Source organism: Pseudogemmobacter sp. TB195 (genome assembly GCF_058313095.1).
In genome coordinates this window covers 1-41,639 of the sequence record NZ_JBZEGG010000036.1, presented here as the reverse complement: position 1 = coordinate 41,639, position 41,639 = coordinate 1, and the positions used below count along the sequence as shown (strand labels likewise).

Below are 41,639 nucleotides of genomic sequence, written 5' to 3'. Positions count from 1 at the left end.
GATCACCATCGCAAATGCAATCCTGAAAACAGGAGAGGTATGGCGTCAACAGCTCAATCAATAGACACAATTGCTAGGCTGGGTGCTTTCCCGCAAACAGCCTATAGCGGAACAGCGGTCAGGTTAGTCGCAAATTCAATCTTAGAAATGCGCTTCGCGCTTTTCAGAACGGCGTCGCGTAACCGAATGACTTTCCGTTTCAATATTGACGGCTTTTATTTCATGCACGCGCATGGTGTCCAAATCAACCCTGAGTGTTGCTTCCCTCGGATCTATGTTCATCCAGCCATCCCAATCGATTGGTAAGGGTTCGAATATGCTGCGACGTTTGCGCTCAACCTCATCACCACCTTCTTGATCCTTCGCCGGCGGCACTTCTTCGGTGACCGAAAAATCAGGCTCCGGGCCGTCTTCATACATCGAATATGTTCTTGCGTTGAGTTCCGTCCCATGCAGGAACTCTATTTCCTCGCAGCGCGATGCCTTGTGGAATAGAACGGCATTGAGGCCGTTGCCGCCAACTTGAACGGATGGGAAAAGAATACCATCCAGAGGAACTTTGCCCTCGGTGGAGAGATAGTCTGCAATGGCTTGCGTGGGTAGGTATTCCATTTCCTGGTCATCCGGCAGAACTGGACGTGACATTCGGCGGCTGAGTGTTCGCAAGAACATCATGCGCCCGAGCCTATAGGCGTACTCAGGGTCAAAGATGCTGCCGCTTTCGCTGACATTGCCCAAAGCGGCAAGATCGAGCAACCTCAGCGGGCGGATGATCTCGAAGCGTGCCAATGCGACCCAGCTTCCAACCGGTGGCCGCACCTCCGCCAAAGCAACCTCCGGCGAAGTTGCTCCGTAAAACACGGATATGCCCTTGGCATTCATGCGCCCAGATGCTGCCGCCCAGGCAGGCGGTGCAGAGAGTTCAAGATCAGGGCGCATCATCGCTTTTTGGAGCAAGGCTTCTGACTGGAAGACGCGACCACGATAGAGGTGGGTCAAGTTGGTGTCTGGCCCAGCCAGCTCGATCAGAGAGCGGCCATCGCCTGTTTGCATGCCATCGATACGGTCAAACAACTCGCCCAAGTGCGCGGCAGCAGTGCGGCTGAAAAACCGCGCCTCGGTCTTCATCTGCTTTTCGAAGCTGTTCCATTCTTCATGCCAACGCTCGTCCCTTGGCATGATATCTTCATAATGGGCGTCATCAGAAAACTCGGATTCAACGCCCATCTGTGCATCTTCGATGTCGAAATGCCGATAGCTTAAAATGGATTGTATATCTTGCGCGATCTCTTCCGTGCTATCTATAGCGCCCATGATGGCATAGACGGTTCGCTCTCCATCACGATCCCATTCGTAATCAGTTTCCCGATCGCGAAGCATCGCATATTGATATGAATTGGGTTCTTCCGATGTGCGAGAATAATGTGTTGCGAACGCTCCTTCTACCCTGTCCGCCAAGTCTTCAAGCGTAATGCACCGATAATCCTTTTCGCCACATAACGAGCATTCACCTTCTTCGCCTTCTTTTTCGACGCAGTCGGAAAGATAGACCTCTCCAATGCAGCCAGCGCAAGCTCTCGTTGCTTCTAACTCATCACATTCATCTCTCGTTGTCATCTCTTGCTCTCCTGACACGTGGCTAGAATATCGCTTTGCATTCCCTGCACGCAATGTTGATGAAGGATCGATGCTTACAAGGCGATCTCTTGAACGGTGGCAAAGCGCTATTCGCGTCTATCAGTTTGAGTTCAGAAATGCTGAAAAGTCGAGGCTTGCTTGGGCGTCTCCCGGCGTGGCCGGGACCGGGCTCGGGTCCTTGCGGACGGGAGCCTGTGTGACAGTCTCCCCCCATACGGGCGAAGATCCCTGACGCGGGTCCTGTCCCGCCGGGGCAGGCAGGAAGGACTGTGAGGCCCGCGCGGGTTTTGCCGACCGAGGTAATCACCGAAGAGTCCAAGGCGGGCCGGGAGGGATTGTTCCCGGGCAGTTGAGAGAGAGCGCTGTCCGGGGTCGTCCCGCGTTCTGCTCTCCCGAGGATCACCCCGATGAACGACCTGTCCCCCGCGACCGCGGCGCAAGCGCCGGTCCCACCCTCTCCTGTTTTGTCCGCCCCCTGCATTCTCGCTGCGGCCGAGGCGCTTCTTCCGCATCTCGAACACGGCCGACGCATCGACAGCATGACGCTGCGCGATGCCATGGAGACCGCATTTGGCGCCTCAGACGCCTCCGGTCTCTGGGACTGGAAAGACGCCTACGAGGCCTGCGAAGTCACCACGATTCTGTTCCTGCGCAAATTCGGCCGCGCGCTGTTCCGTAAATCGGCAACGCCCGAGGCGCGTCTTGCGGCGCTGACGAAGATCGCGGGCCTGCTGCCGAGCCACACAAGGCGCTCCGAGGAGAGCCAGGCTATGCAGCAGTTCAGCACGCCTCTTCCGCTCGGGCTGGCGGCTGTCACCGCCGCGTCGATCTCGGATGCGGATGTGGTGCTCGAACCTTCGGCCGGCACCGGCCTGATAGCAATTCTCGCCGACATCGCCGGCGGCACTCTCGCGCTGAACGAACTGGCCGATACCCGTGCCGACCTGCTCTCTGTCCTCTTCCCGGCCCTGTCTGTCACCCGGTTCGACGCCGCGCAGATTCACGACCACCTTGACGCCGGGGTCGTGCCCTCAGTGGTGTTGATGAACCCGCCGTTCTCGGCGCTGGCCAATGTGGCCACCCGCGTGGCCGATGCCGCTTTCCGCCATATCGCTTCCGCTCTGGCGCGGCTCGCCCCTGGCGGGCGGTTGGTTACGATCACCGGTGCGGGGTTCGGCCCCGAAGCACCGGCCTGGCGCGATGCTTTCATCCGGCTGCAAGAGCAGGGCCGCGTGGTCTTCACCGCCGCAGTTGATGGCGCGGTCTACGCAAAGCACGGCACCACCTTCGACACGCGGCTGACGGTGATCGACAAGATACCGGCCGAGGATCCTTCCTCCCTCCCGGCCTCTTCGGGCATCGCGCCCAATGTCGCGACCCTGCTCGGCTGGATCACAGCCCAGGTGCCACCACGCTGCGAGGTCGATCTGCCTCGGCCACCGGCACCGACAGCACCGGCCGCCGCCCGCACGGTGCGTTCCTACCTTGCCCGCGCCACTGCGACGCAGCCCGCGCGGGTTGTGCCAAACGCCGTCAGTGCGGTTGAACTCGCCTATGACACGCTGGATTGGACACCGCCTGAAGCCACGCGGCTCTCGGACGCGATCTATGAAGAATATGCGCTGCAGGTGATCCGGATTCCCGGTGCGGCCCCGCACCCGACCAAACTGGTGCAATCCGCCGCCATGGCCTCGATCGCGCCACCCCGTCCCTCCTATCGGCCCCTTCTGCCCGCCGACATCTGCGCCCGCCTCTCCGACGCGCAGCTCGAGACGGTGATCTATGCGGGCGAGGCGCATAGCGACCAGCTCTCTGGCTCCTGGATGCTCGACGAGACCATGGACACGGTCAGCGCTGCCGCGGCGGATGCTGCCGGCGCTGTCCGGTTTCGGCGCGGCTTCATGCTTGGGGATGGCACAGGTGCGGGCAAGGGCCGGCAATCGGCGGGGATCATCCTCGACAACTGGCTGCGTGGGCGGCGCAAGGCACTCTGGATCTCCAAATCCGACAAGCTGATCGAGGATGCGCAGCGCGATTGGTCGGCCCTCGGGCAGGAGAAGCTGTTGATCACGCCGCTTTCCCGCTTTGCGCAAGGCAAGGCGATCACCCTGTCGGAAGGCATCCTCTTCACCACCTATGCCACGCTGCGCTCGGATGACCGCGGCGAAAAGGTCTCGCGTGTCCGCCAGATCGTGGACTGGCTGGGGGCGGATTTCGACGGGGTGATCATCTTCGATGAGAGCCACGCCATGCAGAACGCCGCCGGCGGCAAGGGCGAGCGCGGCGACGTGGCCGCCTCGCAGCAGGGCAGGGCGGGTCTGCGCCTGCAGCACGCGCTGCCCGATGCCCGTGTGGTCTATGTCTCTGCCACCGGGGCGACCACCGTGCACAATCTCGCCTATGCGCAGCGCCTCGGGCTCTGGGGCGGAGAAGACTTTCCCTTCGCGACCCGGGCCGAGTTTGTCGAGGCGATCGAAGCCGGCGGGGTGGCGGCGATGGAGGTCCTGGCGCGCGATCTGCGCTCGCTCGGCCTCTATACCGCACGGTCTTTGTCCTATGACGGGGTCGAATACGAGCTGATCGAGCACCAGCTCACCACGGAACAGCGCCGGATCTACGATTCCTATGCCGGGGCCTTCGCCGTCATCCACAACAACCTCGATGCGGCGATGGAGGCGGCCAATATCACAGGCTCCGATGGCACGCTGAACCGGCAGGCCAAATCCGCAGCGCGCTCGGCCTTCGAGAGCACCAAGCAACGCTTCTTCGGCCATCTGTTGACCTCGATGAAGACGCCGACCCTGCTGCGCTCGATCACCGAGGATCTGGCAGCGGGCCATGCGGCCGTCATCCAGATCGTCTCGACGGGCGAGGCGCTGATGGAACGGCGGCTGGCGGAGATCCCCACCGAGGAATGGAATGATCTGAACACGGATCTGTCTCCACGCGAATATGTCATGAGCTACCTGCAGCATTCCTTCCCGGTGCAGCTCTACGAGCCGTTCAGCGATGGCGAGGGCAATGTCAGCTCGCGGCCGGTGTTCCGGGACGGCCAGCCCGTCGAGAGCCGCGAGGCGGTCTCACGGCGCGATGCCATGATCGAACATCTGGCGGGCCTGCCGCCGGTGCCTGGGGCGCTCGATCAGATCATCCAGCGTTTTGGCACCGACACAGTGGCCGAGGTCACGGGCCGCTCGCGACGCATCGTCCGTAAAGGCGAAGGCCCGGCGGCGCGACTGGCGGTCGAGAACCGCGCACCCTCTGCCAATCTGGCGGAGACTCAGGCCTTCATGGATGACGGCAAGCGCATCCTCGTCTTCTCGGATGCGGGCGGCACTGGGCGCAGCTATCACGCCGAACTCTCGGCGCGGAACCAGCGCCTGCGCGTCCACTATCTGCTGGAGCCAGGCTGGAAAGCGGACACCGCCATTCAGGGTCTGGGGCGCACCAATCGCACGAACCAGGCGCAGCCACCCCTGTTCCGGCCGATTGCAACAGACGTGAAGGCGGAAAAGCGGTTCCTCAGCACCATCGCGCGCCGCCTCGATACGCTCGGGGCCATCACCCGAGGGCAGCGCCAGACCGGTGGGCAGGGGCTGTTCCGTCCTGAGGACAATCTGGAAAGCCCCTATGCCCGGGCGGCTTTGCGCCAGCTCTACCTCCTGCTGGTGCGCGGCAAGGTTGAAGGCTGCTCGCTGGAACGGTTTGAATCCGCCACCGGACTGAAGCTGATGGATTCGAACGGCATCAAGGACGAGCTGCCGCCGATCACCACTTTTCTCAACCGCCTGCTGGCGCTGACCATCGAGCTGCAGGGCATCCTCTTCACCGCCTTCGAGCAACTGCTGGAGGCCAAAGTCGAGGGCGCGATGGCGGCCGGGATCTATGATCTCGGTCTCGAGACGCTGAAGGCCGAAAGCTTCACCGTCACGGATCGGCAGGTGATCTACGCCCATCCCGGCACCGGGGCGGAGACCCGGCTTCTGACCATCACCGAGCGGCGGCGCAACACGCCCTTGCTACTCGATGCCGCGCTCGACGAGTTGGACGATCCGCGCGCCGTGCTTCTGATCAACAGCCGATCCGGTCGGGCAGCCGTGCAGGTGCCGACCACCTCGATCATGCTTGACGATGGCGAGATCGAACGCCGAGTGCGCTTGATCCGGCCAATGGAAGCCTTCAGCATGTCCGCCAGGATGATGAGTGACACGCTTTGGGTTGAGAGTGACAGAAAGACCTTTGCGGCCGCATGGCGGGCCGAGGTTGCCGATGTGCCGGAGTTCTCGGATGCCACGCTGCATGTGGTCTCGGGACTGCTGCTGCCGGTCTGGAAGCGCCTGCCGCAGGATGAGACCCGCGTTTACCGCCTGCAGACCGATGACGGCGAGCGGATCATCGGCCGCCGGGTCTCGCCAGCATGGGCCGCGAACGCCACCACGAGCGGGGTGCGCAGCCTGAACCCGGAGCAGGCCTATGCGGCATTGCTCGACGGACGGACCGTCCTTGATCTTGCCGAGGGTCTGCAACTGCGCCGCTCGCGGGTGATGGGCGCCAACCGGATCGAACTGACCGGCTTCTCGGAAGCGATGCGGGAGAGGCTGCGGGTCTGGAGTCTCTTCAGCGAGATCATCTCCTGGAAGCTGCGCTTCTTCGTGCCGGTCGGTGCGAATGGCGCCGAGATCCTCGGCAAGCTGCTGGCGGTCTATCCGATCAGCCGCATCACCGAGCGTGAGGCGGCGTAATGGCACGCATCGATGCCGCCGATCTGTCGCAGCGTCTCGGCCAACAGGCCGAGGCGGTGTGCCGGCACTATCTGTCGAATGGCCGCAAACAAGGCAATTACTGGCAGGTCGGCGATGTGCGCAACGAACCGGGGCGGTCGATGTTCGTCCGCCTCACCGGCCCGGCCTCTGGCAAGGGAGCGGCCGGTAAATGGGCCGACGGACAGAGCGGTGAGCATGGTGATCTGCTCGATGTGATCCGCGAAAGCCTTGGCCTCAGCGACTTCTCTGATGTCGCCGAGGAGGCCCGGCGGTTCCTCAGCCTGCCACAACTGGAACCGGCACCGGAGCCGAAGAGGCTCAGATCAGCACCGGCACCCTCTGGATCATCTGACGCTGCAGACCGGCTCTGGCGCATATCCCGGTCTATCCGGAGCACGCTGGCCGGCACCTATCTGCGCAAGCGTGGACTGACGGATCTGCGCGACACCGACAGTCTTCGCTTCCACCCCGACTGCTATTACCGTCCGGAAGGCGAGGGTCCGACCGAGACTTGGCCCGCGCTGATCGCCAGGATCACCGACCTCGACGGCAAGCTCACCGGCGTCCACCGCACCTGGCTCACCCGCGATGGCAGCGCGAAAGCGCCTCTTGATCCTCCGCGAAAGGCGATGGGAGACCTGCTCGGCAACGCGGTCCGGTTTGGCCACGCGCAAGATGTCATGGCGGCAGGGGAGGGCATCGAGACCGTGCTCTCGCTGCGTCAGATCTTGCCAAAGATGCCGATGGTCGCGGCTCTCTCCGCGGGACATCTCGCAGCCAACCTCTTCCCGGCAACTCTGCGCAGGCTCTACATCATCCGCGACAATGATCCCGCTGGCGACGGTGCGGGGGACAGCCTGATCGCCCGGGCCCACGAGGCCGGTATCGAACCCATCACGCTCTCGCCCATGTTGGGGGATTTCAACGACGATCTCCTGGGGCCGGGTCTGGGGGCACTTCGGGCGCAGGTCCGGGGGCAACTCGCCCCCGAGGACGTCAGCCGCTTCATGGCCCTTCGCTGATCCGCCGGGATCGGGGAGGGTGATCGGGCGGGCGCGCTGCTGCCCGGGCAGACAGGGGAAGCAACCCCCTTCGGCAAGAGGACCGCGCCGAGGCCTTCTCAGAGGGCGAGCGGCCCACAAACGCTCCGGCCCGGCAATGGCGGCGCCCGACTGATTTCCGTCGGCGGGGCAAGCCCCGCCTTTACATCGCGAAGCAAATCAGCCGGGCTTTGCCATCAGGGCCCGCGGGTGCGCGGGCTGCCCGGCCGGATCGCCCGTGGGCTTGTCGTCGCCAGAAGGCCGCGACGGTCGCGGTCCAAGCCGAAGGATGCATCCCATGTATGCCCAGGATCAATTCGAGCCCGATCACACCATTTCCCCGACCGGCCATATCATCGAAGACATGCAGCTCTATGGCTATCGTCCCACTGAGGGCGAGGCAGATCCCCGGCCCACCCCCGAAGACCAGGCCATCCAGACCGCGGTCTCCGACATCTTCGACGCCCTCATCTCCACCATGGCCGATACCAGCCTCGATTTCGACCTCGACGAAATCCTTTGGTCGACCGTCAACACTTTCCACCGCGCCGCAGAGCGGATCGAGCGCAAACTGGATGACAACGAGCAGGCGCAGAAACGCCTTCAGCGGGAACAGGATGGCAGCGAGGTCAAATCCGTCCAGCTCGAGAGCCTGATCGGCATCGGCGGAAATCTGATCGAGCGCCGCGAGAGCCTGGAACTCTTCCGCGAAACCGCCGCTGACATCTTCCTGCGCGTGACCGGCACACACTGGGCCCCGCGTTCGGGATCACGCACCAACCATCGCCATCTGACAGCCGCGATGATCGACAGCCGCGACTTCCTCGCCGCCAAGAAGATCGCGGAGACCGAGATGCTGGTGCCGCCGGGGCCGAAGGTGGCCTTCTCGGGCGGCGATACCACCGATCACCGCACGATCTGGGATCGTCTCGACCAGATCCACGCCAAGCATCCGGACATGGTCTTGATGCATGGTGGCAGCCCGAAGGGCGCCGAGCGCATCGCCGCCACCTGGGCCAGCAACCGCAAGGTGCCACAGGTTGCATTCAAGCCGGATTGGACCAAACATGCCAAGGCCGCGCCCTTCAAGCGCAATGACCAGATGCTCGACTGCCTGCCGATCGGCGTCATCATCTTCCCCGGCACCGGCATCCAGGAGAACCTCGCCGACAAGGCCCGCAAGATGGGCATCCCGGTTTACCGCATGGCGAAAGGTGGCGCGTGAAGCGCCACCCCAACCTGTCCACAATCTCAACACGGTGCGCCAGATTTTTGAAAATTCCGCCGGAAACAGCGGCGACCGTGAACCGGGTCTGTGGAAACCATCAACCTTGTCCGAGGTCGCGCTATACCCGTTAGGCTGCGAGTATTTCGCATCCATTTCGCTATCGAAAGATCAACTGCTGCTCTACTCCCGCGAGCAGCCTCCATGCGCCGACAGTCAGATCCTCGGGCAAGTGTAATTGCCCCAATCTTTCGCGATGTAGCGCCTCAACATGGTTCCCGCAGGCTGCAAACATGCGGCGCACCTGATGGTATCGTCCCTCGGTAATCGTCAGATATGCTTCGGTCGGTGAGACGACCTTCAGCACTGCGGGGTCCAGCGGTTTCGTCTCACCCTTCAGCATCAGGGTACCAGAGGCGAACAGCTCCACCTCATCCCCATTCAGGGGGCGGGAAAGGGTCGCGCGATAGGTCTTGCTGACCTTCCGTTTCGGGCTTGTGACGCGGTGCAGGAACTCGCCGTCGTCGGTCAGCAGCAACAGGCCAGATGTTTCCTTGTCGAGCCTGCCGACCGTCGAAATCGCCGGATCCCGCCGCCGCCAGCGGGTCGGGAGCAGATCGTAAACCAGTGGCCCGGCATCGCTGTGCGAGCAAGTCACCCCGGTGGGCTTGTTCAGGAGGATCACCAGTCCCGCAACAGGATCAAGCGGCACGCCGTCCACGGTCATGCGAGCGGGCAGATCTGCCGAGACCATGATCCGCTGCGTCACATCATTGACGTTCTCGCCGTCCAGTACAATGCAGTCCGCACGCGCCAGCCCGCCGATCTCGCGGCGCGATCCATAGCCCATCGAGGAAAGCAACTTGTCGATACGGGCGTTTACCGCTTTCGACATGAGGTAGCCCTCCGATCTGGTTGGATGGTGGGTGGGATGCGGTTCGTCATGCCGTCCCCTCAACCAATGGCTTCAGGCTTATGCCCTTCTCACGCAGGGCGGCGTCGATCCGGCTGAATACCTCGTTGCGGCAGGCCATCTCGCGGTCATGCTGGGGAACCCAGTATTTCACGCGATAGGTGATGCCCTGAGGCGCGAACATCGCCACCTGTACTTCAGGCGATTTGCCGGTGGCGATGGTCTCCGCGCCGACAAGCGCTTCCGTTATCAGTGTCCGTGCCTCTGCGACTGGAAGCGTGGCCGGGAGTGTCAGTTCGGCATGGTCGCGATACTCCGGCCGAGGGGCGCTGTAGTTTGTGATCCTCTGGCGGGAAATCTGGCTGTTGGGCAGGATCACATGGGTGCTGTCGCGGGTAATCAGCCTTGTGCTGCGCCAGCCGATCTCCTGAACCCGCCCCTGCGCCAGCCCATCGATCGCAACCCAGTCGCCGATGCGGAACGGTGCCTCGAGCCCAAGCGCGAGGCCCGAGAATGTGTCGGCGACCACATTGCGAATGGCAAATCCCAGCACCGCCAGCAGAAGGCCGGAGCCGGTCAGGATCCCCGACAGATCCTGGCGGAAGAACAGCGACAGGCTGGCCAGCGTGGCGGCGGCAAAGAGGGCGAGGCGAAGCAGGTCCAGCGCGACTTTCGGCACGGGGCGTCGGCCCTTCCGTCGTCGTGTCAGGCGCGCGGACGAAATGGCATGCAGAAGATGCGCGCCAAGGAACAATACGCCCGAAAGCGCGGTGTTGCGCAACGGCTCCCACCATGCCGCGCCACCCTCGACCATGGCAGGCAGGGCTTCGCCGAAAAGCGCGAACAACAGCAGTGCCAGCAATGCTCCGATCTGATGTTTAGGGATGTCGGGCCAGATCATTCGCCGTCTCGGTGCATCGGCCGCCTGCGCATCTCTGGTTTGGGGCGCGTTCGCGTCTGATCCAGAGGCATGCGCGAAAACGGATTCAGGCAGATCGGGCAGCGGTGTGCTGCGGCGCGTGGGACTTCCTCGCCGCAGGCATGGCACTGGGCGGGCAAGAGATTGCGATACATGGGACTATCCTTTTGGCGGGACATTGAAACAGGGCATCCTCCCCGGTCCCTGTCGCCCGCCGAAAGGCAGGGGCTAACAGGGCCGGGGCGGAACATGCGCCTGTTCGGCGCGCAGGATCGTTGGCATGGGACGTGACCTGTTCATGGAGAAACCTTCATCAGGCGGCACCGCGTGGCAGAGCCTGAGTGTGATATGGATCTTTATAAAAATATTTCAATAGGTTGGCTTCTGTCGTGTCCGCGACGTTCGGCCTTCTGCCGGAGAGGCTTTTCGGGGCGGAAAGATCGAGAGCCAGCAACAACAGCGGCTTTCTCCGGCCGCGTTGCCTGTTTCACCGTGATCGGTTTGTCGTAAAAGACGGCAGGATGATTTTTCTCGACAGGGGGCTCAGCATGACGATTGCACTTTGGCATAGCGATGAAGACCTTGATCGCCTCGATGCGATGCTTTCGGCACTGCCCGAAGACAACGATCCGATGATCCTTGCCGAATTCGATGGCTTTTGTGCGGGTCTCATCACCTGTCCGGAAATGATTTCGCCCTCTGTCTGGCTTGCCAAGGTCTGGGGGACTGGCGGCCCGCCGGAGTTCGACAGCGCCGAAGAGCTTCAGGCGGCTCTCGATCTCATCATGGCGCATTACAACCGCGTCGCCGGAATGCTGATGATCCCGGGGGAGTATTTCCCTGTCCTCGACGAGGATCAGCGCAACGGGGACATCATCTGGGAGTTCTGGCTGATGGGTTTCGTTGCGGCGATGCGACTGCGGCCAGACGCCTGGGATCTGATCGAGGACAGCAAGGACCGGCGGGCGAAGAAGGCGCTGGATCTCGTCGACAAACTCTCGCGCATCTCGACCGGGTTCGCCGAAGGGAAAGGCTGGAAACCCACGAAACTGTCGCGCGAGGCCCATGCTCTGATCCCCGATATGGTCGAGGATCTGAACGCATTCGCCAAGGCGCATACGGCGAAATCCATGCCCGGTCTGCCGCTGGCCGCCAATATGGCTGCAGCGCCCTCAGCGGCACCGAAGCCCGGTCGCAATGATGCGTGCAGCTGCGGCTCCGGGCGCAAGTACAAGAAATGCTGCGGCGCTGTTCACTGATCTCAGCCTTGCGGGAACAGGATCGCATCAACGTCCATCGCGCCGTTCAGGACATGAAGCACTGTCACCTTATCCCCGCGGATCTGGTAGAAAATCAGGTAGCGCCCGTGCACGCGGCGCCGGATGCCTTGTGTCTTATATCGTGGGATGACCGGCCAGGCCTCGGGTAACTCGGCGAGTTCCATGCAGCTTCGGCCGAGCTCGCGCACGAAGCTGATAGCGCGTGCGGGATTGTCGCGTGCGATGTAGTCGCCGATGGCTTCCAGATCCGCTTCGGCCTCAGCGGTGATCTCGACGATCATTTCGCGGGTGTGCCCATCGCTTGATACTTGGCCTCAAGCCGCGCGAAGACGTCACCGGCCGGGTTGATCCGCCCGGCTTCGGCATCAGCGAGCCCTTTGGCCAAGGCCTGATCCAGCACGGCAAGGCGGGCTTCGCGTTCCTGGATCAGGCGGATGCCTTCGCGCAGAACCTCGCTCTTGGAATTGTAGCGGCCGGTTTCGACCAGCTTTGCCACGAAGCTCTCCAGCTGTGTTCCCAGATCGGCACTGATCATCATGGCCTCCGCTATTGCTGGTTTCACAATGCCACGCTTGATAACTGTTATCAATCCTTGCGGCGTTCATGGCGCGGCCTTCCTGCCTCTCGCCGGGATCGGTGTTGGATTTCCCCGTCGTCATGAGCTCACAGGGATCAGTCTTTCCCTCTTCCGGCCACTTTGTTCGCGGGGTTGGCAGATCGGTTGCATGCTGTGATCGCGCATCAGGCCCTGTCCCTCTTCCCGGTCGAGCATTTGGGCGGCAGGTGCCGATCAGGTGGCCCGCCCAGTATCCGGTCTGATGCGGTGCGGTGCCCGTGGCTGCAGGTCAGGGGGAAGGGCGCGCACTGACATGTTCGTGGTCTGGGTGATCATCTCCGGTGGTTGCCTGTCGGATCTTCCTGCCGGTTCCTTCAGGATAGCGGCTGTCTCCTGTCTCTCTGGGGGTGACGGGACCGCTCGCCTGCGTCCTCTGTGATGGGCTGATCTGGCCGAAAACCAGCGCGGAAGCCGCGCTTCGTCGTCTCGGCGCAACAGCGTCGTTGAACTTTCTTCCCCTGCCGGCGGTGCCGTCATTCCTCGCGGAAGACAAGAAAGCCCTGCCTGTGCTGTCGAGGTCCCGGAGGGACTGCGCCGGCCGTCGTCCCCGGCCTGTCGATCGCCATCGAGGCCGCAATGGAGCGGGCCCGAACACGAGAGAATGGAGACAGACAATGGCGACCATCGGCACCTTCAAGAAGACCGGCAACGAATACACCGGCGAAATCGTCACCCTGAGCGTGCAGGCCAAGGGCGTGCGCATCGTCCCCGACCTGCGGGCCACGGGCGAGAACGCCCCCTCGCACCGGATCCTGGTGGGCCGCGCGGAGATCGGCGCCGCCTGGTCGAAGCGCTCGACCGAGGGCCGGGACTATCTGGGCCTGAAGCTGGACGATCCGAGCTTTGCGCACCCGATCTACGCCAACCTCTTCGATGACGAGGACGGTGAGGGCTCGAGCCTGATCTGGTCACGCCCGAACAGCCGCCGGGGGGAGTAATCCCCCCAACCAGGGCCCCGGTCGAAAGGCCGGGGCTTTTGGTCTTGCCAGGGTGACAGGCAGATCAGAGCAGATCTTCTGTCAGGAACCTGCGCTCGGCTTTGCCGAACCAGGCCGTCTGCGTCTCGCCTGTGTTCCATTCGTAGACCAGGCCAATGACCCTGCCATCGTCCTTGTGGCGCAGCCGGGCGATTGGCCGGGCCTCGATACGGTTGGTGCGGCATGAGCCGCCACGATGGTCACAGGTCTGCACGTTCATGATACTCGTCTCGACTGTCCTAGAACTTCGCTGGCTGGCGATCTGAACCCTTTACGCAAGGTCGCTTCACGGTTGATTTGCGCGCGCTTTCATCACAACCTGACACAACGCTGGGGGAGCGGCCATGCCGTTACCCTTTTTGGTATCGCTGTTTGTGAACTGCACATTTTCTCGTGCGGGAGGGGTAATGGTTTGGACTGTTGTTCCGGAAATGGCCCATTTGGATGCCCGGCTGCGGGCAATCGCCCCGATGGGCTATTCGCTCGTCATCCACGTTCGAAGTCTGACGCCCGAATATTATGTCTCCACCTATCCGGAGCGTTGGGTCGAGGTTTATACCGAGCGGCAATATGCGATGTTTGATCCGGTCAATCTCTGGGCGAGGACGCATTCAGGTCGCATCAGATGGAGTGAAGTGCCGGTCGAAAAGCTCTCGCCTGCTGGAACTCTGATCATGGATCGGGCGCGCGAGTATGGCCTCAATTATGGTTGCGGCGTCTCCCGCAGCCGCATTGAGGAATATGGCACGCTCAGCTGTCTTTTCTGCGCCCGGGAGGACCGGGAACTGACAGACGGCGAGTTGGAGGAGGTTGAGGGCATCTTCAATCAGCTGCTTGCCGCCGTCGAGGCGGCCAGGCCGCTTTCTGACATAGAGCGCGCCCTGCTTTCTGATCTTGCGAATGGTTTACCCTACAAAGAAATCGCGCATCGGCAGGGCGTCAGCACCGAGACCATCAAGAAGCGCCTGGAGCGGATAAGGGATCTGCTCGGGGCGCGGAACTCGGTGCAAGCAGTGGCAATCGCTACCAAGCGCGGTCTGATCCTGAACCAGCCAGCGTCAGGGCCTGAATAGTCCGATCCAGTGCGGGTCAACTGACGTCGTCGGAGTCGTCGCTGAACGATGCGAGCAGGGCATCGATTTCCGCCCAGACCAGCGGCTCCAGCTGACCCCGCACCAATGACCAGCGGCTGTCGACCCCGAGCGGATCCTGATCGGCAAGCAGCCGATCAAATATGGCGGCGGGCACGGCGACGCTGGTCCTGACGGTCCAGCTTGCCTGACTTGCCCGCCTGTCGCTGGAGGGGAGGACATATGTCGCCGAGACGTCCCACCTCTTTACGGCTTTCCTGAGGGCAGCACGGATCACCTGTCGGGGGGCAATACCACATGCAACCAGCCTTTGCTCCTGGCGCTTCAACGCGTTCACGCGCACGTCGATCTGTATCGAGGCTTTGGCGTCATCGCGCACCTCATGACGTTCAGATGCGGCGTTGGCGCTCAGCGGCGCCGGAGCACGGGGCTCGGCGACTCTGGCTGGTTCGTTGCTGGCAACTGCAGGCACCGGGTTTGTCGTGCTCTGCTGGGGCAGACTGAACGCATAGGCCTGATCCGGCCGTGTCACGAGGGGGATGCGTTTGCGGACCATGTCACTCTCAGCCGCTCATGATGGCGTTCAAGATGTCGGTCGCTTCTTCCAGCGCCTCGACGAGCGGGCGGGCATGAGGCTTCATCAGCGGGTTGGGATCATTCTGCCGCGCAATCGCAATGGCGTGAAGAAGGCCAAGCCGATCCATCTCCTTGAAGGCGTTGCGGTGCATCATAACTGCCTCGATGACCGGGAAACAGTTGACTGCCCGTGCGATCAGTTCCGCATCGGCCTTGGTCGGTTTCGCGGGCACCATGTTCAGAACCACATGATGCCGGGGCAGGGCGCTCGGGTCGTCCACACGGGTGCGAAGATGCGCAAACCAGTCTGCGGTCTGGATGCCGACTTTGAAGTCGGTGGTCGAGAGCATCACCGGGGTTACGATGTGATCGGCCAGCACCGCGACGCTGTCCGACCAATCCGCTCCGACACCAGCGGTGTCGATGAAGATCAGATCGGCCAGATCCTCGGCATAGACCCGGTCGATCTCCTGCTCGATGGCGGCAATGCTGAGCGCCCTGGTGCGGGTCAGCAGGGGTGAACTGTACCCGGCACCCTCGGCTCGTTCATACCAGGCACCGAGCGCATCGGTCCCGTCCGTGTCCATGAGGGTGACGCGCCGGCCGGCGGCGATCGCGGCGCTGATCAGGGCGCGGCTCAACGTGGTTTTGCCCGACCCGCCTTTGCGGGCCATCGCGGCGATTACGCGCAAGGAGTCATTCGGCATGGCACACCCGCAATAGTGGTTACTCGTAAACATAAGAGCTTTCTTGTCGTAGGGCGCTGACCGGGATGCGTCAAGCGGGACGCAAGGCGCAGATCGCAGGAAGCGGCAAGCATTATGCGGCTTCCAGAGGACGTGGCGCAGGCAACGTGATGCAGATCCCATTCCCCTTCCGGCACTTCCCAATCCGCAGGATGCAGGACGCAAAGAGCGCGATGCAGGTGCCAGAAGACATGCTCCAGAGCGCAGATAACGGGAGGCATTTCGCATGGGACGGGATGCAAATCGCAAGGCGCGTGATGCATTCCGCAGACAACGGGAAACCGCCCCTTTGGGCCGGTTTTTCATAATGAGTACAAGCCCGTAGGCCCGACTCCGCTTGTGCTGGGAGTCGGCGGGCTTGTACGATCTTGGCAAGAAATAGGAGCGTTAACTTCAAAATGTCCCCGGCCCGCCGACTGACCGAAGAGGAGCGTCTGAGGATCGCCAAAGAGCGGTCTGAAGGCGTGCCCGCGGCCGATCTGGCACAACAGTTCGGGGTCAGCCTGAAGGCGGTCTACAACGCTGTGAACCATGCTCACGGACGGCGCGCCTCGAACGGCAGTCGGTCTCAGGTGGTCGGATTGAGGCTCAGCGCGGCCGAGCTGCGCCGGTTTGATGCGGCGCTCTCGGCACGTGGCATCGGGCATCGTTCTGATGCTCTGCGCTGCATGATACTGGCCGCCAGCGACCTGCTCGCGCCCGATGTGCACATGACGGAGGAACTGCGCGGTCTTGGCGCGGCGATGAACCGGGTCGGCAACAACATCAACCAGATCGCCCGCCGCCTTAACGAGGGGCGTGTCCGTGGCGAGCATGCGGTCCTGACCGGGTCGGAGAAGGCCGAGATCCGGGCTCTGGCCGGGCTGGTCTTCACCATCGCGGATCAGGTCCAGGAGATGAGCCGCAACCGGCGGGTGTCCCTCAAGCTGGAAGTGGACAATGCGCTCGCGCCCCTGATCCGGGAGGCACGCGATGGCGCGGGCTGATGCCGTGAGGGCGGTCAATCCGGCGCTTTTTGGTCGCGGCTGGAGCAAGGTTTCTGGCTCGGCCTCCGGGGGCTTTGGCAAGCGAGCGCAGATGATCCGGGCGGCGCGCGGCCATTCGCCGGCGATCTTCAAGGCGATCCGGCAAGGCGGTTGCCACACCGGGGCGCAGCTGCGCGCCCAGCTGTCCTACCTCACCACCAAATCGAGCTTCATCCTCGATTCCCGTGGCACCCATGACGGCAGGAAGCTGCTCTCGCCGGGTGAGATCGAGCGCGTGGCGCGGCGCTTCGAGAACCAGTGGAACGAGCGGCATGCACCAAAGCTCGGCCATACCGCGCATCTCCTGATGGCTTTCCCCATCGGCACGCGCTCCTCTGAGGCGCAGGAGATCACGCGCGAGATCTGCGAGCGCTTCTTCGAGGGGGAGGGGGCGCAGTTCGACTATATCGCGGCGATCCACGAGGATCGCGCCCATCCCCATGCCCATATCGTGCTGAATCGCCGCAGCAAGGATGGCGAGATGTTCTTCCTCGGAAAGGATCATCACTTCAACTACGACGCCTTCCGCGAAGCCATGGTCGAGGCGGCCGAGCGCCACGGGCTGCGGCTCGAGGCCACGCGTAGGCTGGACCGGGGTGTGCTGACCCGCGCCGCCAGCGATGTTGAGATCCGCAAAGCCATGGAAGAGGGCAGGGCGCCGGTGGAACGCCAGCGCACCGGGGCCGACTTTGACCACGCCATTGCCGAGGTGGCGCGCAATGCCGCCATCTATCGGGGCCTCGCCGCCGAGGCCTCGCGTTCGAACTTCCACGATGTTGCGGAAGCCCTGTCCCGGGCCGGGGATGTGCTTGCCCGGGGTGATCGTATCCAGTCAGACGGAGTGTTGTATATGAGTGATGAAGTTCATGATTTTGACCAACTGATCGATCGGTTCTCGCAGAACATCCGCCAGATCGAAGGGCTGATCGAACGCGCTCCTGCGTCCGAGCGCCCGGTGATCGAGCGCAAATTGACCGATGTGCTGCGCGAGGTCTCGCATCTGCAGCCCTTGGGCGACCGCTCCGACACATTGCATGAACCCGCGTCCCGAGATGGGATCTATGCTGCGCCGAACCTGGTCGAGGCCCACAGGGAACAGCTCGAAGATCCAGGTCTTAAAGCCCGTGTCACCGAAGCGGTGCAGGGGACCGGGATTGACAGCGGTGCGGTGCTTTCTCGCATGCGTGAGGGTGCGGGCAATGCGGCACTGGAGCAGCAATGGCTGGCGCAAGACCTGCGGGCCATCGCGAAGGAAGAGCAGCTTGATCTGCGCAACACTGAACAGCGCGATCAGGCGATGGACAGGCTCGAGACCATTCATGGCAAGCTGGGGGATGTGCTGACCGAGGCCCGTGTCCTGCGGGTCGTGGGGGATGTGGAGGGGGATGGGCCGGAAAGGGAAGAGGGGGCACGGCAGTCGGAGGCCTCCGGTCACCGCGTTTCCACTGACAACGAAACCCTGCGCAGTGAGCCGGACATCTTCAGCCCCACTGAGCGTCAGGAATTCCGGGCGCTGGTCAAACAGTTCCAGCGGACGGATTTCAGCTACCCCTATTCCGATGACCCGCGGGCGCGGCGTGATGGCGAGAAGCAGGTGGCCGAGGCGAAGGAAGCCTTCGACCGCTTTGCCGAGCGCTCGCCCCACCATGCCGAAATTGCGACCATGGCCTGGGAAAAGGCCACCGATGTCATTCAGCCTCCGGCGACTGGTGTTCGGGCTGCCCATCGGACCCTCCATGCTGGCGACATGGATCTTGCACAGCGTGATCCGTCGATCCGCCTCGGCCCGATCACCGAAGAAGTTCGCGAGATGGCGCGCTTGCGGGCCGAGACACCCCAGGAGCAGATCCGCGATGCTGTCAGCCAGGAAATCAACCAGCTCCATGCTGCAGGCGCATCCCGCGACCGCATCATCGAGAGGCTGGCCGAAGTTGAGGACGACACCCGGCAGGCCTATGCCGAACGCCGCAACCTTGATCTGACGGCGCCCCAACTGGCCTCCGCCTTGCGGCAGGCGGCCGACGGCAAGGTCGATCTGGCCTCGGATCCGGCGCGCCAGCGCTTTGTCGAGCAGGTCAATGATCGCCTGACCCCAGCCGAAATCGACGATCTGCACCGCGGCGATGCGAAGGTGCTGGAGCGGATCACCCCCGATGCGCTCGAACAGCTGCAGCTGGCGCGAGCCTATCTCGAGGCCAGGGAGGTGCATGCCAATGATCCGGCAATGGACCGGGTGCTCGAGCGTATTGTCGAAGAGCGTCACGGCGAGGATCTGAGGCATTCCCTCTCCCATGGCGAGAAGGGGATTACCCATGGATAAGGGACGCATGCTTTTTGGCGCCGTGGTTCTGACCCTGCTCGGGCTTGCCATCGGCTATGTGCTGGCGACGATCTACTTTGCCGTCCAATACGGATACTCGACGCGCAGCTTTGATCTCACTCTGCTGGCGCGAAACTGGTTGGGGTTAAGAACCTCGGCTCCCCAGGATTTCCTCTGGGTGAACGGCATCATCCTTGGGACGGGTCTCGCGGCCCTTCTGCTGACGGCAACCATGCTCGGCGATGCGCTGACCCGCTTCGGCACCACCCATTGGCAGAGCCGGGCCGAGATGAAACGGAACGGCTTTTTCGCCGGGACGGGGGCAGGGTTCCTGCTCGGCAAGATGGGGTCTCCGAAGTCGAAGAAGCCTTTCATCGTCTCGCGCACCTTTCCGCATGCCCTGGTCGTGGCCCCGACAGGCCGGGGCAAGGGTGTTGGCTTCGTAATCCCGAACCTCCTGACCTATCGTGGCTCGGCCGTGGTGCTCGACGTCAAGGGCGAGAACTTCCGCGAAACCTCGCGTTTCAGGGCTTCCACTGGTGACAAAGTGTTCCGCTTCGCGCCCACCGATTGGGAGCGGCCAACGCATCGCTACAACCCGCTGGCCCGGATCGCTGCCCTGAAGAATCCCGATCGCCAGCAGATGGAGCTGAAGCTGACCGCCAAGCTGTTCCTGCAGACCGACAACGAAAAGCTCAGTGGTCTTCTCGCCGGCGGGATCGATCTTTTTGTGGCTGCGGGGCTGCTGGCCTTCGAGCGCGGGAACCCGACCATCGGCGAGATCTATCGCATCACGGCGTCGGGCGGAAACAAGCAGCTGGAGTTCCTGAAGCGGGCAGAGGAGGTGAAGAACCCATCGGCCAAGCTGATCTTCGAGCGCATGGCCTCGACCAACAACGACACGTTGACCTCTTACCTCTCACTCCTGATGACCTCCGGTCTTGATACCTGGGACAACCGGGCGATTGACGCCGCCACAGCGACCTCGGATTTTTCGTTCCGAGACATCCGCCGGCAGCCGCATGCGATTTATCTGGTGGTGGAATCTGAGATGGTTGGGCCGCTGGCGCCGCTGATCCGGCTGTTCTTCTCTGATCTGATTGCCTCGTTGCAGGCCGCGGAGCCCGGGAAGGATGAGCCTTGGCCGGTGATGATCATGCTCGATGAGTTCGACCGGCTCGGGAAGATGCCTATCGTGGCCGAGAGCATCAAGACGCTGCGCTCCTATGGCGGCAACCTGGCCATCGTCACCCAGACCATTCCCGCGCTGGACGAGATCTATGGCGAAAATACCCGTCGTTCCTTGCAGGGGGGGGCGGGCGTGAAGCTTTATCTTACTCCATCCGACCAGAAGACCATCGAAGAGCTGAGCCAGGCGGTCGGCAAGACCACCAAGCGTGTGGTCACCCGATCACGTTCAGTGGGGCGCAATCCTTTCGAGGGTCGGAGCGTGACCGAGCGAACGGAGGAAACACCGCTCCTCAACGAGGATGAGGCGCGGCGGCTGGATCTGGACGAGGTGATCCTGGTGGTCGATGCTCAGATGCCGATCCGCGCGCGGCGCATCAAATACTATGAGGATCCGTCCCTGAAGGTGATCCATGCCGCTCAAGCGGGCGATCATCCCTACCCGGATGCCGAGAAGCGGCAATACGATGCACGGTTGAATGAGGCCGAGGCGGCAGTTGCGAAACTGGCGCAGCAGTTGCAGGCGGTACAGCAGGGAGCGGCACGAGGGCAGGGACGGGACACCCCGCCAGACCCGAAGCCGGTCCTGCGAGCGCCAGCCCGGCGTGGAGCCTTGGCTCTCGCGCCAGAGCCGATCAGTTTGGACCTTTCCGCGCTAGGACAGACTGAAGAAGGCCGCCTTGCGGTTCAGAAAGCCGTTGTAACGACCGCAGAGATCATCGCTGGACATGGAGACCTGGGAGCCGGTGACTAAACCTGAGCGGGTTCAGGGCATACCATTACTGACGGGGCCGAAGCGTCAGCAGTTTCAGTCCATAGCCGCCTGTCGTCCCCGCCCGATGCTGCGTGGCCGCATTTCCTAAAGCAGACGGTCGACGCGTGGCGCAGAAAATCGCCAGTCGGAGCGTCGGCGTTGCGGGACAGAGCTGTCGTTTGCATCCGCTGGACCTCAAAAGCCTGCCGAACTGACCTCCCACCTTACCCCACCGTACAGCGCCCACCTCCAGTGTTGACATTGTCGACCCCGACACTATTATCTGTCATTGCCTTATGACCGGTGCTCCCTGACTTGGCCTTAGTCGCCTCGTTACAGCCCGGTCTTCTAATTTCTGGACATCACTGCATCAACATTGAAGTACCTTAAGCAGCACAAGTCGATCAGTGAATGCATCGACATCATGTTGATGCGAGGTATGGAAATACCCGACCGGGGCCATGCCGAGCGCTCCCTGCACCGCATCGGGTACTACCGGCTCAGCGCATTTGGGTATCCGTACCGTGACTTTTGCCCGATCCCGACGCCTGAAGGCGAGGTTGAGCAGAAGATTCGATGCGATAAGTTCAAAGAGGGTACGACGTTAGATCATGCGATCAGCTTTTACCTCTTCGATAAAGCACTCCGCATAGAGCTCCTCGATGCGATCGAACGCATCGAGATCGCAGTCAGAACCGCGATGATTGAGGTCCTTGGGGAGTTGGGCCCACATGCCCATCGCGACAGGCGCTCATATAAAGACCGTTTCAGCGAAGAAGATGCTGAAGGTAATACGCCGCTCGGCCTATTTATCAATGGCCTAGATCAGCACTTCAGGAGCTCAAAAGAAGACTTCGCGAAGCATTTCAGGTTGAAATACTTCGGCCCGCCGCCGATCTGGATCGAAGCAGGGACATGGACCTGGGGCAATCTAACCCACATCATCGCTCACCTATCCGACAAAAATAAAATGGCAATTGCGGCACATGTCCACCCGGACCTCCCCATGAAGACTTTTGCGTCATGGATCACAGCGCTCAACGACGTCCGGAACAGCTGCGCACATCACGCCCGGACGTGGAACAAGCCCTTGGTTAACAGCCCGGGTGTCCCACCAAAAACGATATTTGGACAGTTGGACCACCTCCGCCAGCCCAGGATGGGGGACGATGCGCCGACGAAAAAGGTCTACAGCGCGATGGTCATCATGATCTTCATGCTGCGACAGTATTACCCGCGCACTGAGTGGCACGTCCGTCTGCGCGACATGATCTTGACCCAGGACCTCCCTTACGAGATCCGCCCCCACACCGCGGGTTTCCCGCAGGGCTGGGAGCACGAGGCCATATGGAACTGATCCTCGGCCTTCACTCATTCGCAATCGCTGCTCGATGTTATGAAAGGCCGGTTCGGGCTCCGAAGAACACGCATGCTAAGACACAGTAGTCGGTCTGTTTGGCGCCCGCAGCCGCCCAAGTGCCCACTGCAGCCGAGCGCGGCCCTTACCAGCCGGTCGACCTCGACAAATGTGCTCTGCCGCATGCTCCGAAGCTGCCCTTCGTCTTGCGCCGCAGCAATCACCTGGCCAAGATGGTAGCGATGCGGGACAAAGCTGCCGCTTGCAGGTGCGGCAGACCAAGACGCACTTCGAGGTCTAAATAATCCGCCGGGCGGATAGCCGACTGACGGGTGCGCGGCATTGCACCTGCAGCAAACCCGGGATAGCGGCCATCTGTGCTCGGCGCGGCGATTACGATGCCCCGCGTCCCGTCACGGGCGGAAAGCGGCCAGCCAGGTGCCAGCCACTATTTAGTCGTCCAGGTAGGAATCAGTCCCAGGCCACGGTCGCCTGGCTGTCACAAAACCTTCGCTTGCGTCGAATCGATATATCCATATTTCATGAAGTATGGATATTGATAGCGCCTCAGCCATCTTCTCGACCCTCGGCCACCCAGGACGGCTCTCCGTCTACCGCTTGATCATGCGGCACATGCCTCAGGCTGTCCGGCCGACCGAGATCTCCCAAGCACTTGGCCTGAAGCAGAACACCCTGTCCCATTATCTTGCGGATCTGGAGGGCGTTGGCCTGATCGTCTCGACCAGAGAGGGGCGGTCGATTCTCTACAGCATCGCGCTGCCCCATGCGCGCAACCTCGTCGATTTTCTGGCGCGCGACTGCTGCCGCGGGCGCCCCGATCTGTGCGACCTCATCATAACAAGAGCTGATCCTGAAATGACCCAGCGTCCCTACAACGTGCTCTTCATCTGCTCGGGCAACTCCGCCCGTTCAATCTTTGCCGAGGCGATCCTGAACGGGATCGAGGGCGGTCGGTTCCGGGCTTTCTCGGCGGGAACCCGTCCTGGCACCAGTCTGAACCCCTTCGCGGTCGAGCTACTCGAACGAAATGGCTATGACATTTCACCGCTCCGCTCGAAGCACATCTCGGAGTTTGAAGCCGCTGGTGCGCCGCACATGGATTTCGTCTTCACCGTCTGCGATGCGGCGGCAGACGAGGAATGTGCGCCCTGGCCGGGCCAGCCGATCACCGCACATTGGGGACTTCCGGATCCGGTCAAGGCAACCGGGAATGACGCTGAGAAGGCCCTGGCATTTGCCGAGGCTTTCAGCACGCTGAACAAGCGGATCACGAACTTCGCGGCACTTTCCCTTGAAAACCTAGACAGCATCGCGCGCCAGGAAGCGGTCGACGAGATCGGCCGAACCCACCTCTGAGGACGACAAAATGCCCCGCATTGCACTGAACGGCCTTGGCCGAATGGGTAAGCTTGCCCTGCGCGACCTGATCGAGACCGGCGCCGAAGGCGATCTGGTGCTGATCAACGATGCTGTGGGCGACCCGGCTCAGCATGCGCTCCTGCTCGAGTTTGACAGCGTCCATGGCCGGTGGGCAACACCGGTAGGGCACGATAAGGACGGCCTCACCCTGAAGGGTCGGCACGTCCGCCTCACCTCTGCCAAGCGCATCGAAGATCTGCCTTTGGCAGAATTGGGCATTGATCTGGTGATCGACTGCACCGGCGTCTTCAAGACGGCCGAAAAGATCGCGCCCTATTTCGCGGTCGGGGTCAAAAAGGTTGTGGTCTCCGCTCCGGTCAAATCGGACGAGGCGGTGAATCTGGTCTACGGCGTGAACCATGACCAATATGATCCTGCCGAGCACGCGATCATCACCGCGGCCAGCTGCACCACGAACTGCCTTGCGCCGGTGGTGAAGGTCATCCACGAGAACATCGGTATCCGCCATGGATCGATCACCACGATCCATGACGTGACCAACACCCAGACCATCGTCGACCGGCCCGCCAAGGACATGCGTCGAGCCCGTTCCGCCCTGATGAACCTGATACCGACGACAACGGGCTCGGCCACCGCCATCACCATGATCTATCCGGATTTGAAGGGGCGGCTGAACGGCCATGCGGTCCGCGTGCCGCTGCTGAACGCCTCGCTGACCGATTGCGTGTTCGAGGTCGAGCGGCCGACAACGGCGGAGGAAGTGAACGCGCTGTTCGCCGCCGCGGCGGAGGGCGAGTTGAAGGGGATCCTCGGGTATGAAACCCGTCCCCTTGTTTCGACCGACTACCTGAACGACCCCCGCTCCTCCATCATCGATGCCCCGTCGACGATGGTGGTGAACGGGACCCAGGTGAAGATCTACGCCTGGTATGACAACGAATGGGGCTATGCCTGCCGCCTGGCGGATGTCGCCCGCATGGTCGCGCGGTCACTTTGATGGCAGAGAGCGCGGTCTCCAATCCGCTTCGGGCCTATGCGGCGGTCACCGCCGCCTACTGGGCCTTCATGCTGTCTGACGGCGCGCTGCGGATGCTGGTGCTGTTGCATTTCAACAGCCTCGGGTTCTCGCCCATCCAGTTGGCCTATCTGTTCCTGCTCTATGAGCTGGCCGGGATCATCACCAACCTCTGCGTCGGCTGGATCGCCGCCCGGTTCGGCCTGGCTGCAACGCTCTATGGCGGGCTCGCCCTTCAGATCGCGGCCTTGGCCGCGCTGACCCAGCTCGATCCGTCCTGGGGCGTTGCCGCATCGGTGGCCTTCGTCATGGCTGTCCAGGGCGCGAGTGGCGTCGCGAAGGACCTGGCCAAGATGTCCTCGAAGTCGGCGGTCAAGCTGCTCGCGCCATCCGGTGAAGGCGGGCTCTTCCGCTGGGTCGCCATTCTCACCGGCTCGAAGAATGCGGTGAAGGGCGCCGGGTTCTTCCTCGGCGCGGCGCTCCTTGGCCTTGCCGGCTTCGCGGTGGCCATCTGGTCCATGGCGGCCGTCCTGGCGGTGATCCTGATCGCCACGGCCATTTTCCTGCCGAAGGGCCTGCCAGTCGGTAAGAAAGGCACGAAATTCAGCAGCGTGTGGTCGCGCGATCCGCTGATCAACCGCCTCAGCCTGGCGCGGATGTTCCTGTTCGGGGCCCGCGATGTCTGGTTCGTGGTCGGCATCCCGATCTACTTCCAGGCCGTGCTGTCCGATGGCACCGCGGAGGGGCGGCGCGAGGCCTTCTTCCTGATCGGGGGCTTCATGGCACTGTGGATCATCGCCTATGGCGCGGTCCAGGGCTTCGCCCCGAAGATCGTCAGGTCCGCGACCGACCCGAAACGCGCCGCGATCCGGTGGGCCGGGCTGCTGGTGCCGATCCCCTTTGCCCTGGCGGCGCTCGCCTTCCTCTCGCCGGCTCCGGCGATCTGGCTGACGGCCTCGATCGTCACCGGACTGCTGATCTTCGGCTTCGTTTTCGCCGTCAACAGCGCGGTCCATTCCTACCTGATCCTCGCTTTCTCGAAGAATGAGCGGGTCACCATGGATGTGGGCTTCTACTACATGGCCAATGCGGCGGGCCGTCTTCTCGGAACGCTGCTTTCTGGCCTGAGCTACCAGTTCGGCGGCCTGCCGCTCTGCCTCGCGACCTCGGGCGTGATGGCACTGGCCAGCTGGCTCGCCATCCAACGATTGAAGCCGGACGCGACACCCGGCCTCGAAACCACCTCTTCCGCCAAATCTGCCTAGGAGAAAGCGCCGCACACCGCCCCTTCGGGCGCGCTGCGGCATCGCCACGACGACCCAAACAACAAAGGAGGCCAAAAGGCAGCCAAGCCATGAAGTGCAATCAACTGGTCGATGCGGGCCGACGCCATTTCCTGCGAGGTGCCCATTTTGTTCCGGCAATTTCATGTTTCGGTTTGCGGCACATCCTACCCGGGGGATGCATGAGGTCCATCCTGCAGTCTCTTGCCCTCAGATTCCCGCGCAACTCTGGCGTAACCGTAGCTTCATGGGCCGAGGTTTCGCCCATGAAATGCCCGCCATTTGTCAGAGCACTGGGACAGGGATGATGGCGAAAAGCAGAAATCGCCCCGCCACCACGACAAGATGAGTATCGTTTTACTCTCAGGGATCACGGTGCATCTGATCAGATCAGGCCGACAAGGTGCAACGCCATCCCGGCAAACGCGGCACCTGCAAGCACCTGGACCATGCCAATCTTTAGCCGGAACACCGCGATCAGTGCCAGAGCCGACAGGGCCGCCGCCATCCAGTCGATCGAGCCCATAACCGGCAGCTGAAGCGATACCGGCCCCGCCTGAACATCCGCCACCTGCCGCCAAATGACGTGAATGGCGAACCACAGCGCCAGGTTCAGGATCACCCCTACCACCGCCGCAGTGACGGCTGACAGCGCGGCAGACAAAGCGCGGTTCGCCCGCACCCCCTCCATGAAGGGTGCTCCGAGGAAGATCCAGGCAAAGCAAGGCGCAAACGTCACCCAGGTGGCGACCAGCCCGCCCACGGTGCCCGCTAGCAGCGGGGCCACCCAGCCCGCCTCGCGCATCGCGCCCATGAAGCCCACGAATTGTAGCACCATAATCAGCGGGCCGGGCGTGGTTTCGGCCATACCCAACCCGTCGAGCATCTCACCGGGTTCGAGCCAGCCATAGGTTCCGACCGCCTCCTGCGCGACCCAGGCCAAGACCGCATAGGCCCCGCCAAAGGTCAGCAACGCCAGTTTTGAGAAATAGGTGGCGATGTCGGTGAAGACACTGCCGGGGGCGAGCATAACCAGCACCCCCACCGGCACCAGCCATAGCGCGATCATGGCCAGACCGGCGCGCAACGCCCCCGCCCGGGCGGCGGGCGGCAGCAAGACCTCTTCGCCCAGCAAGGTTTCAGCATCGGCGACATGCGCCTTGCCCGCCGCACCATGCTCCCCACCGCCGACAAAGGCTGCAAGTCCCGCTTTTGCACCCGCCCAGCCGATCATGGCCGCCACCGCCACGATCAGCGGGAAGGGCGCGCCAAAGGCGAAGATGGCGATGAAGGACGCCGCCGCGATCCCCCGCATCGCGTTGTTCTTCAGCGCTCGACGCCCCACCCGCACCACGGCCTGCAAGACGATGGCCAGCACCGCCGCCTTCAGCCCAAAGAACAGCGCCACGACAAAGCCCACCTCGCCCCAGACCGCATAGATCCAGCTCAGCCCCATGATGGCCAGCATCCCGGGCAGGATGAACAGCCCGCCCGCGATCAGCGCGCCCCGGACCCCATGCATCAGCCAGCCAATATAGGTGGCGAGCTGCTGCGCCTCGGGGCCGGGCAGCAACATGCAGAAATTCAGCGCGTGCAGGAAACGGCCATCGCCCAGCCATTTCTTCTCCTCGACCAGAACACGGTGCATGACGGCGATCTGGCCCGCAGGGCCGCCGAACGAGAGGGCCGCGATGCGCGCCCAGACTCTGGCGGCTTCGCCAATGGTCGGAAAACCGGATGTGGGCGTCATTTCGCTGACTTTCCATGGCTTTGCCAGGTGTGGGTTTCCCCGGTAGCGTCGCGGCACCAGCGGTAGAAGGCGTCATACAGCGCCATCCCCGCCTCCAGCTGCTCCAGATCAGCGACATGCATCCGCGAAAGGCCAAGCGAGGCGGCAATAAGACCGGCGCATTCTGGTGCCAGATCTGGGCGCGCCGTGTCGGCCCCCCGCACGATCGTAGCCAGCCGGTCCAGTGCCGGGATCGACAGGTCAAATTCCGCAATCAGTGTATCGAAGGTGCAGGTCTCGCCGCGATGGCTCCAGAACACGCCGTCGATGTCATAAGGGGCGGCCCCGAAGGTCTCGGCCACTGCCTGAACCTCGGAGGGCGTAACATAGAGAAACACCGCGCGGGGGTCGATGAAGCGGCGGATCAGCCAGGGGCAGGCGATGCGATCAATCTTGGGGCGGGAACGGGTCACCCAGAGACTGCGGCCCGCTCCGTCCGGGCGGGGCAGCTTCGCCGGATCAAAGGTCGGCAGCCCGCCCGCAACCCAGGCGGCATGGCCGCCTTCCAGATATTCGGCGGCCAACCCCTCATGGCGTAGCCAGGCCGCGACACCCTGGCTGCGACCGTGCCCTTCAGCACAGACGACCAGAACCGGTCGACCGGGCGCTTCGCCCCTCAGTTCCCGCGCGAGGTGGGACAGCGCCTCGCGCACAAGCCCGGTTTCGGGCACGGCACGCGCGGTGGCGATCAATCGCGGGTCCGCGTTGCGCAGGGCATCACGGCGCACATCCAGCACGACAGGCGCCTTTGGCGTGCCGATTAGTTTAGACAGTTTTTCGCAGGTCATCGCATCAGGCGCAGGCATGTGCGTTCCCTCCTTGGGTTCAATGGAACGGGATTGGAACGCGAGTTTCAGCTGACGCCTCGTGGGGAGCTCGCGGATCCCCATATGGCGAACATGGCCTTATCACGCAGCAAGATGTCAAGATGGACGCCGTTCGATCTCTTGGACCTGTGATCCGGCAGGGCTGCCGGAACGCCCCTTTTTTGATGATCTTGGTTCTGCAGAAATCTGGCTTTGGCTTGGGGCTTCTGAGCGGTGAGATCGCAGTTGATCCTTTTCCTTCGAAGACCGAGCGGGCCGTGCTGGCTCCAGACCTTTGTTGCCCGGCCAATGCGGCAGGCCAACGGATGCCGCACTCATCGCCCGGCATCGAGGCCCGTGTTGACGCTCTGACGGCCTTGAGGACACCTGGCGCCATCTGTCAGAGCTCGGCACGTCAGCGACTGGTCCAAAGCCCGGAAAAAGCTGCAGACGGGTCCGTCAGACGCTGAACCTAATTTAGAGCCCTGCCGAAGCGCGGAAGCACACGAATATATATCAGTTCGGCAACCAGCTCGACCAATGTCTGCGTCACGATCACGGCCGGAAGCACAGGGATCGCACCCGGAACGGCGAGGGCCAACGGGAGCACCACCAAAGAGTTTCGGGTTGCGATCGAAAAGGACACAGCCCGGCCCGCAGCTGGCTGAAGAACAAAAATGCGTGCGGCACCCCATCCGATGAAGGGGGCCAGAACGGCAAAGGCGATGAAGATCGGCAGGGCTGACAGAGCATGGCGGCTGGCCGCTCCCAGAACCGGAACCGTCGCCGCCACGACCAAGAACAGAACCACCGCCGTCGCCGGAACCGGAAGAACACCAAGCCCGTCACTCACACGCCGCCCCGCCGCGTGTCGAGCGGCCCAGAGCTGAACAGCACCCGCACACATCAGCGGCACCGCGATCAGCCAAACGAAAGCATGGATAAACGGGCCGACATGCACCAGGTCTGCGGCCTCGCTGCCGAGGAACAGGCCAAGGAAAATCGGCAGCAGTGCCATTTGCACCACCAGCAGAAGCGGCGTCGACGACAACAGCAATCGCGCATCGGCCCGCCCGAGGTGGGCGAAAGTAATCACATAGTCGATACAGGGCGTCAGCAGCACCATGAGAATGCCAAGACGCAGCAGGGCATCGTCTATGGCGAGTTGCAGCAACAGGAATACAAGCACCGGAACGGCGATGAAGTTACCGGCGAGAAGGGCGCACAGAAAACGCATCTCCCGGAACCGGCGCCCGATGTCCGGCAAGGGAACCTGCAGAAACGTGACGAACAACATGAAGGCAAGCGCCGGGTTGATCGCGCCTTCCAGTGCGGTTGTGCCTGACACAGTGATACCGGTGATTGCGGCAAGGCCGACAGCCGCGAAGTAAATCCATACTTGTTGGCGTTCCAGAATATCGCGCATAGGGTTTTCCTTGCCGTGGCCAGAGGCGGGCAGTGGTCATATAAATTAAGATATATCAGTGAGTTGTTCGCGTTGGTTTTCCTTCGCACTTGGCTAACAAGGCGATCGCCTCATCACAGTGTTTGCAGTGGCCTTGGCAGCAATCATGCATAAGGAAAGCCACAAGAGATGACAGCTGCGAGAATCGGGCGCTGTAGATGATCGACTTGCCATCGCGCCGGCTCTGGACCAAGCCCGCGTTCTCCAACTCTCTCAGATGAAATGATGTCCGCTGAGGCGAGCCATCCAGGTTTTCAGCGATGGATCCCGACGCCAACCCATCCGCACCCGCAGTGACCAGCATCCGAATGATCCTAAGCCGGGTTTCCTGGGCAATAGCTGCAAACCCACGAAGAGCTTCGCCCTGATTCATTCAAATACTCCCTTTAGTGTTTTATCGTATGATGGGTAAGATTTTGCAAGGATAGATGAAAAGTCGTGTGTCATGTGAATGATGCGATGATCACGTTCGTGACCCGAGCAACTGCGTAGGCCGACGCAATGTCAACCAAGGCGCGTTTTGGTGCAGGTGCCTCCTGGCCGATCCGGCTGCTATCCGCAGTCACCACCGTTACCAAAACAGCTTGAGCCCGGACCCGGCCAGTAGAAGCGCGAGAATGACCCGAAGCCATTTATCAGACAGAAACCGACTGCCGAGCATCGCACCGGCGAGGCCGCCTATGGCAACCGCCACCATCCAGATCGGCGCGGAACCCGATATTTGTGGCCAGAACGCATAGGCCCCGATCAACGCCGCAGCCGAGTTGACCAGGTTATAGATGGCCGTCGTGGCTGCGGTCTGGCGGGCGTCCGCCCAGTTCATCGCGAGGATAATCGGTGCCAGGAAGACGCCGCCGCCGGTGCCGGTTGTTCCGGAGATGAAGCCAATAACCGCACCGGTGATCAGCGCAGGCACGAATGGCGGATGGTCGGGCGCCCGGGTTGTGGTTGTTCCGCGGGTCAGCGCGCTGCGCGCCATCAGCAGGCCTGACAGCATCAAAATGGTGCCTACGAGCGGATAATATGCCCCGGCACCCAGATTCACGGACCCGCCAAGCACTGAGAACGGAAAGCCGAGTAATGCGAAAGGATACAGATTTCGCCAGGAAAGCTGCGCGGCCCTTTGGAACATGAAAGTCCCTATGGCAGCGACCACCAAGTTCAGCGCCAACGCAGTGATCTTCATCTCCAGTGGCGGCAATCCAAGAATGGCCATCAGCGCGATGTAGCCGGTGGCGCCGGCCTGACCCACCGCAGCGTAGATCAGCGCGACCAGGAAGAATGCCAGGATCACTTCAGCTGGTCTTCTGCGAGGTGGCGCAACCATCGGCCACCGCACCGGGAAGGCATAGGCGCCCGCCGCAGCAATCCTCCATGAGGAACCGCAGGAGGCCGTTCAGCGCATCGAACTCGGCGGTATAGAGGATCGATCGGCTTTCGCGGCGAGAGGATACCAGGCCCGCGCGCTCCAGCTCCTTCACATGAAAACTGACGTTGGAGGCGGTGACTCCGGCCTGTTCGGCGATCAGGCCAGCGGCCAGACCCTCCGGCCCCGCCACGACCAGCATCCGCAGGATGCGCAGGCGGGTTTCCTGAGACAGGGCCCCGAAGGACAAGAGCGCTTGACGTTCATCCATTATTTGACGATCCTAGAAGTGTCGAATCAATAGGTATCGCAAATGACGGTCCAAAGCAACATCGGCGCGCCGACCGGCGCGGCCGACCCGAAAGATATCACCATCGGCGAGCTTCTCGAGGCCCTCCGCAACGTCGAGGATCGGCCCCTGGTCTTCACCTATGACGGCCAGGAGGTGCGAACGGGTTTTCACGTCACCGAGGTGAAGGTCGGCCAGTTCCGCGCTCTGGATTGCGGCGGAAACCCCGAGGCCTGGACGGAGATCTTCGTGCAGCTTTGGGACGTCAACGAGGATCGGGCCCATATGCCCGCAGGGCTTTTCACCCGGATCATCGGCAAGGTGATCGATCATGTCTCTCTCGACCCACAGGCGAAACTGACCTTCGAGGTCAGTGATGCGGTAAGGCCGATGCAGCTGCATCGGGCGGCTTACCCCAGCCTCGCGGACGACCGCGTGATCGTTGCACTGTCACCGCGCCCGGCAAGCTGCAAACCGCGCGACCGCTGGCTTGATGACCAGAAGGCCGCTTCGGCCTGCTGCGCACCCGTGGCGAAACAGAGCTGCTGTGGGTGATCCGGGAATGGACGTCATCATCTACCACAATCCGGAATGCGGCACCTCGCGCAACACGCTCGGGCTGATCCGCAATGCCGGTATCGAGCCGCATGTGATCGAGTATCTGAAGACGCCTCCGTCACGCGCGATGCTCATTAGTCTGGTGACGCGGATGGGAATCCCGCTCCGCGCGCTGTTGCGCGAAAAGGGCACGCCCTTCGCGGACTTGGGTCTTGGCGACCCAGCACTGACGGAGGCGCAGATCCTGGACACGATGCTGGAACATCCGATCCTGATCAACCGTCCCATCGTAGTGAGCCCCAAGGGGGTGCGCCTCTGCCGCCCCTCCGAGGCGGTGCTGGATCTCTTACCGCCCCAGCTGGGCGCATTCTCGAAAGAAGACGGCGAGCCGGTGGTCGATGCGAATGGAAATCGCGTCCTGCCGGAAGCGCCCTGAATGGAGTTCATCCCTTATGACGTCCCCTCAACCCACCAGACGGCTGCCCTTTCTGGACCGCTGGCTGACGCTCTGGATCTTCGCGGCCATGGCGCTTGGCATTGCCCTGGGCACCGCCTTTCCCGGGCTGCCGGACGCGCTCAACGGCCTCTCGGTCGGCACGACTAATATCCCGATCGCCATCGGCCTGATCCTGATGATGTATCCGCCCCTGGCCAAGGTCAGGTATGAGGAATTGCCGCGGGTGTTTCAGGATCGCCGGGTGCTGATCCTGTCGCTGATCCAGAACTGGGTCATCGGTCCGGTCCTGATGTTCGCGCTTGCCGTGATCTTCCTGCGCGATCAGCCGGAATACATGACAGGGCTGATCCTGATCGGGCTGGCGCGCTGCATTGCCATGGTGCTGGTCTGGAACCAGCTCGCCCGGGGCGACAGCCAATATGTGGCGGCGCTGGTCGCCTTCAACTCGGTGTTCCAGATCCTGTTCTTCTCGGCCTACGCCTGGTTCTTCCTGTCGGTCCTGCCGCCGCTGTTCGGGCTGGAGGGAAGCGTGATCGACGTGAGCTTCTGGACGATCACCGAGGCGGTGCTGATCTATCTTGGGATCCCGTTCCTGGCCGGTTTTCTGACCCGTCGGATCCTGGTCGGGCGCAAGGGCGAGACCTGGTATGAAACCGTCTTCCTGCCGCGCATCGGCCCGGTCACCCTGGCGGCGCTTCTCTTCACCATCGTGGCGATGTTCAGTCTGAAGGGCGGCGATGTGGTCGCGCTGCCGATGGATGCCCTGCGCATCGCCGTGCCGCTCGCGCTCTACTTCATCATCCAGTTCCTGGTCAGCTTCGCCATGGGCCGGATGATCCAGGCGGATTACCCGCGCACCACCGCCATCGCCTTCACGGCGGCCGGGAACAATTTCGAGCTGGCGATCGCCGTGGCCATCGCCGCCTTCGGCCTTGCCTCTCCCGTGGCCTTTGCGGCCGTGATCGGCCCGCTGGTCGAGGTGCCCGCGCTGATCCTGCTGGTCCATGTCGCCCTCCGGCTCGGTCGGCGCTGGTTCCCGGACGCGCCTCCGGCTGAGGAGGTCCGCGCATGACCGAACTGCCGAACCTGACCGATGCCGTTCAGCTGCCGTCTCTGGCGGGACTGACCGGCCCCGCATCCAGCCACCCGCCCCGCATTCTCCTGCTCTATGGCTCCCTGAGGGAACGGTCCTACAGCCGCTTTCTCACCCAGGAAGCGGAACGGCTGCTGCGACATTTCGGCTGCGAAACGCGGGTGTTCGACCCCAAGGGGCTGCCCTTGCCGGATGAAACCGATGCCGAACACCCGAAGGTGCAGGAACTGCGCGAGCTTTGCCTCTGGTCCGAGGGCCAGGTCTGGACAAGCCCGGAACGCCACGGCGCGATGACCGGCGTCATGAAAAGCCAGATCGACTGGATCCCGCTCTCCATGGGCGCGATCCGTCCGACCCAGGGCCGGACACTGGCGGTCATGCAGGTTTCGGGCGGCAGCCAGAGCTTCAATGCGGTCAATCAGATGCGCATCCTCGGGCGCTGGATGCGGATGCTGACCATCCCGAACCAGTCATCGGTCGCCAAGGCCTATGAGGAGTTCGACGCCGCCGGACGGATGCGGCAATCGCCCTATTACGACCGGGTGGTCGATGTGATGGAAGAGCTGGTAAAGTTCACCCTTCTGACCCGGGACATCTCCGGGCACCTCACCGACCGCTACAGCGAACGCAAAGAGGCGGCGGCCAAATTGCATGACCGCCTGAATCTCGGGGCCGCAACGTGAGGCAAGCCCCGGTCGTGGCCGCCCTGGGCGTCACGCAGATCATCGGATACGGGTCGATCTATTACGCCTATCCGATCCTTGCGCCCGCGATAGCGGCCGAGTTCGGCGCTCAGGAGCCGGTCCTTTTCGGCATCCTGTCTGCGGGCCTTCTCCTTGGCGGGCTGGCCTCTCCGGTGCTCGGTCGTCAAATTGACCGGTTCGGCGGGGCGCAGGTCATGTGCGCGGGCAGCCTGGCGATGGCGCTTCTGAGCCTGCTCATCGCCGGATCCCCGAACATCTATGTATTCGGGGGCCTGACACTTCTGATCGAGCTCCTTAGCTTTGCGGTCCTCTATGATGCCGCGTTTTCGGTGCTGGCCCAGAAGAGGCCCAATGACACGCGGCGCGCGATCACCAATCTGACCCTGATCGCAGGCTTCGCCTCGACGATCTTCTGGCCGGTATCGGGCTGGCTTGTCACAGAGATCGGCTGGCAGGGAACTTACCTCGTCTTTGCGGCACTGCACCTCTTACTGGCGGTGCCCCTGCACAGGTGGATCTCATTGGCACCACGTCCGGCCGAGGAGGCCCGGGTTGAAAGGATGCCGAAGCCAGAGACGAGATATGTCCCTCTTGAGGGCCGAACCGCACGGCGCGCCTTCATCTTTCTTGGGATCGCCTTTGGGCTGACCGGCATGGCGATCTCGGCCCTAGGTGTCCACCTCGTCCTCGCACTTCAGTCGCTCGGTCTCGGCAGCTCGGCCTACCTGATTGCCATGCTGATGGGGCCGGCACAGGTCGCCATTCGGGTGGTGGACGCCACCCTGTGGCGCAACCAGCATCCTCTCCTTGTCGCCATCGTGTCCAGTGCGGCCATCCCCGCGGCGCTCGCCCTCCTGCTCCTGCCGGGGCCGGCAATGATCCTGGCAGTTTGCTTTGCGATCAGTTTTGGCGCGGGTCAGGGCCTGTCGAGCATCGTGCGCGGCGCAGTGCCGGTGGCGTTGTTCGGGACGGCCGGCATGGGGCAGCGGCTGGGGCGCCTGGCTGCCATACGCAGCATGCTCGGAGCGGCGGCACCCTTCCTCTTCTCCTGGATCGCGACAGCACTCTCCATCCAGCTTGCGATCGGGTTCGCGTTGTTGGTCGCAATCACTGGCCTGGTAGCACTAATGTCGCTGCGGCTTGAGCTGCGAATTCGCGCTAACTGATCAAAGGAACGTTAACATCGGTTGGGCCTGCGCTGTGCCGTCCTTTCCAATCACGATAGAAACGACATATGTTTCGCCAGAATGCACCGAGGGCGACCGTTTCGGTGGTGACTTCGTGACCGCCATGCTGCGCTGCCCGTACCGCAGATGCTCCGCAACTCGAAATGCTGCGCCTCGTGCCCAGTGGCCGCTTCGGAGAATGCTGCCGCGCAGCAACAGTGCGGCTCGACTGGCTGGTAAGGGCCGCGCCTAGCGCTGCACAAACGAGCGGCCTCTGTGCTGCGGTCTGCCTGAGTGTCGGCGATGGGCTCCGAGCAACATGCTGCGGCACAGAAACGGGCAGGCTCGCTGCTCTCAGCTGCATCGCTCCCCACGGAAAGCGATCGTGGCCCTTACCAGCCGGTCGAGCCACACCGTTGCTGCATGGCGGCGTTCTCCAGAGATGCCATTCGTAAACTTCACCGTGCCTCTAGCCCTCGGGTCATCGTGCCGCCCTTTGCCCGATAGCACTCTCCAAATTCAGGCATATGTTCGCAAGATTCCACGCCATCTAGATTACCCGTGGCATGGCGGGCTGCATCGTCTCATGCAACTCACGTCCACGGCGACCGATGATTGCGGCGACCGCGTCGGAGCCTAACCCGGCGATCGACTCGCCATTCAAATGACCCGCCCGGAAAAGCGCAAGAATCTCGCCTCGTGTCAGAGGGAAGCCAAGGGCACTCAGCGGCACCGCTTCGGCTGGAAGGCCGAGATCAAGCCGGGTGAGCAACAGCACTGCTGCTTCCTGATCCTCGGCCCGTTCAAGTACGATCGCGGCAATGCGCAGCGCAGACTCCAGCAGGAAACGAGAGCCGTCAGCGTAGCCGCGAATGTCGCCGTGCCCTACCCTGACGAATGCATTAGACGAGTATCGGGCCTCGATATTGTTGGTCGGTTCACCAGCGATCCAGTCGCTCACGATGAGCGCTCGCTTGCACCGGGCATAGAATGCAACATCGCTTTCAGCGCGATGCTGCAACGCGCGGCCCACTCCATGTCCGAAGCGGCCAAGGGCGGCCTGCTGCCACTGCGGCTCACCCCTGCGGGTTTGCGGTGTGTAGTCCTCGTCGCGCTCCGGCAGGCATTCGACGAGTACAAGGAGGGCTTCCAGCGTGGCGTCGGCCGGGTCAACGCGACGCAACAGCTCAACGAGGCGCATCGCCGACTCGAGCGTGAGGGGCGACTCTCCGCAGGCTCTCCCAAGCATCGTCAATCGGAGATTGTCGCCGTCTACCTCGATCAGGCCATCGGCGATCATACGGTCCAACAGCCGCTCCAGTGTCGGGAGCATACGATCACGCCACGCCGGATTCTGGAGGGCGGCGAGATAACCGCCATATGTATTTGCGATCAGGTCGACAACCGCTCCGCGCGGAACATCTCTGACCTGCGTTAGCAAACGGATCACCCAGGTGCCCGGCTGGTTCGGGTTGAACGATGACCGGATAACCTCTGGTTGACCCTGCACATATTGCCGGACAAGTTGATTGCGCTCCATGGGAGTATCGGCGAGCAGGATAGCCTTCCCCTCAACTTCAAACCCCAAGCGACCAGCACGGCCTGCCATGTTCTTGTATTGAGCCACCGTGTACGGCTGCCGCTCGCGGCCAGGAAAATCGGTCTCGGCAATGATGACAGTAGATGCAGGCGTGTTCACTCCCGCTGCAACCGTGCTGGTTGCGACGAGCACTCTGATCTGGCCGTCTTGCCGGCGGAAGCCTCGCTCCACTGCGACACGCTCATCTCGAGTGAGATCGCCGTTGTGGAATGCGATGCCGCCCGCCAGAGCACGTCGAAGGCTCTCGGACATGTGGGAAAGGTCACCTTCGGGCAGCGCATCGATCACGTCTTGCGCTGCCGGAAGCCCAAGCTCGGCAGCGAGGTAGTTTGCGCAGCCGCTCGCCGGGCCACGCGCGTTGCGGAAGACCATGACTTTCTCACCTGCATCGATGAGATGGCGCACCAGCGGTACGATCAGGTCTTGCGACGATTGATTTTGGCCACGCTGGCGGACCGCAAAGCGATCGAGGAATTGGATAGTTTCAGGACCGTTCGGCCCCAAGCGAGTCAATGCACCAGTTCGATCAAGCACGCCTTCCACCAATGGGACCGGCCGATGATCAGTTTGCAGAAGGCCGCAGCCGAGCCAGCGGTCGAAATGGTTGGCCTGACCGATAACCGCACTCAATGTGATGAGCTGCGGAGCAACGCCGCGTTGGCGCGCGCTCACAAGGTTCGTGAGCAATAGTTCAACCACCATGCCGCGACCTGGCTCAGTGATGAACTGCGCCTCGTCGAGCACGACCAGGCCAATCTGATTGAGCATGTACGCGGAGGCGGCCGACATGCTGAGGAACTTCTCGTAGGTGAAGAACGCGATGTCGTATTTGCCGCGCAGGACGGTACCGACCTGATCCTGCCAATCGCCGGAACAACGAGCAATCCGGAGCCCCAGGCGATCCCCGTAGATGGCAGAGAAGTCTTCAAATTTCTCGTTCACGAGCGCCTTGTAGGGCAGCAGGAACACTGCTTTGCGGCCATCCGCGATGGCCTTGAGCGCAGCCAACTCACCGATGAAAGTCTTTCCTGCACTAGTCGGCGCGACGACCATGAGCGAGTTGCCGTCCAGCACCCCTTGTTCGTTGACCGCTTCAATCTGAAGTTCGTTGAGCCCTTGAGGAAAGCGCTCATGCCATGCGTCGACAGCTTCTTGCGGAATACCCGCTTCCGCCAGTTCGCGAATGTCGCCGGTGGTCTGAAAATTGACCCGTTCGGGAAAGGCTTCACGATAGCGGGCACCGATCTGGCCGGGAGGAAGAACGAGATCGCCTTCGGTCTGGCCGAACATGGTTGGCGACTGGATATAGCCAAATCGCCCAGCATTCGCCGTGACAAGGCGAGTAACGCGATCGACGAGCTCAAGCACCCCGAGAGGGGCGTCTGCAGCCACCAAAACGTCAACTACGGCCTTGGTGAAGAGGCCGTGCCGCGATTGGGGATCCTCTAGCGCCTCTTGGTCGGCTGCTGATGCGGCGAACAGGATACGTCCCTGACCTGCCACGTCGACAAGCGGGAAAGCCACTGCGTCACGGGGGACCAGGCCGGCATCGATCACGCGCGCCGGAGCACCGCCACTGAAGCAGCAATCCAGCAGCAGGATGACTGCACGCGCTCTGGTCTCTCGAAAACGCTGAGCGAGCTCGTCCATACCGAGCGTCGTGTTCGGCAGATCGGCTACGTTCGTATCATGCAGAACCAGACGATGGTCTTGCGTGCCGTGTCCGGCGAACCCGAGGATCACCACATCGTCTTCATCCGCGGCACCGAGCGTCGTGTCGAGAACATCGCGCAGCGCGGCCAGTGTCGCGGCATCGTCCGTTATCAGGGGCGCGTGGAGATCGGCAATGCTGTCCGACAGCACCGCCCACAAAGCGGTGGCATCGCGCGAGGCTCCCGTCAGATCACCGATGAAGGGATCCGAATGCCGATCGATGCCGATGAACGCCCCCCGGATCATTGATCAGCCTCGCATCACCTGAAACGACGCGAAACCAGGTTGCTCGGTTTTGTCCAGCGCAACAGCGGCGAATGTCTCCCGCGAGGCGACTTGCTTGTTGCCAACCTTCTCAAACCATACGCACCAAACCGCGGTGCCTTCGATCGACCAACACTCGCCGACCTGCTCAACCGTCATGATCGGTCCGCCCGATTTCAGCTGAACCGTATCGCCCGGCGCAAACACCATGTTTCCCCGCCTCTCGCTCGAATCTTGCATATCGACTCAAAGTTAGGCTGCATTGCTGCATTTTGCGAGATGGCCGGCCAAACGGGCCATGATTTTATACTCTTTTTACCAATCAACACTTTCAATCGTCCAAGTAAAGCCAAGTATCGAGTAGAGGATCTGCAGCAAGCTGGCCCGGTCAGCCGTTCCGGTGCGATGGAAGGACGACCCTCTTTTGCATAGAGCCGGTCGAATTCGGCATTAAGCAAGCGCAGCGCATCGTTGACGACGGCCCGGATCTTGCGCAGCGGATGTCCGCTTTCTCGGTCTTGCTGCGGTCGCGGTGCTGCACCACCCTCAGTCTGCTCTCCGCCCTCCCGCTCATACGCAGAAGACTGATCGCCAAGATCCACAGCCTTGACTTTCGTCGCGGGTTCCACATGTAGTAACGTAACCACAAGCGGAGGCCGCGATGACGATTCATACGATCAGCAGCCGTGAACTGAACCAGGATCTGGCACGGGCAAAACGTGCGGCGCTTGACGGTCCCGTGTTCATCACGGATAGAGGCCGGCCAGCCCATGTCCTGATGAGCTTTGCGCAGTATCAGCAGATGAGCGGCCAGCGCCGCAACATCCTCGATGCGCTTGCGGTGCCAGGACTGTCTGACATCGAGTTCGAGCCGACAAAGGCTGAGATCATGTCCCGACCGGCCGATCTGTCCTGATGTTCCTGCTCGATACCAATGTGATTTCCGAGTTGCGTAAGGCGGGGGATGGCAGATCCGATGCTAATGTCACCGCCTGGCTGGGTAGTCAGGATGCCGGGGCACTGTTCATTTCGGCAATTACGGCGATGGAACTGGATATCGGCGTGCGCCGCATCGAGCTGCGCGACCCGACGCAGGGAGCCATGCTGCGGGCATGGTTCGCAGAACGGGTCCTGCCGGAGTTCCAAGACCGGATTTTGCCGGTAGATACAAGCGTGGCACTGCGATGCGCGGGTCTCCATGTTCCTGATCCGAGATCAGAACGGGACGCGCTGATAGCGGCGACGGGGCTAGTGCATGGTTTCACGGTCGTGACCCGCAACACCGGCGATTTCAAGGACACAGGGGTGATCTTGCTTAACCCTTGGATCAGAGTGTGACTTACAGCCGAAAGACCCTGTTACAGGCCTTTGGGCCAGGCGCAGATCACTTCAGCATCTGTTCAGGGTGCGCCTTCTCCCGGTTCTCGGACGAAATGCAACCGGGATAGAGATTGGCGGGTCCGTAGCCTATCCCATTCTCAACGAAGAAGCCCAATCGCCCGAGCAGCCACGCCCGGTGCCAGCACGAGCCCGCCAGCAGCAGACGCAGCCAGCGTGGCGGTTGGCGGCCCGAATAGCCAGCGAGATACATCTGGTTCAGAAGACCGCTGCGAAGGCGGGTTGCAGTGCAACCCTTACCCATCTTTCCCGACCGGCACGACTGCAAAGCGATCAGCCGTGAGTGAGGTCTCATAGACGGTCTGCCCGTCTTTGGCGTAATTGCTCTCGCCGATCCGCCCCCTCACATGGACGAGGTCGCCGGGTTTCAGGTTCTCCTTCAGCCAGGCGAAACCTGCGGTGCTGCGTTCGAAGAGGGTGACGGTGTTCCAATCCGTGCGCTCCCGCAACTCGCCGCTGTCCTTGTCCTTCCAGCTGTCGGTTGCGGCGATGCTGACCTTCAGGACCTTGCCGCCCCCAAGCTCGGTTCTGCGACCGACATAGCCCTGAATCTGGAATTCCGCGAAGGTGTACAACATATTATCTCTCCTCGTTACGATACTGGTTTGAAGGCTCGCCCTCGAATGGGCGGCTACTTCCCGAGCCGCCTGGCCCTCTCAGCGACCCGAACGATCTGACCGCCGGCGGCCAGATCTGCGGATTTCACGGCGGGGGCATTCTGGGTGATCTGGCGGCCGACCATTTCGCCGGTGCTGAGATTTCCCATTCGCTCGCGGCTCTGCACACCGCGCGTGTTCAGCATCCCACGGGTCATGGCTGCAGTTCCGGCAGCAACAGCCGGCCC

General features: G+C 62.2%; 37 protein-coding genes and 2 pseudogenes. 20 read left to right on the top strand and 19 right to left on the bottom strand.

What is annotated here, in order from left to right; all coding sequences use genetic code 11:
- Positions 1–141 precede the first annotated feature (141 nt).
- Complete coding sequence (locus tag AC4FS3_RS26030) at positions 142–1,617, bottom strand: RES family NAD+ phosphorylase (protein WP_491022924.1); 1,476 nt, start codon at positions 1,615–1,617, stop codon at positions 142–144.
- Positions 1,618–2,045: 428 nt separating this feature from the next.
- Here AC4FS3_RS26030 and AC4FS3_RS26025 point away from each other — a divergent pair, with 428 nt between their 5' ends.
- The 3 genes from AC4FS3_RS26025 to AC4FS3_RS26015 all read left to right on the top strand — a co-directional run bounded on the left by AC4FS3_RS26025 (position 2,046) and on the right by AC4FS3_RS26015 (position 8,666).
- Complete coding sequence (locus tag AC4FS3_RS26025) at positions 2,046–6,380, top strand: strawberry notch-like NTP hydrolase domain-containing protein (RefSeq protein WP_491022923.1); 4,335 nt, start codon at positions 2,046–2,048, stop codon at positions 6,378–6,380.
- Positions 6,380–7,423, top strand: a complete 1,044-nt coding sequence (locus tag AC4FS3_RS26020) for a DUF7146 domain-containing protein (RefSeq protein ID WP_491022922.1) — start codon at positions 6,380–6,382, stop codon at positions 7,421–7,423. The genes AC4FS3_RS26025 and AC4FS3_RS26020 overlap by 1 nt, the downstream gene beginning before the upstream one ends.
- Before the next feature lie 316 nt (positions 7,424–7,739).
- Positions 7,740–8,666, top strand: coding sequence for a DUF2493 domain-containing protein (locus tag AC4FS3_RS26015; RefSeq protein ID WP_491022921.1), 927 nt, complete (start codon positions 7,740–7,742; stop codon positions 8,664–8,666).
- A gap of 160 nt (positions 8,667–8,826) precedes the next feature.
- On the opposite strand, the gene AC4FS3_RS26010 is transcribed toward AC4FS3_RS26015, so the two are convergent.
- Together AC4FS3_RS26010 and AC4FS3_RS26005 are read right to left on the bottom strand one after the other, a co-directional pair.
- Complete coding sequence (locus AC4FS3_RS26010; protein ID WP_491022920.1) at positions 8,827–9,561, bottom strand: 16S rRNA pseudouridine(516) synthase; 735 nt, start codon at positions 9,559–9,561, stop codon at positions 8,827–8,829.
- Positions 9,562–9,607: 46 nt separating this feature from the next.
- Positions 9,608–10,480: a mechanosensitive ion channel family protein gene (locus tag AC4FS3_RS26005; protein ID WP_491022919.1), complete on the bottom strand. Its 873-nt coding sequence runs from the start codon at positions 10,478–10,480 to the stop codon at positions 9,608–9,610.
- Between the two features lie 566 nt (positions 10,481–11,046).
- Here AC4FS3_RS26005 and AC4FS3_RS26000 point away from each other — a divergent pair.
- Complete coding sequence (locus AC4FS3_RS26000; protein ID WP_491022918.1) at positions 11,047–11,757, top strand: YecA/YgfB family protein; 711 nt, start codon at positions 11,047–11,049, stop codon at positions 11,755–11,757.
- A gap of 2 nt (positions 11,758–11,759) precedes the next feature.
- Here the strand turns inward: AC4FS3_RS26000 and AC4FS3_RS25995 are convergent, their stop codons facing one another.
- A complete protein-coding gene (locus tag AC4FS3_RS25995) occupies positions 11,760–12,059 on the bottom strand; it encodes a type II toxin-antitoxin system RelE/ParE family toxin (protein ID WP_491022917.1) in 300 nt (99 codons plus the stop codon).
- Positions 12,056–12,313: a type II toxin-antitoxin system ParD family antitoxin gene (locus AC4FS3_RS25990; RefSeq protein ID WP_491022916.1), complete on the bottom strand. Its 258-nt coding sequence runs from the start codon at positions 12,311–12,313 to the stop codon at positions 12,056–12,058. The genes AC4FS3_RS25995 and AC4FS3_RS25990 overlap by 4 nt, the downstream gene beginning before the upstream one ends.
- 695 nt (positions 12,314–13,008) lie before the next feature.
- Here AC4FS3_RS25990 and AC4FS3_RS25985 point away from each other — a divergent pair.
- Entirely contained in the window at positions 13,009–13,332 is a 324-nt protein-coding gene (locus AC4FS3_RS25985) for a DUF736 domain-containing protein (protein ID WP_088233866.1), read from the top strand.
- 64 nt (positions 13,333–13,396) lie between these two features.
- Here AC4FS3_RS25985 and AC4FS3_RS25980 read toward each other — a convergent pair whose 3' ends face one another.
- Positions 13,397–13,591 carry a hypothetical protein gene (locus AC4FS3_RS25980; RefSeq protein WP_491022915.1) on the bottom strand — a complete coding sequence of 65 codons (195 nt, stop codon included), beginning with the start codon at positions 13,589–13,591 and terminating at the stop codon, positions 13,397–13,399.
- Positions 13,592–13,715: 124 nt separating this feature from the next.
- Here AC4FS3_RS25980 and AC4FS3_RS25975 point away from each other — a divergent pair, with 124 nt between their 5' ends.
- Positions 13,716–14,444, top strand: a complete 729-nt coding sequence (locus AC4FS3_RS25975) for a helix-turn-helix transcriptional regulator (protein WP_491022914.1) — start codon at positions 13,716–13,718, stop codon at positions 14,442–14,444.
- Between the two features lie 16 nt (positions 14,445–14,460).
- Here the strand turns inward: AC4FS3_RS25975 and AC4FS3_RS25970 are convergent, their stop codons facing one another.
- Positions 14,461–15,018 (bottom strand): hypothetical protein, encoded by a 558-nt coding sequence (locus AC4FS3_RS25970; protein ID WP_491022913.1) that lies wholly within the window; start codon positions 15,016–15,018, stop codon positions 14,461–14,463.
- Between the two features lie 7 nt (positions 15,019–15,025).
- Positions 15,026–15,745 (bottom strand): nucleotide-binding protein, encoded by a 720-nt coding sequence (locus AC4FS3_RS25965; protein ID WP_491022912.1) that lies wholly within the window; start codon positions 15,743–15,745, stop codon positions 15,026–15,028.
- Positions 15,746–16,182: 437 nt separating this feature from the next.
- Between AC4FS3_RS25965 and mobC the strand changes: the two genes are divergently transcribed.
- From mobC to arsJ, 7 genes are all read left to right on the top strand, one after another.
- The gene (gene mobC, locus AC4FS3_RS25960; protein ID WP_491022911.1) at positions 16,183–16,770 is read left to right on the top strand and encodes a plasmid mobilization relaxosome protein MobC; all 588 of its coding nucleotides are present in this window, start codon (positions 16,183–16,185) and stop codon (positions 16,768–16,770) included.
- On the top strand, positions 16,757–19,129 hold the full coding sequence (locus AC4FS3_RS25955) for a relaxase/mobilization nuclease domain-containing protein (RefSeq protein ID WP_491022910.1): 2,373 nt from the start codon (positions 16,757–16,759) through the stop codon (positions 19,127–19,129). Before mobC ends, AC4FS3_RS25955 begins: the two co-directional genes overlap by 14 nt.
- On the top strand, positions 19,122–21,071 hold the full coding sequence (locus AC4FS3_RS25950) for a type IV secretory system conjugative DNA transfer family protein (RefSeq protein WP_491022909.1): 1,950 nt from the start codon (positions 19,122–19,124) through the stop codon (positions 21,069–21,071). The genes AC4FS3_RS25955 and AC4FS3_RS25950 overlap by 8 nt, the downstream gene beginning before the upstream one ends.
- 439 nt (positions 21,072–21,510) lie before the next feature.
- Positions 21,511–22,428: an Abi family protein gene (locus tag AC4FS3_RS25945; protein WP_198838482.1), complete on the top strand. Its 918-nt coding sequence runs from the start codon at positions 21,511–21,513 to the stop codon at positions 22,426–22,428.
- Between the two features lie 549 nt (positions 22,429–22,977).
- A complete protein-coding gene (locus AC4FS3_RS25940; protein ID WP_035714850.1) occupies positions 22,978–23,805 on the top strand; it encodes an arsenate reductase/protein-tyrosine-phosphatase family protein in 828 nt (275 codons plus the stop codon).
- Between the two features lie 10 nt (positions 23,806–23,815).
- A complete protein-coding gene (locus AC4FS3_RS25935) occupies positions 23,816–24,826 on the top strand; it encodes an ArsJ-associated glyceraldehyde-3-phosphate dehydrogenase (RefSeq protein WP_491022908.1) in 1,011 nt (336 codons plus the stop codon).
- Complete coding sequence (gene arsJ, locus AC4FS3_RS25930; RefSeq protein WP_491022907.1) at positions 24,826–26,109, top strand: organoarsenical effux MFS transporter ArsJ; 1,284 nt, start codon at positions 24,826–24,828, stop codon at positions 26,107–26,109. The genes AC4FS3_RS25935 and arsJ overlap by 1 nt, the downstream gene beginning before the upstream one ends.
- A 403-nt stretch (positions 26,110–26,512) precedes the next feature.
- Here arsJ and chrA read toward each other — a convergent pair whose 3' ends face one another.
- The 6 genes from chrA to AC4FS3_RS25900 all read right to left on the bottom strand — a co-directional run bounded on the left by chrA (position 26,513) and on the right by AC4FS3_RS25900 (position 31,824).
- Complete coding sequence (chrA, locus tag AC4FS3_RS25925) at positions 26,513–27,877, bottom strand: chromate efflux transporter (RefSeq protein WP_491022906.1); 1,365 nt, start codon at positions 27,875–27,877, stop codon at positions 26,513–26,515.
- Positions 27,874–28,722: a chromate resistance protein ChrB domain-containing protein gene (locus tag AC4FS3_RS25920; RefSeq protein WP_035714857.1), complete on the bottom strand. Its 849-nt coding sequence runs from the start codon at positions 28,720–28,722 to the stop codon at positions 27,874–27,876. The genes chrA and AC4FS3_RS25920 overlap by 4 nt, the downstream gene beginning before the upstream one ends.
- Positions 28,723–29,194: 472 nt before the next feature.
- Entirely contained in the window at positions 29,195–30,148 is a 954-nt protein-coding gene (locus AC4FS3_RS25915) for an arsenic resistance protein (RefSeq protein ID WP_491022905.1), read from the bottom strand.
- Between the two features lie 55 nt (positions 30,149–30,203).
- Positions 30,204–30,560 (bottom strand): ArsR/SmtB family transcription factor, encoded by a 357-nt coding sequence (locus AC4FS3_RS25910; protein WP_035714858.1) that lies wholly within the window; start codon positions 30,558–30,560, stop codon positions 30,204–30,206.
- Between the two features lie 198 nt (positions 30,561–30,758).
- A complete protein-coding gene (locus AC4FS3_RS25905) occupies positions 30,759–31,481 on the bottom strand; it encodes a sulfite exporter TauE/SafE family protein (protein WP_248700133.1) in 723 nt (240 codons plus the stop codon).
- A gap of 1 nt (position 31,482) precedes the next feature.
- Positions 31,483–31,824: an ArsR/SmtB family transcription factor gene (locus tag AC4FS3_RS25900; protein ID WP_035714861.1), complete on the bottom strand. Its 342-nt coding sequence runs from the start codon at positions 31,822–31,824 to the stop codon at positions 31,483–31,485.
- A 42-nt stretch (positions 31,825–31,866) separates the two neighbouring features.
- Here AC4FS3_RS25900 and AC4FS3_RS25895 point away from each other — a divergent pair, with 42 nt between their 5' ends.
- The 5 genes from AC4FS3_RS25895 to AC4FS3_RS25875 are packed head-to-tail and all read left to right on the top strand — an operon-like array spanning position 31,867 to position 35,820.
- Entirely contained in the window at positions 31,867–32,397 is a 531-nt protein-coding gene (locus tag AC4FS3_RS25895; protein ID WP_491022904.1) for a DUF6428 family protein, read from the top strand.
- A gap of 7 nt (positions 32,398–32,404) precedes the next feature.
- Positions 32,405–32,836, top strand: a complete 432-nt coding sequence (gene arsC / locus AC4FS3_RS25890) for an arsenate reductase (glutaredoxin) (protein WP_491022903.1) — start codon at positions 32,405–32,407, stop codon at positions 32,834–32,836.
- A gap of 16 nt (positions 32,837–32,852) precedes the next feature.
- The gene (gene arsB, locus AC4FS3_RS25885) at positions 32,853–33,929 is read left to right on the top strand and encodes an ACR3 family arsenite efflux transporter (protein ID WP_491022902.1); all 1,077 of its coding nucleotides are present in this window, start codon (positions 32,853–32,855) and stop codon (positions 33,927–33,929) included.
- Complete coding sequence (arsH, locus tag AC4FS3_RS25880; protein WP_491022901.1) at positions 33,926–34,633, top strand: arsenical resistance protein ArsH; 708 nt, start codon at positions 33,926–33,928, stop codon at positions 34,631–34,633. Before arsB ends, arsH begins: the two co-directional genes overlap by 4 nt.
- Positions 34,630–35,820 carry an MFS transporter gene (locus tag AC4FS3_RS25875; protein WP_491022900.1) on the top strand — a complete coding sequence of 397 codons (1,191 nt, stop codon included), beginning with the start codon at positions 34,630–34,632 and terminating at the stop codon, positions 35,818–35,820. The genes arsH and AC4FS3_RS25875 overlap by 4 nt, the downstream gene beginning before the upstream one ends.
- A 550-nt stretch (positions 35,821–36,370) precedes the next feature.
- Here AC4FS3_RS25875 and AC4FS3_RS25870 read toward each other — a convergent pair.
- The 3 genes and pseudogenes from AC4FS3_RS25870 to AC4FS3_RS25860 form a co-directional block, all read right to left on the bottom strand.
- The gene (locus AC4FS3_RS25870) at positions 36,371–39,379 is read right to left on the bottom strand and encodes a DEAD/DEAH box helicase (protein WP_491022899.1); all 3,009 of its coding nucleotides are present in this window, start codon (positions 39,377–39,379) and stop codon (positions 36,371–36,373) included.
- A gap of 3 nt (positions 39,380–39,382) precedes the next feature.
- On the bottom strand, positions 39,383–39,607 hold the full coding sequence (locus AC4FS3_RS25865) for a YodC family protein (RefSeq protein WP_491022898.1): 225 nt from the start codon (positions 39,605–39,607) through the stop codon (positions 39,383–39,385).
- 111 nt (positions 39,608–39,718) lie between these two features.
- Positions 39,719–39,900, bottom strand: a pseudogene (locus tag AC4FS3_RS25860) (transposase); the annotation flags it as partial.
- A 158-nt stretch (positions 39,901–40,058) separates the two neighbouring features.
- On the opposite strand from AC4FS3_RS25860, the gene AC4FS3_RS25855 reads away from it, so the two are divergent.
- Together AC4FS3_RS25855 and AC4FS3_RS25850 are read left to right on the top strand one after the other, a co-directional pair.
- Positions 40,059–40,313 carry a type II toxin-antitoxin system Phd/YefM family antitoxin gene (locus tag AC4FS3_RS25855; RefSeq protein ID WP_035745633.1) on the top strand — a complete coding sequence of 85 codons (255 nt, stop codon included), beginning with the start codon at positions 40,059–40,061 and terminating at the stop codon, positions 40,311–40,313.
- Positions 40,313–40,735, top strand: coding sequence for a type II toxin-antitoxin system VapC family toxin (locus tag AC4FS3_RS25850; protein ID WP_491022897.1), 423 nt, complete (start codon positions 40,313–40,315; stop codon positions 40,733–40,735). The genes AC4FS3_RS25855 and AC4FS3_RS25850 overlap by 1 nt, the downstream gene beginning before the upstream one ends.
- Before the next feature lie 296 nt (positions 40,736–41,031).
- Here the strand turns inward: AC4FS3_RS25850 and AC4FS3_RS25845 are convergent, their stop codons facing one another.
- A complete protein-coding gene (locus AC4FS3_RS25845) occupies positions 41,032–41,373 on the bottom strand; it encodes a single-stranded DNA-binding protein (RefSeq protein ID WP_020952590.1) in 342 nt (113 codons plus the stop codon).
- A 53-nt stretch (positions 41,374–41,426) separates the two neighbouring features.
- Positions 41,427–41,639, bottom strand: a pseudogene (locus tag AC4FS3_RS25840) (TrbL/VirB6 family protein); the annotation flags it as partial.

Coding starts and splice junctions, on each gene's coding strand:
- AC4FS3_RS25865 (WP_491022898.1), bottom strand. CDS start 39,607: ATGGTGTTTGCGCCGGGCGATACGGTTCAGCTGAAATCGGGCGGACCG.
- AC4FS3_RS26005 (WP_491022919.1), bottom strand. CDS start 10,480: ATGATCTGGCCCGACATCCCTAAACATCAGATCGGAGCATTGCTGGCA.
- AC4FS3_RS25935 (WP_491022908.1), top strand. CDS start 23,816: ATGCCCCGCATTGCACTGAACGGCCTTGGCCGAATGGGTAAGCTTGCC.
- AC4FS3_RS25920 (WP_035714857.1), bottom strand. CDS start 28,722: ATGCCTGCGCCTGATGCGATGACCTGCGAAAAACTGTCTAAACTAATC.
- AC4FS3_RS25985 (WP_088233866.1), top strand. CDS start 13,009: ATGGCGACCATCGGCACCTTCAAGAAGACCGGCAACGAATACACCGGC.
- AC4FS3_RS25855 (WP_035745633.1), top strand. CDS start 40,059: ATGACGATTCATACGATCAGCAGCCGTGAACTGAACCAGGATCTGGCA.
- chrA (WP_491022906.1), bottom strand. CDS start 27,877: ATGACGCCCACATCCGGTTTTCCGACCATTGGCGAAGCCGCCAGAGTC.
- AC4FS3_RS25965 (WP_491022912.1), bottom strand. CDS start 15,745: ATGCCGAATGACTCCTTGCGCGTAATCGCCGCGATGGCCCGCAAAGGC.
- arsJ (WP_491022907.1), top strand. CDS start 24,826: ATGGCAGAGAGCGCGGTCTCCAATCCGCTTCGGGCCTATGCGGCGGTC.
- AC4FS3_RS25910 (WP_035714858.1), bottom strand. CDS start 30,560: ATGAATCAGGGCGAAGCTCTTCGTGGGTTTGCAGCTATTGCCCAGGAA.
- AC4FS3_RS25980 (WP_491022915.1), bottom strand. CDS start 13,591: ATGAACGTGCAGACCTGTGACCATCGTGGCGGCTCATGCCGCACCAAC.
- AC4FS3_RS26030 (WP_491022924.1), bottom strand. CDS start 1,617: ATGACAACGAGAGATGAATGTGATGAGTTAGAAGCAACGAGAGCTTGC.
- AC4FS3_RS26015 (WP_491022921.1), top strand. CDS start 7,740: ATGTATGCCCAGGATCAATTCGAGCCCGATCACACCATTTCCCCGACC.
- AC4FS3_RS25975 (WP_491022914.1), top strand. CDS start 13,716: ATGCCGTTACCCTTTTTGGTATCGCTGTTTGTGAACTGCACATTTTCT.
- AC4FS3_RS25970 (WP_491022913.1), bottom strand. CDS start 15,018: ATGGTCCGCAAACGCATCCCCCTCGTGACACGGCCGGATCAGGCCTAT.
- mobC (WP_491022911.1), top strand. CDS start 16,183: ATGTCCCCGGCCCGCCGACTGACCGAAGAGGAGCGTCTGAGGATCGCC.
- arsH (WP_491022901.1), top strand. CDS start 33,926: ATGACCGAACTGCCGAACCTGACCGATGCCGTTCAGCTGCCGTCTCTG.
- AC4FS3_RS25845 (WP_020952590.1), bottom strand. CDS start 41,373: ATGTTGTACACCTTCGCGGAATTCCAGATTCAGGGCTATGTCGGTCGC.
- AC4FS3_RS26010 (WP_491022920.1), bottom strand. CDS start 9,561: ATGTCGAAAGCGGTAAACGCCCGTATCGACAAGTTGCTTTCCTCGATG.
- AC4FS3_RS25940 (WP_035714850.1), top strand. CDS start 22,978: ATGGATATTGATAGCGCCTCAGCCATCTTCTCGACCCTCGGCCACCCA.
- AC4FS3_RS26020 (WP_491022922.1), top strand. CDS start 6,380: ATGGCACGCATCGATGCCGCCGATCTGTCGCAGCGTCTCGGCCAACAG.
- AC4FS3_RS25915 (WP_491022905.1), bottom strand. CDS start 30,148: ATGCGCGATATTCTGGAACGCCAACAAGTATGGATTTACTTCGCGGCT.
- AC4FS3_RS25945 (WP_198838482.1), top strand. CDS start 21,511: ATGGAAATACCCGACCGGGGCCATGCCGAGCGCTCCCTGCACCGCATC.
- AC4FS3_RS25990 (WP_491022916.1), bottom strand. CDS start 12,313: ATGATCAGTGCCGATCTGGGAACACAGCTGGAGAGCTTCGTGGCAAAG.
- AC4FS3_RS26000 (WP_491022918.1), top strand. CDS start 11,047: ATGACGATTGCACTTTGGCATAGCGATGAAGACCTTGATCGCCTCGAT.
- AC4FS3_RS25900 (WP_035714861.1), bottom strand. CDS start 31,824: ATGGATGAACGTCAAGCGCTCTTGTCCTTCGGGGCCCTGTCTCAGGAA.
- AC4FS3_RS25870 (WP_491022899.1), bottom strand. CDS start 39,379: ATGATCCGGGGGGCGTTCATCGGCATCGATCGGCATTCGGATCCCTTC.
- AC4FS3_RS25950 (WP_491022909.1), top strand. CDS start 19,122: ATGGATAAGGGACGCATGCTTTTTGGCGCCGTGGTTCTGACCCTGCTC.
- AC4FS3_RS25850 (WP_491022897.1), top strand. CDS start 40,313: ATGTTCCTGCTCGATACCAATGTGATTTCCGAGTTGCGTAAGGCGGGG.
- AC4FS3_RS26025 (WP_491022923.1), top strand. CDS start 2,046: ATGAACGACCTGTCCCCCGCGACCGCGGCGCAAGCGCCGGTCCCACCC.
- AC4FS3_RS25955 (WP_491022910.1), top strand. CDS start 16,757: ATGGCGCGGGCTGATGCCGTGAGGGCGGTCAATCCGGCGCTTTTTGGT.
- AC4FS3_RS25995 (WP_491022917.1), bottom strand. CDS start 12,059: ATGATCGTCGAGATCACCGCTGAGGCCGAAGCGGATCTGGAAGCCATC.
- AC4FS3_RS25895 (WP_491022904.1), top strand. CDS start 31,867: ATGACGGTCCAAAGCAACATCGGCGCGCCGACCGGCGCGGCCGACCCG.
- arsC (WP_491022903.1), top strand. CDS start 32,405: ATGGACGTCATCATCTACCACAATCCGGAATGCGGCACCTCGCGCAAC.
- arsB (WP_491022902.1), top strand. CDS start 32,853: ATGACGTCCCCTCAACCCACCAGACGGCTGCCCTTTCTGGACCGCTGG.